The 57,671-nt window shown below is 40.7% G+C and carries 41 protein-coding genes (1 of these 41 cut by a window edge); 21 read left to right on the forward strand and 20 right to left on the reverse strand.

Annotated elements, in window-relative coordinates:
• The first annotated feature begins 157 nt into the window (after positions 1-157).
• Both PISS_RS15310 and mdoH read left to right on the forward strand, forming a co-directional pair.
• Positions 158-1,777: a glucan biosynthesis protein G gene (locus tag PISS_RS15310; protein ID WP_058155371.1), complete on the forward strand. Its 1,620-nt coding sequence runs from the start codon at positions 158-160 to the stop codon at positions 1,775-1,777.
• A complete protein-coding gene (gene mdoH, locus PISS_RS15315; protein ID WP_033103539.1) occupies positions 1,749-3,713 on the forward strand; it encodes a glucans biosynthesis glucosyltransferase MdoH in 1,965 nt (654 codons plus the stop codon). Before PISS_RS15310 ends, mdoH begins: the two co-directional genes overlap by 29 nt.
• 182 nt (positions 3,714-3,895) lie before the next feature.
• Here the strand turns inward: mdoH and fusA are convergent, their stop codons facing one another.
• The 6 genes from fusA to PISS_RS15345 form a co-directional block, all read right to left on the reverse strand.
• Entirely contained in the window at positions 3,896-5,980 is a 2,085-nt protein-coding gene (fusA, locus tag PISS_RS15320; RefSeq protein ID WP_058155543.1) for an elongation factor G, read from the reverse strand.
• A gap of 278 nt (positions 5,981-6,258) precedes the next feature.
• The gene (locus tag PISS_RS15325) at positions 6,259-6,918 is read right to left on the reverse strand and encodes a CoA transferase subunit B (RefSeq protein WP_058155372.1); all 660 of its coding nucleotides are present in this window, start codon (positions 6,916-6,918) and stop codon (positions 6,259-6,261) included.
• A 10-nt stretch (positions 6,919-6,928) separates the two neighbouring features.
• Positions 6,929-7,636 (reverse strand): CoA transferase subunit A, encoded by a 708-nt coding sequence (locus tag PISS_RS15330; RefSeq protein WP_024602247.1) that lies wholly within the window; start codon positions 7,634-7,636, stop codon positions 6,929-6,931.
• Positions 7,637-7,645: 9 nt separating this feature from the next.
• Positions 7,646-8,407 (reverse strand): 3-hydroxybutyrate dehydrogenase, encoded by a 762-nt coding sequence (locus PISS_RS15335; RefSeq protein ID WP_058155374.1) that lies wholly within the window; start codon positions 8,405-8,407, stop codon positions 7,646-7,648.
• Between the two features lie 4 nt (positions 8,408-8,411).
• Positions 8,412-9,593: an E22 family MetX-like putative esterase gene (locus PISS_RS15340; protein WP_058155376.1), complete on the reverse strand. Its 1,182-nt coding sequence runs from the start codon at positions 9,591-9,593 to the stop codon at positions 8,412-8,414.
• A gap of 9 nt (positions 9,594-9,602) precedes the next feature.
• On the reverse strand, positions 9,603-10,904 hold the full coding sequence (locus tag PISS_RS15345; RefSeq protein WP_024602249.1) for a GntP family permease: 1,302 nt from the start codon (positions 10,902-10,904) through the stop codon (positions 9,603-9,605).
• 256 nt (positions 10,905-11,160) lie between these two features.
• Between PISS_RS15345 and PISS_RS15350 the strand changes: the two genes are divergently transcribed.
• The 4 genes from PISS_RS15350 to PISS_RS15365 all read left to right on the forward strand — a co-directional run bounded on the left by PISS_RS15350 (position 11,161) and on the right by PISS_RS15365 (position 18,597).
• Positions 11,161-13,449, forward strand: coding sequence for a TonB-dependent receptor (locus PISS_RS15350; RefSeq protein ID WP_058155378.1), 2,289 nt, complete (start codon positions 11,161-11,163; stop codon positions 13,447-13,449).
• Positions 13,450-13,551: 102 nt separating this feature from the next.
• On the forward strand, positions 13,552-14,214 hold the full coding sequence (locus PISS_RS15355) for a response regulator transcription factor (RefSeq protein ID WP_010392247.1): 663 nt from the start codon (positions 13,552-13,554) through the stop codon (positions 14,212-14,214).
• Positions 14,215-14,584: 370 nt separating this feature from the next.
• Positions 14,585-16,981 (forward strand): TonB-dependent receptor, encoded by a 2,397-nt coding sequence (locus PISS_RS15360; RefSeq protein ID WP_016899050.1) that lies wholly within the window; start codon positions 14,585-14,587, stop codon positions 16,979-16,981.
• A gap of 71 nt (positions 16,982-17,052) precedes the next feature.
• Positions 17,053-18,597, forward strand: a complete 1,545-nt coding sequence (locus tag PISS_RS15365; protein WP_058155379.1) for a tetratricopeptide repeat-containing sulfotransferase family protein — start codon at positions 17,053-17,055, stop codon at positions 18,595-18,597.
• Between the two features lie 104 nt (positions 18,598-18,701).
• On the opposite strand, the gene PISS_RS15370 is transcribed toward PISS_RS15365, so the two are convergent.
• Both PISS_RS15370 and ylqF read right to left on the reverse strand, forming a co-directional pair.
• Positions 18,702-22,157: a PAS domain-containing hybrid sensor histidine kinase/response regulator gene (locus PISS_RS15370; protein ID WP_058155381.1), complete on the reverse strand. Its 3,456-nt coding sequence runs from the start codon at positions 22,155-22,157 to the stop codon at positions 18,702-18,704.
• A 425-nt stretch (positions 22,158-22,582) separates the two neighbouring features.
• Positions 22,583-23,527: a ribosome biogenesis GTPase YlqF gene (ylqF, locus tag PISS_RS15375; protein ID WP_013466219.1), complete on the reverse strand. Its 945-nt coding sequence runs from the start codon at positions 23,525-23,527 to the stop codon at positions 22,583-22,585.
• Between the two features lie 91 nt (positions 23,528-23,618).
• Between ylqF and PISS_RS15380 the strand changes: the two genes are divergently transcribed.
• Positions 23,619-24,155, forward strand: coding sequence for a YaeQ family protein (locus PISS_RS15380; RefSeq protein ID WP_033103558.1), 537 nt, complete (start codon positions 23,619-23,621; stop codon positions 24,153-24,155).
• Positions 24,156-24,339: 184 nt separating this feature from the next.
• Positions 24,340-24,945: an alpha/beta fold hydrolase gene (locus tag PISS_RS15385; RefSeq protein WP_058155384.1), complete on the forward strand. Its 606-nt coding sequence runs from the start codon at positions 24,340-24,342 to the stop codon at positions 24,943-24,945.
• On the opposite strand, the gene PISS_RS15390 is transcribed toward PISS_RS15385, so the two are convergent.
• A complete protein-coding gene (locus PISS_RS15390; RefSeq protein ID WP_058155386.1) occupies positions 24,942-25,151 on the reverse strand; it encodes a hypothetical protein in 210 nt (69 codons plus the stop codon). The genes PISS_RS15385 and PISS_RS15390 overlap by 4 nt on opposite strands.
• 399 nt (positions 25,152-25,550) lie before the next feature.
• Between PISS_RS15390 and PISS_RS15395 the strand changes: the two genes are divergently transcribed.
• Positions 25,551-26,024, forward strand: a complete 474-nt coding sequence (locus tag PISS_RS15395; RefSeq protein WP_008112861.1) for a Dps family protein — start codon at positions 25,551-25,553, stop codon at positions 26,022-26,024.
• Positions 26,025-26,088: 64 nt separating this feature from the next.
• Here the strand turns inward: PISS_RS15395 and PISS_RS15400 are convergent, their stop codons facing one another.
• The 4 genes from PISS_RS15400 to PISS_RS15415 form a co-directional block, all read right to left on the reverse strand.
• Positions 26,089-28,161 (reverse strand): S9 family peptidase, encoded by a 2,073-nt coding sequence (locus PISS_RS15400; RefSeq protein WP_058155387.1) that lies wholly within the window; start codon positions 28,159-28,161, stop codon positions 26,089-26,091.
• A gap of 151 nt (positions 28,162-28,312) precedes the next feature.
• Entirely contained in the window at positions 28,313-28,888 is a 576-nt protein-coding gene (locus tag PISS_RS15405) for a hypothetical protein (RefSeq protein ID WP_013466224.1), read from the reverse strand.
• A gap of 277 nt (positions 28,889-29,165) precedes the next feature.
• A complete protein-coding gene (locus tag PISS_RS15410) occupies positions 29,166-32,297 on the reverse strand; it encodes an efflux RND transporter permease subunit (protein ID WP_013466226.1) in 3,132 nt (1,043 codons plus the stop codon).
• Positions 32,298-32,310: 13 nt separating this feature from the next.
• Positions 32,311-33,489 carry an efflux RND transporter periplasmic adaptor subunit gene (locus PISS_RS15415; RefSeq protein ID WP_028834707.1) on the reverse strand — a complete coding sequence of 393 codons (1,179 nt, stop codon included), beginning with the start codon at positions 33,487-33,489 and terminating at the stop codon, positions 32,311-32,313.
• Between the two features lie 292 nt (positions 33,490-33,781).
• On the opposite strand from PISS_RS15415, the gene PISS_RS15420 reads away from it, so the two are divergent.
• Positions 33,782-36,292 (forward strand): zinc-dependent metalloprotease, encoded by a 2,511-nt coding sequence (locus PISS_RS15420; protein WP_058155389.1) that lies wholly within the window; start codon positions 33,782-33,784, stop codon positions 36,290-36,292.
• A gap of 52 nt (positions 36,293-36,344) precedes the next feature.
• On the opposite strand, the gene PISS_RS15425 is transcribed toward PISS_RS15420, so the two are convergent.
• Both PISS_RS15425 and PISS_RS15430 read right to left on the reverse strand, forming a co-directional pair.
• Positions 36,345-37,133, reverse strand: coding sequence for a PhzF family phenazine biosynthesis protein (locus PISS_RS15425; RefSeq protein WP_033103562.1), 789 nt, complete (start codon positions 37,131-37,133; stop codon positions 36,345-36,347).
• 65 nt (positions 37,134-37,198) lie between these two features.
• Entirely contained in the window at positions 37,199-37,813 is a 615-nt protein-coding gene (locus PISS_RS15430; RefSeq protein WP_016899022.1) for a PQ-loop domain-containing transporter, read from the reverse strand.
• 270 nt (positions 37,814-38,083) lie between these two features.
• Between PISS_RS15430 and PISS_RS15435 the strand changes: the two genes are divergently transcribed.
• Together PISS_RS15435 and PISS_RS15440 are read left to right on the forward strand one after the other, a co-directional pair.
• Positions 38,084-39,217: a PepSY-associated TM helix domain-containing protein gene (locus PISS_RS15435; RefSeq protein WP_058155391.1), complete on the forward strand. Its 1,134-nt coding sequence runs from the start codon at positions 38,084-38,086 to the stop codon at positions 39,215-39,217.
• Between the two features lie 48 nt (positions 39,218-39,265).
• The gene (locus tag PISS_RS15440) at positions 39,266-40,429 is read left to right on the forward strand and encodes a tetratricopeptide repeat protein (protein ID WP_058155393.1); all 1,164 of its coding nucleotides are present in this window, start codon (positions 39,266-39,268) and stop codon (positions 40,427-40,429) included.
• 17 nt (positions 40,430-40,446) lie between these two features.
• On the opposite strand, the gene PISS_RS15445 is transcribed toward PISS_RS15440, so the two are convergent.
• From PISS_RS15445 to PISS_RS15460, 4 genes are all read right to left on the reverse strand, one after another.
• Positions 40,447-43,260 (reverse strand): TolB family protein, encoded by a 2,814-nt coding sequence (locus tag PISS_RS15445; protein WP_016899019.1) that lies wholly within the window; start codon positions 43,258-43,260, stop codon positions 40,447-40,449.
• A gap of 143 nt (positions 43,261-43,403) precedes the next feature.
• On the reverse strand, positions 43,404-44,954 hold the full coding sequence (locus PISS_RS15450; protein WP_036957019.1) for a PH domain-containing protein: 1,551 nt from the start codon (positions 44,952-44,954) through the stop codon (positions 43,404-43,406).
• Positions 44,944-45,489, reverse strand: a complete 546-nt coding sequence (locus tag PISS_RS15455; RefSeq protein ID WP_058155395.1) for a PH domain-containing protein — start codon at positions 45,487-45,489, stop codon at positions 44,944-44,946. The genes PISS_RS15450 and PISS_RS15455 overlap by 11 nt, the downstream gene beginning before the upstream one ends.
• Before the next feature lie 16 nt (positions 45,490-45,505).
• On the reverse strand, positions 45,506-46,360 hold the full coding sequence (locus tag PISS_RS15460; protein WP_036957016.1) for a D-hexose-6-phosphate mutarotase: 855 nt from the start codon (positions 46,358-46,360) through the stop codon (positions 45,506-45,508).
• A 415-nt stretch (positions 46,361-46,775) separates the two neighbouring features.
• On the opposite strand from PISS_RS15460, the gene PISS_RS15465 reads away from it, so the two are divergent.
• The 8 genes from PISS_RS15465 (at position 46,776) to PISS_RS15500 (ending at position 55,206) form a co-directional block, all read left to right on the forward strand.
• Positions 46,776-47,258 carry a MarR family winged helix-turn-helix transcriptional regulator gene (locus tag PISS_RS15465; RefSeq protein ID WP_016899014.1) on the forward strand — a complete coding sequence of 161 codons (483 nt, stop codon included), beginning with the start codon at positions 46,776-46,778 and terminating at the stop codon, positions 47,256-47,258.
• Positions 47,259-47,369: 111 nt separating this feature from the next.
• Entirely contained in the window at positions 47,370-48,656 is a 1,287-nt protein-coding gene (locus PISS_RS15470; RefSeq protein WP_058155396.1) for a porin, read from the forward strand.
• Positions 48,657-48,798: 142 nt separating this feature from the next.
• Positions 48,799-49,194: a YbaN family protein gene (locus PISS_RS15475; RefSeq protein WP_033103568.1), complete on the forward strand. Its 396-nt coding sequence runs from the start codon at positions 48,799-48,801 to the stop codon at positions 49,192-49,194.
• A gap of 82 nt (positions 49,195-49,276) precedes the next feature.
• On the forward strand, positions 49,277-49,909 hold the full coding sequence (locus PISS_RS15480; protein WP_013466239.1) for a PepSY-associated TM helix domain-containing protein: 633 nt from the start codon (positions 49,277-49,279) through the stop codon (positions 49,907-49,909).
• Positions 49,909-50,418, forward strand: coding sequence for a DUF2271 domain-containing protein (locus tag PISS_RS15485; RefSeq protein WP_016899010.1), 510 nt, complete (start codon positions 49,909-49,911; stop codon positions 50,416-50,418). The genes PISS_RS15480 and PISS_RS15485 overlap by 1 nt, the downstream gene beginning before the upstream one ends.
• A 34-nt stretch (positions 50,419-50,452) precedes the next feature.
• On the forward strand, positions 50,453-51,298 hold the full coding sequence (locus PISS_RS15490; RefSeq protein ID WP_028834718.1) for a DUF4198 domain-containing protein: 846 nt from the start codon (positions 50,453-50,455) through the stop codon (positions 51,296-51,298).
• Between the two features lie 275 nt (positions 51,299-51,573).
• Positions 51,574-54,108 carry a TonB-dependent receptor plug domain-containing protein gene (locus PISS_RS15495; RefSeq protein WP_058155398.1) on the forward strand — a complete coding sequence of 845 codons (2,535 nt, stop codon included), beginning with the start codon at positions 51,574-51,576 and terminating at the stop codon, positions 54,106-54,108.
• 207 nt (positions 54,109-54,315) lie between these two features.
• Positions 54,316-55,206 carry a DUF4097 family beta strand repeat-containing protein gene (locus tag PISS_RS15500; RefSeq protein WP_016899007.1) on the forward strand — a complete coding sequence of 297 codons (891 nt, stop codon included), beginning with the start codon at positions 54,316-54,318 and terminating at the stop codon, positions 55,204-55,206.
• Between the two features lie 38 nt (positions 55,207-55,244).
• Here PISS_RS15500 and PISS_RS15505 read toward each other — a convergent pair whose 3' ends face one another.
• A complete protein-coding gene (locus tag PISS_RS15505) occupies positions 55,245-55,769 on the reverse strand; it encodes a hypothetical protein (RefSeq protein WP_058155400.1) in 525 nt (174 codons plus the stop codon).
• 303 nt (positions 55,770-56,072) lie between these two features.
• On the opposite strand from PISS_RS15505, the gene PISS_RS15510 reads away from it, so the two are divergent.
• Positions 56,073-57,671, forward strand: the 5' portion of a protein-coding gene (locus PISS_RS15510) for a monovalent cation:proton antiporter-2 (CPA2) family protein (RefSeq protein ID WP_058155402.1). Its footprint extends 297 nt past the window's final position; 1,599 of the gene's 1,896 nt are visible here — the first part of the coding sequence; its start codon is at positions 56,073-56,075; its stop codon lies beyond the right edge, outside the window.

The following is a 57,671-nucleotide window of genomic DNA, read 5'->3' on the forward strand; positions in this document are numbered from 1 at the left end:
TTCACACCTTTCATTTATTGTTTAATAAATACAAAGTGTGAAGCTGCGTTACTACACCTGCGCTAAAACGATAATTGCCCAGTCCTGCTAACCCATATAAAAACCATTGAGATAGACGTTACTCTCGCTGTAAATATATTTTTATAAAGGATTCAAAATGAAAGAACGCATTCACCTTATATCAACTTGTCAAAGGGCTTTTAAACCTTTGGTAGGGATGTTGATAGTTTTTTCACTGTGGGGAACGAACAACGTCATTGCAGCAACCTCATTAGAAGCGGCAATACCACAAGGCAGCTTATTTGATGTGATAAGTGCGCGTGCTAAAAAGCTTGCTGAGCAAGATTACATTGCACCTAAAAACATACAAATAGAAGCGCTTAATAGTATTGATTATCAAGACTACCGCTCAATCCGCTTCAAACACGATCAATCGGTATGGAAAGATGAAGGGCTTTATGAGCTGCAACTATTTCACCCAGGTTTTTTATATAAAACCCCAGTCAAAATCAATATCGTTGATCAAGATGCCAAGCTTAGCCGTCTCCCATTTAGCACAGACTTTTATCAATATGATGGAACAGCAGCACACCTAAAAGATGAAATAGCGAAAAGTGTTGAAGGTACACAGTTAGGGCATGCTGGTTTTAGATTGCACTACCCACTAAATAACGATGACTATAAAGATGAAATTATGGTGTTTCAGGGCGCTTCTTATTTTCGCCTAGTTGGACCTAATCAAGTTTATGGCTTATCAGCACGCGGATTGGCAATTGATACCGCACAAACATCTGGTGAAGAGTTTCCTTCATTCAAAGAGTTTTGGTTAGTAAAACCAACACCAGAGCAAACTAATATTACTATTTTTGCTTTACTCGATAGCCCATCGGTAGCGGGAGCCTACAAGTTTGAAATAGACCCAAACACACAGACACGAGTTAACGTCGACATGCAAATTTTTGCGCGTAAAGATGTTAAAAAGCTAGGTATAGCGCCATTAACGAGCATGTTTTATCACGGTGAAAATAGCACTAAGTTTTTTGATGATTACCGCCCTGAAGTACATGATTCAGATGGTTTGCTCACGCAGTCACAAGAGAGTAATTGGGTATGGCGTCCGCTTAATAATCCATCCCAACTCAGTGTAACCTCTTTTTCATATGAGAATCCAAAAGGCTTTGGCCTTGTGCAGCGTGACCGTGACTTTAATAACTACTTTGATATAGAAGCGCATTACCATGACCGCCCTAGCCTTTGGATAGAACCACAAGGTGAATGGGGTAATGGCCGTGTTGAGCTAGTAGAAATTCCAACAGATACTGAAACAAACGATAATATTGTAAGTTATTGGGTTCCTGAAAAGCCGTTCAAAGCAGGAGAAGCATTAAAGTTTAGCTATAAGATGACGACGTTTAACGATTATCTAAGCCAAAATAATTTGGCCAATGTAGCTAGAACGCGTATTGGTAGTGCCGCATTACCTGGTGAAGATAATCCACCGCCGAAAAGCCATCGTCAATTTACTGTTGACTTTACCGGCCCTGATATCAATCAGTTATCAGCAAAATTAGCACTTAGCGCAGATCTTCAGCTGACTACCGGTGAAGCCCGCGATATTACAGTGCAAAAATTACCAAAATCATTAGGTTGGCGTGTTGCTTTTAAAGTCGCTCCCCAAGGTAGTGATCCTGTAGATATGCGTTTATCGCTAAAGCTACGTAATAAAGAAGTGAGCGAGGTATGGAGCTATGTTTGGTATCCAAATGACATCAAGTAAACAAAGCACAGGCACGCCGATGCCTTTTAAAACACTTCGTGTGTGGTTATTTGCTATTGCTGCTATTGGTCTTTCAGGCTATGGCATTTCAATTATGTTTGAAATTTTAAACTCAAATGGCATGACCTTGCTTGAGTATGCACTTCTTGCTTTATTTTCTATTACTTTTGCGTGGATAGTCACCGCATTTTGTAGTGGTTGTATTGGTTTTATACTGCAGCTATTTCGGATAGATCCACTCACACTTAAAAAAATAAAGCCGGTCTCTATTAACAGTGAAGCACTATCACAGCAAAAAACAGCTGTGGTTATGCCTATATATAACGAAGATACGCACAGAGTGATTGCAGGCTTTGAAGTCAGCTTACAATCATTAAAAGCAACTGGGCAATTAAAACACTTTGATTTTTATTTACTAAGCGATACACAAGATACAGCTATTGCTAGTAATGAATTAAGTGCATGGCATGCGTTATGTGAGCGCTTAGGTGATACTGCAAAGCAGGTATTTTATCGTCGCCGTGAAGATAACAAACATCGTAAAGTAGGTAACTTAACCGACTTTTGTGAGCGCTGGGGTAGCCAATACGAGCATATGATTGTATTGGATGCCGATAGTGTAATGACGGGTCAATGTATGCTAGAGCTCACTACCAGTATGCTAAATAATCCACAAGCGGGATTGATTCAGACTATCCCTATTCCTGTGCGCCAAGATACCTTTTTTGGACGCTTTTTACAGTTCGCTTCAATTCTTTATAGTCCAATGTTAGCTACCGGCTCTGCTTTTTGGCAGACCGACAAAGCCAATTACTGGGGCCATAATGCCATTATTCGCGTCAAAGCATTTATTGATTGCTGTGGCTTGCCAACACTAAAAGGTAAAGCGCCTTTTGGTGGTGAAATTTTAAGTCATGATTTTGTGGAAGCCTCTTTATTACATAGCGCGAATTGGGACGTATTATTACTTGCCGATATTGAAGGCAGTTACGAGGAAGTTCCGAGCAACATATTAGATTATGCTGTACGCGACAGACGCTGGGTTCAAGGTAATATTCAACACCTTGGCTTATTATCATCAGCAAAATTAAAGCTAATGAGTAAGCTGCATTTTTTACTGGGTGCAACCGCGTATATATCATCACTCATTTGGTTATCTATGCTGGCGTTAAGTACCATAGATGCGGTAACACGCGCTTTAAATAGTGATGTCTATTTTAATCGCGCCTATCAACTATTTCCAACTTGGCAAATAGCCAAAACAGAACTCATTGACTCATTACTTTACCTAACTATCATTATTTTATTATTGCCTAAACTCATGGGCGTGATTGTTACCTTAGTACACCGTAAGCAGCGCTTTGGTGGTGCATTAAAACTTACTTTAGGGTCTATAATTGAAACCGTGTTTGCCATTATTGTGGCACCATTAATGATGGTTTTTCATGCATATTTTGTAGTCTGTGTATTTTTAGGTAAAAAAGTAAAATGGGACGCTCAACCGCGTGAAGGCAGAATGGTGCCATGGAAAGAAGCGTTTAGTTATACATTGCTTTCTTCGCTGATTGCCATTGTATGGGGTAGCGTTGCTTATTACTTTACGCCAGTCTTTTTTTGGTGGTTATCTCCTATTTTATTAGGACTCATACTCGCTGCACCTATTGTGCGCTATTCAAGTAGTATCAAGCTAGGCGTTAAGCTCAGACAATGGGGGATTTTTCTCTGCCCGAGTGAAGTCGATAATGATGCAACATTAGCGGCACTTAAAGTACACCTCAAAGAGATAACCGTTCCACCTGCAGGGCGTTATTCAACAGCAATACCGCTGTTACCACAAGAACATAAAGTAACCATGCCTATTCAGAGCTTTAGTAGTGAATCACATCGTAAGAAGTTTAAAGCACTCATTACAAAAACAGCTAATAAGCTAAATTAATACCAATTCGCTTAATTAAGTCAGCTATTTTGAAGATTGGTATAGTCATAATAAATAAAAAAGGAGCAACTAACTGTTGCTCCTTTTTTATGACCGCACGTTTTAATTTTCGAGCTTAATAACCTTCAGACAATAAAAAACCCGCAACAAGTGCGGGTTTTTTTAAAGAGTTAAAGTGCTAATTACTTAGCTGCTTTTTTCTCTTTTTCTGCAGCGATTACTGTGTCAGCTACGTTTTGTGGACATGGTGCGTAGTGTGAGAACTCCATAGAGAACTGACCACGACCTGATGTCATTGTACGTAGTGAACCGATGTAACCGAACATTTCTGATAACGGTACGTCTGCTTTAATGCGAACGCCAGTTAAACCAGCTTCTTGGTCGCTTAACATACCACGACGACGGTTAAGGTCACCGATTACGTCACCTACGTGATCTTCTGGCGTGAACACGTCAACTTTCATGATTGGCTCAAGAAGTTGTGCACCCGCTTTAGGGATAGACTGACGGAAAGCGCCTTTAGCAGCGATTTCGAATGCGATTGCTGATGAATCCACGGCGTGGAAGCCACCGTCGAAAAGTTCAACTTCAACGTCAAGTACTGGGAAGCCAGCTAGAACACCTTCGTTCATCATTGACTTAAAGCCTTTCTCAACTGCAGGCCAGAATTCTTTAGGTACGTTACCACCAACAACTGAAGATGTGAACGTGAAACCAGAACCCACTTCGCCAGGCTTGATACGGTAATCGATTTTACCGAATTGACCAGAACCACCAGATTGTTTCTTATGCGTGTAGCTATCTTCGATTTCACGAGTGATAGTTTCACGGTAAGCAACCTGTGGTTGACCAACGATAAGGTCTACACCGTAAGTACGCTTAAGGATATCTACTTTGATATCTAAGTGAAGCTCACCCATACCTTTAAGGATAGTTTCACCTGAATCTTCATCAGTTTCAACTTGGAAAGATGGATCTTCTGCAACCATTTTACCGATAGCAACACCCATTTTCTCATTACCGCCTTTATCTTTAGGCTGTACAGCAATCGAGATTACTGGAGTTGGGAATACCATTGGCTCAAGTGTTACTGGGTGCTTAGGATCACAAAGAGTGTGACCAGTTTGCACGTTCTTCATACCAACGATAGCGATGATATCGCCCGCTTGCGCTGAAGTAAGCTCTTTACGCTCATCTGCTTGCATCTCAACCATACGGCCAACACGCTCAGTTTTACCAGTAAATGCATTAAGGATAGTGTCACCCTTGTTAAGCTTACCAGAGTAAATACGTACGAATGTTAATGCACCGAAACGGTCATCCATGATCTTAAATGCTAACGCTTTGAAAGGTTCGTCAGCAGATACGATTGCATGCTCGCCGTTTTCGTTACCTTCTTCATCCATAAGAGGTTGAGGATCAACTTCTGTAGGAGCAGGTAGGTAATCTACTACTGCGTCAAGTACAAGTTGCATACCTTTGTTTTTGAACGCAGAACCACAGAATGTAGGGAAGAACGCAAGGTCACGAGTACCCTTACGGATACAACGCTTGATGTCTTCGATTGAAGGGGTTTCACCTTCCATGTACGCTTCCATTAGGTCATCGTCTTGCTCTACAGCAGTTTCGATAAGCATTTCATGGTATTCATCAGTTTTCTCTACCATGTCTGCAGGAACGTCTTCAATAGTGTAGTTTTCTGGAAGACCTGTCTCATCCCAGATGTATGCTTTTTTGTTTAAAACATCAACAACACCTATGAATTCGTCTTCAATACCGATTGGTAAAGTCATGATAAGTGGAGTAGCACCAAGTACTTTTTGTACTTGCGCTGTTACACGGTAAAAATCAGCACCCATACGGTCTAATTTGTTTACGAAGATGATACGTGCAACACCTGACTCATTCGCGTAGCGCCAGTTAGTTTCTGATTGTGGCTCAACACCACCAGAACCACAGAATACACCCACACCGCCATCTAATACTTTAAGTGAACGGTAAACTTCAACGGTGAAGTCAACGTGTCCAGGAGTATCGATAACGTTAAAACGGTGATCTTTCCAGAAACAGCTTACTGCCGCAGACTGGATAGTAATACCGCGCTCAGCTTCTTGCTCCATGAAATCGGTAGTCGATTCACCATCATGTGTCTCACCGCTTTTGTGGATAGTACCTGTAAGCTTTAGGATACGCTCAGTAGTTGTGGTTTTACCCGCATCAACGTGCGCGAAAATACCAATGTTTCTGTACTTCGATAAATCTGCCATTAATTTTACTCTTAATAAAGTCGATAAATTATTCGGCGGGAGTATAGCATTACTTAAAGCGAACATCACCATAGAAGTCGCTTAAAATGCAATCAATTTATAAAAAACTTGCTTTAAAGATATTTTGAGGTATGAGATGGGCTTAAAAGAGGCATATTATAAACTGTATTTTAACGACTTAAGTCTTTATCAGCGTCATTGTTGAACATCAAAAGCGCAACTGAGTAATGGCATGAAGCAAATACAATTATTTTGCCCCATGCAAATCGTTAGTAAAATCACTCAAAACTCATAGTTTTGACTTTGTCGCTAATAACTAAATTACCCGCAGTTTTGGCTTTGATTTCATCAATAGTCACACCGGGTGCACATTCTAATAAATGAAAAGCGCCATCTTTTATTTCTAGTAGAGCCAAATCAGTAATTACTTTATTGATACAACCAACACCGGTTAACGGTAGGTTGCATTTATCCAGTAGCTTTGATTCACCGTGTTTATTAGCATGGGTCATAGTGCAAATAATGTTTTTTGCCCCAGCCACTAAATCCATCGCCCCGCCCATACCTTTGACCAATTTATTAGGGATCATCCAACTGGCAATGTTGCCGTTTTGGTCCACTTCAAACGCACCCAGCACGGTTAAATCAACATGCCCACCGCGGATCATGGCAAAGCTTTCAGCAGAATTAAAAATAGCGGCACCCGTAGCTGCGGTTACTGTTTCTTTTCCTGCGTTGATCATATCGGCATCTACATTTTCAGCGCTAGGATAGGGCCCCATGCCCAGTAACCCATTTTCTGATTGCAGCATTACCTCAATGCCCTTAGGCACATAATTGGCCACCAATGTAGGTATTCCTATTCCTAAATTAACGTAGTAGCCATCTTGTAATTCCATTGCCACGCGTTTTGCTATTTGCTCTCGTGTTAATGCCATTATGTGCTCCTTAGGACTTTGCCGCTCGAGTGGTGGTTTTTTCAATACGCTTTTCAAACTCACCTTTAATAACGCGATCGATATAAATACCTGGTGTATGAATTTGGCTTGGCTCAAGCTCTCCGGGCTCGACAATTTCTTCAACCTCTAACACGGTAATTTTACCAGCGGTGGCTGCCATAGGATTAAAGTTCATCGCTGTATGACGATAAATACAGTTACCATAGCGATCTGCCTTCCATGCTTTAACAATGGCAAAGTCACCGATTATACTGGGCTCTAATAAATATTCGCGCCCCTTGATTGAACGGGTTTCTTTACCTTCAGCCACAGGCGTACCGACACCCGTTGCGGTATAAAACGCTGGAATTCCGGCGCCGCCTGCGCGCATTTTTTCGGCTAGCGTCCCTTGTGGCGTTAGTTCAACATCTAACTCGCCACTAAGTAATTGTTGCTCGAAAAGTGCGTTTTCACCGACGTAAGAAGCGACCATTTTACTAATTTGTTTATCTTCAAGTAGTAATCCAAGCCCAAAACCATCAACACCACAATTATTAGATACTACGGTTAAATTACGTGTCCCTTGGCGTTTAATTTGTGCAATCAAGCCTTCAGGAATACCACACAAACCAAAACCACCAGCAATCACGGTCATGCCATCTTCAAGCCCAGTCATAGCGTCACTGTAGCTTGTTACTACTTTATCAAAACCTGCCATTGGCTCCTCCTATTGTGCAGTCCAACCGCCATCAATAGCGATTGCTTGAGCGGTTATGTTGCGTGCAGCATCTGCCATTAAAAAACTCACGGTATGCAAGATTTCGTCTAAGCCGATAAATGCCTTTTTCGGCATGGGTGCCAGCATAATGGTGTCAATTACTTGTTGCTCAGAAATACCATGCTCTTTGGCTTGTGCGGCAATTTGCTGCTCCACTAATGGCGTTTTTACATACGCTGGGCACACTGTATTAATAGTAATATTGGCATCACCTGTTTCTAATGCCATGGTTTTAGCAAAGCCAATTAAGCCATGCTTCGCGGCGATATAAGCAGATTTATACTTAGAGGCCACCATGGCGTGAATAGAACCTATATTAATGATGCGGCCAAAATCTTGCTCACGCATGCGTGGCAGTACCGCTTTAGTCATCATTGCGGGACCGACCAACATCACTTGCTGTAAAAGCAGCCACTTATCTGCAGGAAAGTCTTCTAATTTAGCTACATGCTGTATTCCTGCATTATTAATTAATACATCCACAGGTAGCGTAAAGGTGCTAAAAAAATCTTCAATCGTTTGGCTATCTGCCACATTCAATGCATAGCCCCGAGCAGTACCGCCCTGATTAACTATTTTTTGTGCTGCCTGTTGAGCTACCTGTTCATTAAGGTCGGTCACAATAATGCTATGCCCAGCTCGGGCTAGCTGCTCAGCAATGTGTAGCCCTATACCACTAGCCGCGCCGGTGATTAATACGTTTTTACTCATACTGCTACTCCTCTAAAAATTCACTGATCAGCTGCGCTTTAGGCGAGATTGAAAAAATTCCATCGAGATGCCCCCAGCCGCCTTCAATTTCAGAAAGCTGAACCTCTTTCCCAAGCGACTTCATTGACTCATATACAGTGCGCATATTTTCAGGGCGTAGCAGTAAATCATTGGTTGCAGGCAATAATAGTGTTTTAGCGCTAATTTTTTTAAGTGCTGCGCTTAAGTTGCCTTCCATACCGGCAGTAAATAGTTGCGATGCCCGTACCAAATACAGCACATGATTTGCATCTTGGGTTTTTGCACGCGCCATTGCACGCTGTGCTAGTACTTGGTTTAACTTAGGCAAGGTACGAATGTCTTTTAACGCGCCTTCATCAAGTACGTTAAAGTCAGGGAAGCTAGCGTTATAAATAATTGGATGCATCGCATCTTGGGTAATATTTAGCATGGTTGCGGCAAGTCCATCTAATGGGCGCTCCTTGTCGTAGTAATTACCTTGCTGCCAGTTTTTATCTAAACGAATGGGGAGTGCCCATTTTTCAAGCGCAGCGACAGTCCATGCATCCATGGTTGCTGCACCAATAACATGGATTAGGCGTTCAACCTGATCTGGATAACGCGTTGCCCACTCTAGCGCCTGAAAAGAGCCCATAGATGCGCCCATCACGGCATGTAATTTAGTAATACCTAAGCTCTCTAATAAGCGTTTTTGTACGTTAACAAAATCAGTAATAGTAACCACTGGAAAATCCAAGCCATAAGGTTTACCTGTCGCAGGGTTAATTGATGCAGGCCCCGTAGTGATTACGTGTGGGTCATGCCAATTAGCATTGACTAAGGTGTCAGAGCTGATCACAAAATACTTGTTAGTATCTATGGCTTTTCCTGGGCCAATTAACGCATCCCAGTATCCTGCTACGGCGTCGTCGGCTGAATATTTACCTGCTGCATGAGAGGTTCCTGAAAAATAATGAGTGATCAAGATTACATTATCTTTGGCTTTGTTAAGCTCACCATAACTTTCCCAACCAATATCAACCTGTGGCAACGTTGTGCCAGAAACCGTTGTGAAGTTTTCTGTGCTGAAATGTTGCTTTTCTACTAGTAACGGCTCTGCTTTATCAGCGCCAGACACCGTACTACTAAATAAAAACAGCAACCCTATTATTAATATTGTTTTCATTGCAACTCCTTAAAAAGTGATGAATAAGCTCAGCGCAAGAGCCACCCCAACCAATGGGATAACCACCGTCAATGCGGCTAATGGCCAATAAGCGCGTTGATGTGTTTCTTTACAAATGGCACGTATAGTTGTGACCACGTAACCATTATGTGGCAGGCTGTCTAATGCACCAGAACTAATAGCAACCACTCTGTGTAATTGCTCTGGATTAACCCCCATATCCAAATATCCAGGAGCCACAAGCGGTAGTGCAATCGCTTGCCCGCCGGATGCTGAACCCGTTAATCCGGCTATTACGCTCACGGCAACAGCAGCCCCCACTAACTCATTACCTGGCATATGAGTCATAGCATCAACAGCAGCAATAAACGCCGGTGATACTTTAGCCACTGCGCCAAACCCTACTACAGCAGCAGTGTTACCTATAGCAACTAAGGCGCCAGTGGTCCCCATATTGATGGCATTTGCCATGTTATGAAAATACTTGTAATTGATGACCACAATACTTAAAACACCACCAAGCAACGCCACAATTAGTGCGGTTTGTTGTAAAACATCATGCAACATAAATGATAAGAGTAGCACCACCAGCAAAGGAATTACGCCGGTGATTGGATGAGGGCGTTCACGCTCTAAAATAATTGGGTCATCGTCTCTTGCAGCAAAACGCTCACCTTTGGCAACCGCCTTTTTAATCATTTTATTTAGCCAAAAGTAACCGACTGTTGCCATAAAAATGGCCACTACTAAGCTTACTTCCCATGCCGCATAGGGTGAGGTACCTAAATGCTTTACGGGTATCCAATTTTGAATTTCAGGCGAGCCCGCAGAGGTCATAGTGAATGTCACTGAGCCAAACGCTAATGTTGCGGGTATAAAGCGCCGCGGCAAATCGGCATCTTTAAATAAACTGAGCGCCATCGGGTAAACCGAAAACGCCACAATAAATACACTGACTCCGCCATAAGTCAGCACGGCACAAGCAATCACCACCGCCAGCACCGCATGCTTCATACCTAACTTGCCAACAATGTAACTGGCTACACTATCTGCTGCACCAGTATCTTCCATAAACTTACCGAACAACGAGCCCAGTAAAAACATAAAAAACCATGCACTTAAAAATCCAGCAAAGCCATCCATGTACGCGTTAATAAAATTACTGTCGGCAGTCACCGGGAATATAGCCATCCCGCTTGTTAGTGCCACCAACAATGCACATATTGGCGCGGCAATAAATAAATTGACCCCGCGCAAAGTTAAAATTATTAGCAGTATTAAACCGCCTAACAGCCCTATCATGCTCAGCATAGACATTCCTATAATTATTGTTATTACCCAGATGAGGTGACATCGCAGTAACTGTTGTTAGTTTTATCGCTTAGCGCAAATAAAGACATAGCACTAAGGTACTATACGTTATAAAACTTACACAAAAATCATATAAGTCAAGGTGTTAAGCTTTTATAGCACTATGGTACTAATTCATTTTTTAACACTATCTTCTACATTAAGTGCAGGTGACATGAGCAAACAAATAATCAACTAATAACAACAGGAACACACCATGATAAAGCTCAAACAAAATATCACACCCGTTACACTCGCTGTTTCACTCGCCTTATTAAGTGCAACAAGTGTGGCAGCTGAACAAGCGCCTAAAGTAAAAAAAGCAGAGTTAGAGCGAATAGAAGTAACCGCTCGCAAAACCGTTGAAAACTTACAAGAAGTTCCGGTTGCCGTAACCTCAATTGGCGCACAAGAATTAGCAGAAAACGGCATCAGCGTAATGACTGAAGTACAGCAGTTTTCACCCAACACTACGCTACAATCAAGCCGAGGCACTAACTCTACCATCACTGCGTTTATTCGCGGTGTAGGTCAGCAAGATCCGCTTTGGGGCTATGAACCTGGCGTAGGTATTTACATTGATGATGTATACATCGCCCGCCCGCAAGGTGCCGTGCTCGACTTACTTGATGTACAACAAATTGAGGTGTTACGTGGCCCACAAGGTACGCTATATGGCAAAAACACTATTGGTGGTGCAGTTAAGTATGTCACCAAAGAAATGAGCGGAGATGCAACGCTAAATATTCAAGGCACCGTAGGCAGCTACAGCCAAAAAGATTTAAAAGTCACTGGGCAGCTCCCGCTTATTGACGAAAAACTCTATGTTGGTTTTGGTTTTGCCACATTGAACCGTGATGGCTATGGTGAATTTTTAACGTCAGCGCTTGATAATCAAGACCGCGAAAACTATAACAAAGATGTTACCGCAGCACGGGTTACGTTAGAGTACACCCCTACCGATGACTTATTCTTTCGTTTAGCGTGGGATAAAACCGATGATGACTCTAACGCGAAAGGCGGGTATCGCTTACTTCCAAGCATATTAACTAATGCACCTGTGCCAGATAGCGTGTATGACTCTTATACTAGTTTACCAACATGGAACAAAGTAGAACTTGAAGGTATGAGCTTAACTGCTCGCTGGGATATGAGCGCAAACACCAGCATTAAATACGTTGCAGCAACAAGAGAAAGCTATTCACCAACCAATATCGACTTTGATAATACCTCTTTACCTATTTTTGATGTTCCAGCAATTTATGACGATGAACAAACCACGCATGAGTTGCAGCTAAATCACAGTGGCGATAACTACAAATTAGTATCGGGCTTATATTACTATGATGGCGAATCGTGTGGCCAGTTTGAAGCAATATTAGGTGTGCTTGGTCAAAGTTTAGGTGCCCCAGGGCTTACGCGTGAAGTAAGCGGTTGCAGCAATTCCACCAGTAAAGCGGCTTATATACAAGGAAGCTACGACTTTGATGAAAAATGGTCAATGACACTTGGCGCTCGCTATACCAAAGACAGCAAAGAAGCGATTGTAAATAATGGTCTTATTTTTGACATTGTTTACCCTGAATCAGGTTGGATCCCGGGTTATGTTCGCCCAGAAGGACAACTCGTGCCTACGGTACTAGATGACAGCGAAGATTGGTCACGCTTTACGCCTCGTGCGGGTGTTGAATATCAATACAATAACGACATCATGTTTTTTGCTAGTTACTCGCAAGGGTTTAAGTCAGGGACATTTAATCCACGAGCTACAACAGCAGAACCTGCAGCAAGGCCCGAAGTGGTTGACTCTATTGAGTTAGGCATGAAAAGCGAATGGAATGATAATTTACGCGCAAATTTAACTGTATTCACACTTGATCATAAAGACCGTCAATACATATCGGTATTACCCGGTGACAGCGCCGCCGATTTAAACCAGCGCTTAGGTAATATTGGCGAGTCTAAGTCTGATGGCGTTGAATTAGAACTTAGCTATGTTGCAAACGATGCACTAACTATTGACGCGTCAATAGGTTACATCGACAGTAGTTTTGAAAATGTAATTGATACCAATCCTGATACCGGTGAAACATTTGATAAATCAGACCGTTTTAGTGTTTCAAACACCCCAGATCTAACTTTCAACTTAGGTGCTACCTATCGTTTATACACTGATATGGGCGACTTTGTTATAAACGGTAATTACTATCACCGAGGTGATTACGCACTGTTCGAAGAAGATAGCCTCTTAACACAAGACGCCTACGGATTATTAAATATTGGTGTTACTTGGTACAGCGCAGATGGCCATTGGACTGCGGGTATTTATGGTAAAAACTTAACCGATGAAGAATACATGATTGGAGGTTACCAGTTTGTAGCACCCGACCCGTCAGATCCAACTGATACCAGCAAATACACACCCGGTCTTGGTGGCGATAATACCTTAATTGGTTATTACGGTGACCCCCGCACAATATCACTCACTGTGGGCTATCGTTTTTAAAATTTAATTTAAGCGTTAAGGTTTGTCTGTATATCCCCACAGACAAACCTTGTTTCACATCGCAAAATCACATATAACTTAATGCATTGGAGACTATTTGAAATGGCTTGTGCTGTGAATACCATAATTGCTGATGACCACCCTTTATTCAGAAGTGCGCTACGTCAAGCAGCAGCGACTTCAGTACCAGAACAATATATAAAAGAAACCAGCGATATCGACGGTTTGTTTAGCTTATTAAAATCACACCCCGAGATAGAGCTGATATTTTTAGATTTAACAATTCCTGGCGCCAATGGTTTACAAGCGCTCTCGCAACTAAGAAATCAATACCCTGATATATTAATTATTATGGTATCGGCTAACGAAACCCCCACTATCATAAAACAAGCCATGAGCTTAGGTGCTGCAGGCTATATTCCAAAGTCATCATCCCTTGATGTGATCAGTGAAGCCATTGAACATGTACTCAATGGAGACTCCTGGTTGCCAACAGATATTGACTTAACTGATGTGGTTGTTAATGACGAACAGAGCAATTTTGCCCGCAACCTAGAAAAACTCACTCCACAGCAATACCGTGTACTCGCGATGATAGCCGACGGGCTTTTGAACAAACAAATTGCCTTTGAAATGTCGATTCAAGAAACCACCATAAAACAACATGTATCGGCCATTTTGCGAAAGCTGAATGTGTATAACCGTACCCAAGCAGGCATTTTGTTTAACCAGCTATCTCAAGTTGGTAAGTTAGAGGCGAGCTAATATGAATTAATACACTTTAAGTATTTCTTTATAATCTTTTTTAAGGCTGTCTAGCTGAAATTGTTAATACATACATTAGCACCTGCAACTAGCTGGCTCATACGCGGACTGTACTACCCACCAAACGCGCCAACCAAAAAGTTAACAAATGATGTAAAATTGCAAAAAACAAACCAAATTTAAAAAATTTCATGTTGATATTTTTATGCAATAAAAAACTAAAAAACACCGAAAAAAACCTTTTTAATGAATAACCTCCCTAGATTAATGAATATTGATTTTAAAGCCGCACTCACCGCAATTGATTACACTTCATTAACATGCTTTCTTGGTATAAAACAATAATCAAACAAACATTCACAGGGTCAAAATGAAAAAGTTTAAAAGAAAAATTCTTGCTTGCGCAATTACAACTCAATTAATCACCTCTTATCATGCCTCAGCAGAAGAAAAGCCTAAAGTTGATAAAGAAATTGAACAGATTGAGGTTACTGCTACACGTCGCTCAGGTTCAATTCAAGAGGCTCCTTTAAATATTACAGCGCTTAATAGTGATGTCATAAAGGATCAAAACATTGGTGATTTAGAAGATGTAGCTCGTTGGGTCCCAGGCCTAACAGTTTCAGATCAAGGTGGTCGTGAAGGTTCTCCAATTATTGTTCGAGGTTTAAATACTAACTCGTCAGATCGCGGCTCTGATGGGGGCACTGTAGCTACTTATGTTGGTGAAATACCGCTTAATATTAATCTTCGCTTGACTGATATTGATCGAGTCGAAGTATTAATTGGCCCGCAAGGTACCTTATATGGTGCTGGTACTTTAGGTGGTGCTATACGCTATTTATTAAAGCAACCACAATTAGACATTACTGAAGGTAGCGTGAGTGGCGATTTATTCGCAATTAATGAAAGCGATGATACTGGGGGTGAGTTTGGTCTGGTATTTAATACCCCGCTTATCGATGACGTATTAGCCGTTCGTGCCAGCGTTAATCATTATGACAGACCTGGTTATATTGATTATAAATACGTAGTACGAAACCCAGGGGTCTCAAACCCTAATCCAGATTTTACAAACCAAGATGATATTGATGAAAACTTACAACGCGTTAATGACGTTAACGATGAGCAAATCACTACGGGACGCTTTTCTGTTCGTTGGCAGCCAAACTCATCAATTGATGCAACACTCAATTACTTTTATCAAAAACAAGAAAATGGCGGCAACTCAACGTCACAATATGGCGCATTAGCAAATAGCAGCGCACTTCAAGGTACTGTAGGTAAATATGAAAACGCAGCTCGCGTGCTTGAACCGGGCGAGCAAGAAAACGATTTACTTAGCTTAGAAATCAAAGCTGATTTAGGCTTTGCTGAACTTGTATCAGCCTCTGGTTGGTCAAGCTATGAGCAGTCTGGGCAGCGAGATCAAACCGACTTACTTTATGATATTTGGACTGGTTACGCTGATTTTCCTGCATTTGTTGGTCAAACTTTAGATACTTCAGATCAAGATAACTTCACTCAAGAATTGCGTTTAGTATCGGCTTCAGAGGGCCCATTAAGTTGGATTGTAGGCGGCTACTATAATAAGCAAGAAAACTTATCAGATGACCGCGAATATACCCCAGGCTTAACTGACTTTTGGGGCGGTGGTATTGCGAACGTACAAAAAGATCTAGAATATATCGCCCTTAGTAATTCAGAAATAACAGAAAAAGCATTATTTGGTGAGGCTGGCTATAGCTTTACTGATCAGTTTGATATCACTTTGGGCGCGCGTTTATATGAATATGATATCTCCACCAATGCAGGGTCAGCTACACCACTTTATTCTGGCAATTTCTCGTCTCTTGACCAAATTGAGATGGAAAATGTTAGCGCCAATGATAACGGTAATCTATTTAAGTTTAATGCAAACTATACGTTTGATTCTGGTGTACTCGCTTACTTTACTGTCAGTGAAGGGTTTCGAATTGGTGGCGGAAATGGTATTGCGCCGTGTCCAGATGTGTTACCAGAACAGCAAATTGTTTGTGCTCTTCCAAGTGAAGAAGACTATAAGGCTGATACCACGGTAAACTATGAACTTGGCTTTAAATCAACCTGGCTCAGAAATCGATTGCACTTTAATGCTGCACTCTTTAATGTTGACTGGAATGACGCCCAAGTGGGTAGCTCTACTGTTAATGGCCAAGAGCTTATTACATCAAATGCAGGCTCAGCAAACTCAAAAGGCGTAGAAATTTCATCTCGTGCAATCATTGGCGATCACTGGACAGCTTATGCGACTTACGCTTATGCAAAAGCAGAGCTAACTGAAGATGCACCAGATTTATTTGGTATTGGCATTGGCGCTATGAATGGGGATCGATTACCCGGCGCCCCTGAGCATCAGTTTTCATTCGGCCTTCGTTATGAGCAAGATGTGCTAGACGATAAGTTACTGAGCGTTAACTACGGTATGACTGCACAAAGCGATATGATTACCAAAGTGGGCTTAAGAGACGATGGTGAGACATTAGCTGGCTATTCATTAAGCAACTTATCAGCTAAGTTAACAGGTGATATGTGGTCAGCTACATTATATATCGACAACCTGTTCGATAAGTATGCTTTTACTTCGGTACGCCGTGATAAGTCATGGGCTGGTATGTCGACCTCTGGCGCTAATAAAGCGTTACCTGAATTACAACGCGTATACGCTCACTATACAACAACGCCTCGCACTATTGGTATGAAGTTTACTTATAACTTTGAACTATAAAACTGAGCGATAGTTAAAAGCCTTGTTGATAATCAGCAAGGCTTTATTATTACCTCTCGTTAAGGTTATTTATGCTAACAGCACATCAACATCAGTTAAAAACACAGGTATTTACAGCAATAAACAATAACCAGTTATCTGTCGCTCACCAACTGCTAGTTAAACAATTACAGTACGATGCGACAGACCATTTTTGCTATTATCTACTAGCCGAAGTGAATATTGCTGCAGGCGACAGCTACAAGGCCATACAACTGATAGAAAAAGCCTTAACAATCAATAACCATCCTTTATATGTGCTGCATTTATCTAAGCTAATGATACTAAAGGGTGACGTAACAATGGCGACCAGTTACTATCAGGAAGCTATCAAGTATCAAGGTTATGGGCCTCTAGAGTGGGATACATTAGCTAATATAGCGACTCGACTTGGTGACTATGAACATGCTTTAGCATGGCAAAAAATAGCTTATGAAGCCGCACCTACACACCCCAAAATTAATTACAACTTAGCCATTGCCTATAAAATAAATGGCCAATTAGATCACGCAAAAACGCTATTATTAGCGCTTATAAAACGCGAGCCAAGTTACTTACAAGCACATTACTCTCTTGCAGAACTAAATACCTCAACTGAAGCAAAAACACATATTACCGAGCTAAAAAAACGACTTAGTAGTAGCTTAACTGCAACAGAACAGCAAATGATTTATCACAGTTTGGCACTAAATCACGAACATATTGGTGATTATGAACAAGCTTTTAGTTACTTTCGTGATAGTAAATTGGCTATAAAACATCAGATAAACTATGAAGCCAGCAAACACCAAATATTTTGCCAACAATTAATAGCATTAAGTGAAAAGATTCAATTAACAGCAAAAAACGCTGACTTCTCACCCATATTTGTCATGGGTATGCCTCGCTCTGGTACCACATTAGTAGAAAAAATTATTAATCAAAGTACCGAGGTGACCAGCCTTGGGGAGCTAAATGACATTGCACAGTTACTACAAAGCACTGCAGCGTCAAAACATGTTTTAGATATCCGTATGATTGAGCAGGCATTTCAAAAGTTTAAGCTTGATAACCCCTTAAATGGCTACCAATCTCGCTGCGAAAGCATGATGACTTCACCTAGGAGCTGTGACAAGCAACCCTTTAATTTTTACTTTATTGATTTTATTTTAGCTGCGTTTCCAGAGGCAAAAATAGTCTGTATGCTGCGCGATCCTGTGGATAGCTGTATTGCAAATTACAGGCAGCTATATAGCCCGCACAGTGCATTTCATCATTACAGCTATGACTTACAAGATATTGCTCATTTTTATCAAGATTATAAGTTAATTATCAACCACTTTCAGAAAAAGTATCCTAATAATGTAATGATTCAACACTATGAAGAGCTAGTAACAGATGCCACCTTGCAAACTCAAACATTATTTAATTTTTGTAATTTACAATGGCAGCCCAGCTGCTTAGCGTTTTATAAAAGCAACAGCGCCTCGGCTACTGCTAGCAAAGTGCAAATTCGCCAACCACTCAATAGTAAGAGCATTGGCTACTGGCAACATTATCAGCAGGCCTGTGATATGTTATTGAATAAGTTTAATTAATCGATAATAATTAGCAAGTCATGCCTTTCACCCGCAATTAGTGATTTAAACATAGCTAAAGATCATGAAAAACAAGGCTCTGGTGTGTTATTAACCCACTTGCCTTAAAGTAAAGTTAGTCGTTTTATCATTCTTTTTAATGCCGGTGCTTTAAGTGGTTTGTACAATAAAGGATAACCTGCATCGAGTACGCGCTCGCGTATTTGCTCATCGTGGTTTGCAGTATTAACAATGGCAGGCAACGTCATTAATCCTGCTTGTTCAATCACCTCAAGCCCCGTTACACCATCATCCAATTGATAATCAACAATAAGTAGTTGTGGTAGTGTATTTTCTGCTTTGAGTTGCTCAAGTTCAATTAAGTTAGTGGCGGTGGCAATTTCACAGCCCCAGTTTTCTAGCAACTGTTTTAGCGCTTCAAGTACATTACGATCGTTATCCACAAGCCAAATACATAAACGACCCAATTCAGTTTCTGAATTGGCAGGTACATGCGCAGTGGCTGGTGTTTTTAAACTAGGTTTGCATGGCATGGTTAAAGTAAATTGAGTGCCTTTATTAAGCTGAGAGCCCATTACCAAAGGAATATTTAATAAATCACAAATACGTTTGGTGATAGAAAGCCCCAATCCTAATCCCTCGGCGTTAGGTTTATCGCCCAGCTGCTTAAATTCTTGATAAATACTCTGCTGATCACTGGTAGCAATACCTATGCCTGTATCTTCAATCACAAACGATACATGATGTTCATCAAGTAAAACTTTTAAACGTACTTCACCATACTCTGTGTAGCGTATAGCATTACTAAGTAGGTTTCGTAGTACACGCTTAAGTAATGCTTTGTCGGTATAAATTCGCGCATCGCACGACTCAACGATAAAACCGAGGCCTTTTTCTTGAGCTAGTGCTAAATAATCATTACGCAGTGGCTCTATTAAACTACTCACATTAAATTCCGTTAACTGCACTTTAAACGAACCTGAATCGAGTTTAGTTAACTCTAAAATACTCGAAAGTAGCTCTTCTGCACTTGCTAAGGAATTTTTAATATTCATAGCTAGATCTTTAAGCTCAGTATCTTGGGCTTTTTCGTTCATTAGCGAACAAAATAAACTTGCAGCATTAAATGGCTGCAATAAATCGTGACTCGCTGCGGCAAAAAAACGTGTTTTACTTACTGTTGCCTGCTCTGCTACTTGCTTAGCTTTAGAAAGCGCTTGGTTAGCCTGTGTTAATGCGGCAGTGCGCGTAGCCACTTTTTCTTCAAGACTAACATTCGCTTCGGTGAGTGCTTTTTGTTGTTTTACAAACTCACTTATGTCGGTGTAGGTCGTTACAAACCCACCGCCAGGTAAAGGGTTACCTTGCATTTCAAATACTCGGCCATCACTATGTGCGCGTTGATATTTATACGCGCTGCCTTGTTTTAAATAGGCTAAACGCTTATCGACTTCTGTATTAATATCCTCACCACGAAATAAGCCTCGCTCAGCGTTAAAGCGAATAATATCGGCAACGGGTCGGCCTATATATAAAGCACTATCGGGGTAATTAAACATGTGCTTATAGCCCTGATTCCAAGCGACCAAACGCAACTCACTATCAACCACGCTAATCCCTTGTTGAATATTTTCAATGGTAGATTGCAGTAAATCACGATTAAATTTAAGCACTTGGCTAGCTTCATCGACAAACTCAGCAACTTGCTCTAAAGGCTGGCGCTGCTCATTTTTCGCTACATCTAAAATTAGCCGTGCTGATGCACCACCAATAACCGCTGACATTTCACGCTCAACTAATAACTCAAGCTCAACATTAGCGATACGTTTCCATTGGCTTTTGTCATGCGGAAAATACTGCTGCACTAAAGAATGGCTCGCGTCTTTTTCAGCAAAACGCTGTAGTAATGCCCCTAAATCTTCATAATTGAGTGGCTGTAATGTGGTGTTTAATCGCGAGTCGTTTAATTGAGATATGAACTTATTGCTTTGCAGGCGCTCAGCAAGTGTTGCACGACTAAATAGTGGTACAAGCAAATACACTAACGTATTAACCCCTAACGACAACAGTAATGATTGGCTAATACTTTCTAAATTCAATGAAAGTAAATTAGTGGGTGCTAACCAAGCAACTTGCCATGGCCCTTCTATTAACCAACTACTTTGGCTGCCAAAACCACTGGCTAAATTAGGTAGCAGTAAAGTGTAACCCCAAATTACAAAGCCACTTAAAATACCGAGCTGTGCACCACGACACGATGCGTGGCGCCACCATAAACCAATAATCATCGCAGGAGCAAATTGTGCAACCAAGGTAAACGACATAAGCCCAACGGTTGCAAGAGTAGTGGTTTCTGCCAGCACTCTATGAGTGAAATAGCTGAGTAATAAAATAAGTACAATTACAATTTTACGCGCATGCAATAAGTTGTTTTTATCTAATCCTCGGCTGCTTGACGTTAACTGTGAGCGACGCAAAATAAACTGATTAATAAAATCATTAGTGATCATCACCGACAGCACAATTGCCGACACAATCACCATACTTGTGGCCGCTGAAAAGCCACCTAAAAAGGCCAGTAAGGTTACCCCGCTATTATCTGTCGCCATTGGCAGCGCTAATACGAAGGTATCTTGACCAACGTTACTATCACTAAAATAAACCAGCCCAGCGTAAGCTATAGGTAAAATAAATAAGTTGATCATTAATAAATACAACGGAAATAACCAGCGAGCAGTTGCCAGTTCATTATTGTTATTGTTTTCAATAAAGCTCATATGAAACTGACGCGGCAAACATAACGTTGCCAGTATCCCCAACAAGGTATGTGCAACATAGACATAAACGGGGCTTTGAGTCGCGGCAACGTGTGTTGGTATGTTTAGCGCTTGCGCCTGTTCATACAGAGCAATAGGGCTATCAAATATAGAAAAACACACATACAAGCCCACCGCAATAAAGGCAAGTAACTTAACAATTGATTCAAAGGCAATACTGGCAATTAACCCGGGGTTATGCTCACTGGGCTTAAGCCTGCGAGCGCCAAATAAAATAGCAAATAAAGCCAGCAATAACGTAATATAAAACGTACTGTCTGCCCATACTTGGTTACTTTGAGTGGGGGCTCGGTCGGTGAGTAAATTAATACTTTGTGCGGTCGCACTAAGTTGTAAAGAAATATACGGTACAATTGCTATCACTGAAATAAGTGAGATAAGCCCTGACAAACTCGACGACTGCCCATAACGAGTAGCAATAAAGTCAGCCATAGAAGTAAGCTTTTGCTGTCGACAAATATGCGCAATACGACAATACAGCTGCCAGCCAAAAATAAATAATATAATCGTGCCCGCATAGGTAGGTGCCAACCACCAGCCATTACTAGCCGCTTGTGCTGTGGTGCCGTAAAAAGCCCATGAGGTACAATAAACACCCAATGACAGCCCGTAGGTTAAACCTTTGAAAGGAAGTACCTTACGCCTATCCGCCCAGCCCGCAACTGCAAATAATATCCCTAGATACACCACAGCAATAAGGCTAATAAACCAAATTGAAAACATATTTTTGTTCTTGTTATTATTTTTATAATACTTAACTTAGCATAAGGGGATGTGTAGCAAAAAGCAGCCCTTACTTTAGTGCTATAAATGAACAAAAAGGTAAAATAAGAATTATTTGCATTTAGGTGTTGACAGTTACTTAAATCTAATTGATAATCACTATCAACAAGGCGAAGCATACTTCTTGTGACGGAAAAGTTCATTTGTTTCTCGACCCTGAAACAACGTGTGGCGCACGTTAACAGCTATGGAAACCTGTTATAAACCACAACGCCCCTTGCTGTTTATGACCTGTTTCCGCCCTACTCATTTACTTGCTACATTGCTCATATCGGTGACGGTAGATATGAAACTAAAAAAGCCCTTACGGGCTTTTTTTATGTCTGTAATTTAGTGCGTAAGGCCTTAACCTGCACTTTTAAAAATTAACGACGGTTTTTTCGTGCACGTGCTCGGCGTTGTTTTTTCTCTTCTTCTTTGGCTTGCTTTTTCGCCTCTGCTGCCGCGCGCAATTCAGCCACCATTATTTCTTCTTCTTCACGCATGGCAGGTGTTTCCATGGTAATACGACCGATAATGCCATCTCGTAATTCATTAATTAGAATTTCCGACATTTTATACGTATCGATTTGGTTACCACCGCGAATACAGCCGCGCTTTTTACCCGCCATTTCAACAAACTCCCAATCGCTTTCTGGCAGTTCATCTAATTTATAGCGCGCTTTTAAAAGCTCAGGATAAGCATGCAATAAATACTCAGCGGTGTAACTTGCCACTTCTTCGTACTCAATAGCGGTATCACGTATCGCACCGGTTGCGCCTAAACGATAACCTGAGTTTTCGTTCTCTACTTTTGGCCACAGCATCCCTGGCGTATCGTAAAGCATAATGCCATCATCAAGTTTAATACGTTGCTGCGCCTTAGTAACTGCAGGCTCGTTACCCGTTTTAGCCACTATACGCCCAGCAAGCACATTTATGAGCGTCGATTTACCTACGTTAGGAATACCCATGATCATGGCTTTAATTTGCTTATCGGCACCGACTTTATGCGGCACTAACTTTTTACACAGCTCATTAATACGATGCACTTCTGCGGCTTTATCGTTACCAAATGCAATGGCTTTTACGCCATTTTCTTGCTCAAAATAGTCTTTCCAGGTTTGCGTCATTTTAGGATCAGCTAAATCGGCTTTATTGAGAATTTTGATGACCGGCTTACCTTCACGCAGGGTAGCCACCATCGGGTTTTCGCTACTGTAAGGAATGCGCGCATCTAGCACTTCAATGATCACATCCATTTGTGGCATTATTTCTTTAATTTCATTTCGGGCTTTATTCATGTGCCCAGGGAACCACTGGATAGCCATTTTTAACTCCTAACATATAATTTGTAGCTATTTTAACTGGCAATTCATTTAATTGCGCTATACTGACGCAAATTTTTTCATATAAGACACTATGGCTCTCAAATCTACCATCATGAAGGCGCAGTTATCGCTTAGCGATATGGACCGTCACGTATACCAAGACTTTAACCTGACCTTGGCACAACACCCATCAGAAACAGATCAGCGATTGATGATCCGCTTACTCGCTTTTGCACTTAATAGCTGTGATGGTTTAGAGTTTACCAAAGGGTTAAGCGCTGATGATGAGCCGGAGCTTTGGCATGTCAATTACAGTGAAGAAATAGAGCTGTGGATTGAGCTGGGGTTACCAGATGAAAAGCGCCTTAAAAAAGCCTGTAATAAAGCTAAAAAAGTAATTTTATATACCTATGGCGAGAATAACCAAGCTATTTGGTGGCAAAAGCATCAGCCTAAATTGTATGAGTTTAAAAACTTAAGCATTTTTAGTCTTGATTATGCTGCCACTCAACTATTAGCTGCGTTGGTTGATCGTAATATTAAATTGGCAATTACCATTCAAGATGGTGAAGTTTGGGTTAATACCGACACTACCAATATTGAGATAAAACCTCAGCAATTAATGTAACTAGAATAGGTTATACCAATTGCATTAAATTAGTTATCTATTATAGCGACAAGTAAATAAGTCGGTAACAAGGCGAAAATTGTGACATATAGTTGTTCTATATAAATAATTTTTAACGTAGGTAGCGGATTATTTAATACGCTAGAATGATCATGTTTTTAATAAAATTGGTATTAGGGGGCGTATGAAAGTTAAACACGTGATTGTTTTACATGGCTTATATATGTCTGGCTTAGTGATGCGCCCGTTGTGCTCACACTTGGAGGAGTCGGGGGTGAAAGTTTTAAACCTTACCTACAATACGCGTGATCCTAATCGGGAGGCTATTTTTTCGCAAATAGATGAATTTATTGGCAACGAGCCTTCTGCTTTAGTGTGTCACTCTATGGGGGGCTTAGTTGCTCGCGCCTATTTAGAGGCAAACTCAGCGCCAAGTCATCATGTTGAAAAGGTAATCACCTTAGGAACGCCACATACTGGCAGCCATATTGCTGAAAAAATGCAGCAAAAAGGGTTCGAGCTATTATTAAAAAATAGCGTTGAGTTTTTACTCTCTAAGAATGGTGATTGGCCTTTTAAAGCCAAGCTATATAGCATTGCCGGCGACTTACCGATTGGCTTAATGCCACTCATTGTAAAAGGCAGCCGCTCTGATGGCACCGTATTATTAGATGAAACCAAGCTAAAGGGTATGGCCGAACATAAGGTATTTCACTTAAGCCATACCAGTATGATTTACTCACGCCAAGTCGTTAATTATATTCTTGAGCGCTTGAATGAGGACATTTAGTCCTCGGCTGCAGCCGCCACTTTGTAGCTGATCAAAAATATAATACCTAGCACTAAGGGCATTGGTGCAGCAACATAGCCAAAGGCATCAGAGTTTGCAAAACTTGCACCCGCTAAGTGCGCAACTAACCCTAATACAAACCCAAGCAAAGCAATACCAATAACGATGAGTTCAGCTTTATTTTCTTTACGTGTTTTAGCTTCCATAATTTCTCTCCGCATCTAATCAAGTAGCCCCTTAACTCAATAAAGTGATCTCTATCAAGTTGGGTTATAGTGATTATGCGCTTTACTTATGAGCGTTTTTTGACCTACATCAATAAATAAAATAAGTGTGCGCTGCGCCTGTCAAAAGCTTGTTTTAGATCATATTTTGTACTCACAAAATAAACAATTTCGCTGCTCAAGGTAGTATTTTTATAAACACAACCCATATCTATTGAACAGCGTTAGCTAACTTATTTAAAAAGTCGAGCTACGGTGATAGCTTTTAGCTATGACACCAATATGTATAAACGATTTTATTAATACACCATCTTAGGTAATACTGACTGTATTGAGCAAGGTGTAAACAAATTCATAAAACGGTTATTTAAGGAGCAAAGTATGTCGCAAGTAAATGCAATTGGTTTAAACAGTACAAAAAGTGAAGATATTATTAAGTCACTGAATACGCTTTTAAGCAGCTATCAAATTCAATATATGAATGCGCGTGGTTTTCACTGGAATATTAAAGGCCGAAACTTTTTTGAATTACATTTAAAGTTTGAAGAAATTTATAACTTACTACTGTTAAAAGTAGATGAAATCGCAGAACGTATTTTAACGCTTGATGGTGCACCGCTACATGCATTTTCAGATTACTTAGAAGTAAGCGAAATTAAAGAAGCAAAAGGGATCAGCGACGGCGTAACCGCAGTAGAGAACTTACTTGCTGGATACAGCAGCTTAATTAAAATGCAGCGCGATATTCTTGCACAAGCTGCTGAAGCTGATGATGAAGGTACCGCGTCATTAATGAGTGACTACATTAAAGAGCAAGAAAAACTAGTGTGGATGTTAAAAGCCTACCTAGATTAAGTTATTTTAAAAAATAGAAAGCCTCAGTTATTACTGAGGCTTTTTTGTAACGATCATTTACGGGCTATGACAAAGCGATAAAAAAGGCCATCTCTAGCGCTTTTTCTTCTAAGCTTTTAAAGCGACCCGATGCCCCACCATGCCCTGCATCCATGTCGGTTTTAAACACTAAAATATTATCATCGGTTTTATATTCACGCATTTTAGCCACCCATTTCATTGGTTCCCAATACTGTACTTGTGAGTCGTGCAAGCCGGTTGTCACCAATATATTGGGGTAGTGTTGCGCACTAATATTGTCGTACGGTGAATACGCTTCAATAATGTCGTAAAAATGGGGGTCGTTTGGGTTACCCCATTCATCATACTCATTTGTTGTAAGCGGAATGCTTTCATCTAACATTGTGGTGAGCACATCTAAAAATGGCACATGGCAGCCCACTCCACAGTAAAGCTCAGGCGCTTGATTTACCACAGCTCCCATTAATAACCCCCCAGCACTGCCACCAGAGGCAAACACTTTACTTTTGTTGCCGTATCCTTGCTCAGTGAGCGCTTTGGTTACATCTATAAAGTCATTAAAGCTATTTTGTTTATGCTGTTTTTTACCATGTTCGTACCATGAACGCCCTAGCATTTCGCTACCACGCACATGCGCAATCGCATAGACAAAACCACGGTCGAGTAAACTCAGTGATGTACTCGAAAAACTAGGATCTATGGTGATCCCATACGCGCCATAACCATATTGAAACAACGGATTTGAGCCATCTTTTTTAAAGCTATCTTTACGATATACCAACGACACGGGTACTTTCACCCCATCTCGAGCGCTTACCATAAGTCGCTCTGACTGGTAGTCTTCTGCGTTAAAATCACCAAGTACTTTTTGTTGTTTAAGTAAGATTTTTTCGCCTGTGGTTAAATCAACATTATAGAGCGAGCCTGGCGTTGTTAAGCTTGAATAGTAAATGCGTGCATGGGTTACACTTGGCTCTGGGTTCATCGCAATAGCGGCGTAGTAACAAGGATCATCAAACTCAAGGTTCATTCGCTCGCCGTTTTTGTTAACCACAACAAAGCGTGCTTGGCCTTGTTCGCGCTCGCTAAGCACTAAAAAGTCGTTAAATAGTTCAACGCCTTCTAATAATACAGTTTCACGATGAGGGGTATGTGTTTGCCACTGGTTTTTATCAGCAATGGTGTCGCTTGTTGCGGTCATTAATCTAAAGTTTTTGGCCTGCCAGTTAGTCACTATATAAAAAATATCACCAAGCTTATCGATATCAAATTCATGCCCCTCTTCGCGCGGCATTAAAGCGGTAAACTCACCTTGCGGTTGATTGGCATCAAGCACCCACATGTCGTTAGTTTCTGTGCTCGCTAAATCAATAATAATTAAGCTTTCATCACGGCTTTTACCTAAGCCCATAAAAAAGCTGCTGTCTTGCTCTTCGTATACCAGTACATCTTGGTGTTGCTCAGTCCCTAGTTCATGTCTAAAAACTTGATAACCCAATAAGGTTTTTAAATCCTTTTTTACATAAAATACGGTTTTATTGTCGTTCGCCCAAACAACTTGCCCCTCGGTAATCTCAAGTACATCGTCGAGCATTGTATTGCTGCTTAAATCTTTAAACCGTACTGTGTATATCCGTCTGCCGTCGGTATCTTCAGAGTAAGCCATTAATTGCTCGTTGGGGCTCAGTGCCACTTCCCCTAACTCATAAAATTCATAGCCATTGGCAAGCTCATTAACATCAAGTAGTAGTTCTTTATCAGCCATTGCCATACTGCGGCTGCGATAATGACGCGCATATTCATCATCTCCGCGAACCTCTGAGTGATACCAATACTGGCCGTCTTTTACCGGTACAGTGTTATCGTCTTTTACAATACGACCTTTAAGCTCCTCAAATAATGTATTTTGTAGTGGCTTAATGGCAGCTAATTGTGCATCACAATAGGCATTTTCTTGCACTAAATGTGCGAGTATATCGGCATTTTGTCGCTCATCATCGCGCATCCAATAATAATCATCACTGCGTGTTTTAGCATGAGTAGTCAGCGCATGAGCTTGCTTTTTAGCAACAGGGAAATTAGGTAATAAGCTTAAAGAATAATCAGAAGAAGACACAAAAAAACCGCTTAAAAAATAACAATGGCGGTCAGTTTATCATAAAAATAAAAAAGCCCACTCATAGTTGAGTGGGCTAAAGCGGTATAAATTCGATAACTAAAAACTACGAGAATTTTTATTGTTGTCGTTATACCTAAGGGAAGTTGATTTACTGTATTTGCTGCCAAGCCATCGCCCAGCTTTCACCAACGCCTGGCTCAAACATAGCGCTATTCTCATTCACACGGCAAAACTCACTAAATGGCCATGCCTTACACTGGTATATATGCCCTGTTTTTGGCTGTAATACTTTGGTGCCCGCACTGTACATATCGCCATTTTGAGGATAAACCGCGTCGTATCCAAGGCTATTGACTGTGATTAATTTTTTATTTTTTTCAGCGCGATTAAAGTGAACCACCGCGCTACAAATGCCACTGCTTTCAAGTGCAAATATTTTGTTATGTCGGTACGCAACCACCAATCCTTGCTCTGTCATTCTGCCAGCGCACACAAGCGGAATATGCATATTAATATGCTCAACCACCAGCAAACTCCAAGCATGCGGTTCGCCCTGCTCTGGAGAGAGTATTTCATAATCAAACGCTAGCTGAGTTAATTCGCCATGCTCATCGTAAAAGCTCACACTAACCGTATCACCAACAAAGAGCTGGCTATACTGATCGAGCCCAAGACAACCAATAGTTAACCATTCTCCACATGTTAATGATGAATGTATAAACACTGCAAAACCTTAAAGAGTCAAACGTCGCCCATAACATATGGCTTTCAACAGGCAAACTAGCTCGTGAGCTAATATGCGTTAACTAAAGTATTAGGTTAAAAACCATTGTGTAATATCAATACCGACTGATTGTAATTCGCAATGTTGCAATAATCAAACAAAAGAATGTAACCAGAGTTTAAAAACAATACTAAAGTTTGCACTAATGAGCATAAAACAAAAAAGCCAACCGCTTTATAAACGGTTGGCTTTTTTCAGCTACATGATCTGGGTGATGTTAACTTACGCTCGCTTTTTTACTTGCGAACGGGCGCTTAAATAGCGCGCCTATGTCGGTTAAAATAATATACAAACACGGCACCAAAATAAGGGTGATCAGTGTTGCAAACATAACCGCAAAGCCCAGAGCTACCGCCATAGGTATTACAAATTTGGCTTGTAAACTGGTCTCAAACATAATCGGCAATACCCCTGCAAAGGTCGTAATTGAGGTAAGTAATATGGGCCTAAAGCGTGCACAGCCTGCTTCAATAACCGCATCTTTTATACTGATACCAGCTCGACGCGCCTGATTAATAAAATCAGTCATCACCAAAGAGTCGTTAATAACCACCCCTGCAGCAGCAATTAAACCAAAGCCCGACATTAAGCTAATATCTAAACCAAACCAAAAATGACCCCATATTGCCCCCGTTAAACTAAATGGAATAACCGACATTACAATGAGAGGTTGTGAGTAACTTTTTAACGGCACGGCAAGTAATATATAAACTAAAATCATACCACCAGCAAAAAATAACAATTGCTCATTAGCTTGCGCTTGTTGCTCTTCAATTGCGCCACCTAGTTCTGACTTAACACTTGGGTATTCGTCCAACAGTTGTGGTAGTAAATTTTCTTTTACTTGCTTAACCACTTCGCCTGGCTCAATCACTTCCTCATCAATGTTGCCATACACATAAACAGTACGATAACCACCTTCACGACGAATATAACTAATACCAGGGGTTTCAGTTAGCTCAACCACATCTCCTAGCAATACTTCTTTGCCTTGTGGCGTGGTGATAACCGCGTGTTTAAGCGATGAAAACGCTTCGCGAGTAAGCTTAGGGTAACGTACCATCACCCGTACTTCTTCACCGCGACGAATAACACGTTGCGCCTCGCCACCATAAAAACTGGCACCGACTTGATTTGCAATTGAGGCCAAATCTAACCCTAAGTCAAAGGCGACTGGTTTTAAGCTCATTTGTACTTCTTTGCTAGCAGGGTCAATGGTAGAGCTTATATCAAATAAGCCTTCTTGCTGCTGCAATAATCCAATAAAGCGACGCCCTGCTTCATTCAATGTATCGATATCAGAGCCATACAGCAAGTAACCAAACTCACCGTTACCACCGCCACCTCCACCGCCAACATCATCCTGAATAGTTAACGATTTAACGCCCGCAATATTAGGCATCGCTTCACGCCAGCGGCGCGAAAGCTCAAAGGCATTATAAGGGCGTAAATCTTCATCAACCAATGGCGCTAATAACTGCGCCTCTGTACGACCTTGGTTAAATACCAATACATCGCGAATCATCTTTTGCCCTTCTTCGCGCTCGGTTTGCTTATCTATTTCAAGCACCATGGCTTCGATTTGGCGAATAGCATTAATAGTTTGAATGTCTGATACGTTATCGTTCATCTCAACATTAATTTGCGGGAAGTCATGCGGCACTTTAGGCGATGGGATCATTCTCACCTGGTTTGACGATATTAACGCAAAGGTGAAAATTAGTAGCGCAATAAAACTAAACAGCACCGTCCAACGCCACTTTATACAATTAACAATAAACTGCCTATACGGCCCATTTACAAAGCCAAAAAAGCGCTTATTAAAGCGTGCTCGCCAACCGTCAGGGTTAATAGGAGAAAAGTGAGTATGCGCAATGTGCGCCGGTAATATCAGCTTAGATTCAATCAAGCTAAATATTAAACATAAAATCACCACCACTGAAATACCTATAAAAAAGGAACTTTCAGGGCCGCTTGAAAGCGTAAACGGCGCAAATACCGCAATGGTTGTTAGTACACCAAAGGTGGCAGGGGTTGCCACTCGTTTAGCGCCATTAACCACATTAACAACACCGCCGCCTTTTTTTTCTATTTCGGTGTAGGCACTTTCACCTATGACAATGGCATCGTCCACCACAATCCCCAGCACCATAATAAAGGCAAATAAAGACACAATATTAATTGTGATACCAAATAACGGCATCAGCATCATCGCACCTAAAAAGCACACTGGTAAACCAATCATTACCCACAGTGCGAGCTTAAAACGTAAAAATAACGAAAGCATAATAGCGACTAAAATTGCACCTTGCAGCAAATTAGCTTTCATCATGTCTAAGCGTGCATTTAGATAGTAAGTAAAGTCCATTAGCGGCTCTATACGTACACCCAATGGCAGTTCTTTATTTTTTTGATCAATATACGCTTTAACCGAATCGGCCACCGGAATAATGTTTTGATCTTCGGTGGCTTTTACCGATAAATAAACCGCGTTTTCGCCATTAAATTTAAAGTAACGCTCACCTTCAACGAACTGATCTTTGATTATAGCAATATCTTGTAGCAACACTTTGGCACCATTGGCGCCAATTTTTACCGGAATTTGCCTAAACTCTTCACCAGAATAAAACTGATTTTCTACTCGAACCGAAATAACACCCGCATCAGTTTTTAGTTGTCCGGCTGAAAAGTTAGCCGAATAACGACGTACCGCGTTCGCTACATCCGATAAAGTTAAATTATATTGGCGCAGTGTGTCGGGCTCTATTTCTATGGCAATTTCATCCAGTGGCACATCGTTTACCACTAAAGATACATTCGATAACTGCAAGAGTTCATCTTCAACCTGATTTGCGATTGGCTTAAGCTCATTTAGCGGTAGGTCAGCCACGAGCGTCATGCCAATTACATCTTGGCGAAACTCTATTTGACTAATGGTAACCGGCTCCATTCCTGCAGGAAAAGTCGCGATACCATCTACTCGCAGTTTTACCTTATCGAGAACGTCGGTAAGCTCTGCGTCAGTATTAATTTCAAGGCTGGCAGAACCCCCATTACGAAAAGCGCGATATACCCCTTTTTTTATCTCAGTTATATCTTTTAGCGACTCTTCAATTTTTATTAAGATACTTTCTTCAATTTCTTGTGGCGACGCCCCCGGGTAGTTTGCATTTACAGTAATATAGTTAACTTCTATATTAGGGAACATTTGTCGCTGAATGGTAAAGTAGCTTATAAGCCCCATTACAATAATAAAAAACATCATTAAATTGGCAGCAACAGAGTTGTTAGCAAAATACGCAATTAACCCTGTTTGTTTGGTTGTATTGGGCTGTTCTGTGTTATTCATAACTCACCCTACCTTAAAGTTTTTCAGTGGATGCATTTTCTGCTGCATCTGTATTTTTAGTCTCTGTTAAACCGGCTATTTTTACTGCCATGCCTTTTTGAGGGTATTCCGGTAAGGTGGTAACGAGCTTATCGTTGGCTTGTAAGCCATCGCTAATATAAAAATATTCGCCTTCTTCACGAATCACTTTTACTTTACGCGGCTCTAACTGTTGCTCATCATTAACTATCCACACGGTTTGGTTATTTACTAACTCTTGCGGTAAACGATAAATATTATTGAGCATAGTGCCGGCAAAGTTTACTTGTACATAAGTGCCAAATTTAATTGCAGGCTGCTGATTAGTCAGTCCGTAAGGATCTTCAATTCTTACCACTAAACTGCTCATGCGAGTCGCGTTATCAACAATCCCTAAATCGCGGTCTATTACTGCTTGGCGAGTAAACCCATTGAATCCTGTTTTAATAACGGTTGCCGTTACCCCTTTAACGCGCTCAGGTAAAAACACACTGTCAAAACCTGCGATCGGAATAATCACTTCAGCGGTTTCAATATTATTCAGCTCGGCAACTTGAGCGCCCATACTAACAAACTGGCCAACCCCCACATTCCGACTAACCACTAATGCATCGTAAGGTGCGGTGATTTCACAATTGTCTAAATCGCGTTGGGCTCTTTTTAATGCTGCTTGCGCCGACTTAACTGATGCTTGCGCACTCAGCACTTGTGGTTTGCGTAAAAATAAATCTGTACGTGCTTTATTTGGGAAACGTTTTGCTTCGTCTTCTGCGACTTTGGCTTGCGCTTGCTCTTCAATTAACATCGCTTGAGCGCGGGCAAGTTCAGCTTCAGCTTGCAATACCGCAGCCTCGTAGTTATCTTTTTCAATAGTAAATAAGGTTTCGCCGCGACCCACAACACCACCCGCCACAAAGCTTGGATGCCAGCTGACGACTTCACCTGACACTTGCGCTGAAAGTTGGGTATTTTCTAGTGGCTGCACTTCACCATAACTATTAATGATAACTTGATGATCGTTAGCGGAAACGGCTTCAACTTGCACCGTTGGTCGAGTGTCTATGACTTCTTTTTTGTCTGACTCTTTTGCAATCGCATTAATTGCAACAAAACCAGCAACACCTAATGCCAGTGCTACAAATGGAAAAGCCCATCTAAGTACATTACCTTGCATCTGTTTATTTCTCCCAAATTACTATTAGCACTATGATACCAAAGCTTAATGAAACATTAACGTGACATTTGTAAGCAACTGTTACAAAAAGGTATAAATAAGGTCTTCTTCAGCAAATAAAAGGTAAGTCAAAAGCACTGTTAAGCCGCTTTATAAATGTATTGTTACAATCTTTTACCATTATAAATCATAAAGCTAATCACTTTAGGTTAGTATTTATTAATCATACTGTGCGAAAAAGCATGACACACCGTACAGTAAAATTACATTAACAACTAAAAAAGACTAAACGATGAAATTAACCACACTTACCTTGGCGCTGAGTATAGCGCTTAGTGGCAGCTATGCTGTTGCAGCAGAAAAAAAAGAAGAAAAGAAACCACAAACATTAACTGAAATGATTAAAGGGCAAATCGAATTTGCGGGTATTTTTAATCTTTACCAAGATGAAAAAACCGGCGATCACTTAATGGTGATAAACGAATCACAGCTCGATACGCCCTTTGTGTACTTTGCGCATACCATTGATGGTGTAACTGATGCGGGTCATTTTCGTGGGTCGTATCGTGAAACAAAGCTGATTGAATTTAGAAAATACTTTGATCGTATTGATATTATTAGTAAAACCCCTCGCTACTTATTTAACGAAAATAGCGCACTTGCCAAAGCCAGTGAAGCTAATATCAGCGAAGCCGTGCTTGCAAGTATAAAAATAGAAAAACAAGAAGAAGGTAAAATAGCCTTTAATGTAAATAAGCTTTTTTTAAGTGAAGCGCTACATAAAGTGTCTCCTACGCCTAACCCGAACGATAAAAATGCTAAAAAGCGTTTTAAAGTAGGTAAATTAGACGATAAAAAATCACGCATCATCAAACAGCGCCCATACCCTAACAACCTAGATGTGGTTGTTGATTATGTTTTTACCAATAGCAGCCCAACCGTTCGAGGTTCAGGTGCTGTAAGCGACCCCCGAAGTGTGTCGGTAAAAGTACAACATTCATTTGTGGCTTTACCAGAAAACAATTACCAACCTCGCTTTGATGATGCACGTATTGGTTATTTCACCAATCAGTTTGATAAAATGACGTCAACCGACTGGGCGCCATACCAAGATGTCATTAAGCGCTGGGATTTACAAAAGAAAGATCCAAACGCTGCACTTTCAGAACCAGTAAAACCGATTACCTGGTGGATAGAAAACACCACACCGGTTGAATGGCGTGACACCGTGCGTGATGCCGTACTTGCTTGGAACACCTCATTTGAAAAAGCAGGCTTTAAAAATGCACTTGAAGTGAAAATACAACCTGACGATGCCGATTGGGATGCCGGCGATATTAACTATAACGTACTACGCTGGACTTCTTCACCCAAACCACCGTTTGGTGGATATGGGCCAGCATTAGCGAACCCGTTAACCGGTGAAATTTTAGGCTCAGACATTATGCTTGAGTTTGTATTTATGAAAAACCGCTGGATATACGACACACTGTATACTCAAGGCACGATGAGCCATACACAGCCAACCAACTATTCAGAACTCAATTGCTCTTTAGGTCATGAATTACAGCAAAGCCTAATAATGGCCAAGGGCTTAGCAAATGGCGCTGATATTGAAGATACCCAAATGTTACGCCAAGGCTTAACTCAGCTGGTTTTACATGAAGTAGGGCATACTCTAGGTCTTAATCACAACATGAAGTCTTCTATTTTGTGGGATGAGAAAGAAGTTCACGACAAAAGTAAAACCCAAGGCATAGTTACCGGCTCGGTAATGGACTATGCGCCAGCAAATATAGCGCCAACGGGTGTGACTCAAGGCGATATTTTCCAAACTAAACCAGGTCCATACGATGATTGGGCAATAAATTACGGCTACAGCGCAGCGCTTAAAGATGAAGCTGCAGAGCAAGCTCGCCTTGATAAAATACTCGCTCGCTCAAGCGAACATGCGCTTTCCTTTGGTAACGATGCCGACGACATGCGTGCCCCTGGCCGCCACATAGACCCTCGCGTGATGATAGGTGACTTGTCGTCTAACCCTGCAGCTTACGGCGCAGATAGAATGGCACTGATCAATACACTCTTTTCAGAACTTAAAGACAAAGCTACAGTAAAAGGTGAGTCTTACCAACAGCTTGTTACTTCAGCTAACAGCCTATTTGGCCAGTATCGTGCACAAGCAGGTGTGGTATCTCGTCAAATTGGTGGCGTGTATGTAGAGCGTGCCGTCGTGGGCGATGAAAATGCAGCAAAGCCTTTTACACCGGTACCACTTGAGCGTCAAACCCAAGCAATGGCTATTTTAGCTGAGTATGTGTTTGCTCCAAATGTACTGCAAAGCATGCAGCCATTGTATAACTTTATGCAGCAGCAGCGTCGTGGGTTTAATCATTACGGTAAAAACGAAGACCCTAAACCGCATAAAATGATTTTAGGTATGCAAAAGAGTGTACTAGCGCAACTACTACATCCTGCTGTGTTACTGCGTATTTCAGATACTGCTTTATATGGTAATGAATACAGCCTTACGCAATTTATGGAGGATTTAACTGCAAGTATCTTTGTTGATAGTAAAACCGCTAATTCAGTCAGTCATAATTTACAGATTGAATATGTTAATCAGCTAATTGCGATTGCAGGCCTAGAAAAAGCAAGTAAATACGATAACTTAGCGAAAACAGCCGCGCTATATCAGCTAACTCAAATAGCCGATAAAAAGGTTGCATGGGGCGCTGATACCGCAACCAAAGCACATAAAAAATATATCGACCGCTTAATTAGCAAAGCGCTAGAAGCATAAATAACACTGAGTAAACCAAGGCCACGTCATACGTGGCCTTTTTTACACTAACTCAAAGGTAAATAGTGCCTTTAAGGTACCTTACGGCATGACCCGTTAATGTCACTGTTGTATTGCCCACTTCACAGTGTAGCTTCCCACCTCGTTGTGAGGCTTGATAAGCACTGAGAGAATTTTTTCCAAACTGCCCTGCCCAATAAGGGGCAAGCCCAGTATGAATTGAGCCGGTTACAAAGTCTTCATCACCCCCACTGGCAGGCCAAAAATAACGAGAAATAAAGTCATACTCAACACTCGGTGCTGTTGCAACCACATCTAATGGGGCTAATTTTTTTAGTTGTTCATTGGTTGTTTTCAGATCTACAACCTGCTGCTCATTATCATAAATAGCAAAATAAGCTTGGCGGTTTTTCAGCACTTTAACAGGTTGTATAGACAGGCCAGCTAATAGAGCATCAGGGATGAGCTGAACCTCTTCAGGGGCTTGTTTAGGAAAGGTCATAGCAAAGCTGCCATCGTTATTTTTATTAACAATCAGTTTGCCCACCGCCTCTGCGCTAAAGCACACCTGCGATATACTATGTTGCTCACAAAGCACATAGGCCGCCGCTAAAGTAGCATGGCCGCAAAAATCAATCTCCATTAATGGCGAAAACCAACGTATCGAAAAGCTTCCATCTGCCGACTGACAAGTAAAAGCGGTTTCAGACACATTGTTTTCCGAAGCTATATTCAGCATAAGATCATCACTAAGCCAAGACTCCAATGGGATCACGGCAGCATAATTACCTTTAAACAGTTCACTGCTGAACGCATCGATTTGATGGATAGTTAATTTCATAGTGGGCACTTTTTATTTATTGGTCACTCAAGGTGCCACAAATGAAATTAACGGTCACTATAATTTTATGCCAACACAGGACGTACGCGATAATACTGCATACACGCAAATTGCAGCGCATTAGTTAGCAATATCATAATAAACATTAATATATGCGAAGTACTTTGCACTGGCATGGCTAGCTCTGCAAACAAACCACAGATACCTGCTATAAATTGCAAACTAAAATAGCGCGCACTCAGGTTACTAATATTTCCTGTTCGCAATGTTTTATAGGTTTGTGGCATAACCCGAACCGAACTCATAATTAAGCCCACATAAGTTAAGCCGTTTAGCACAGAGGCAGTATCTAGGTTAGGGTTTAACAGCAACAAAAAAGGTAATAACGAAAAGCTAAGCATGCCAAGTAACTGCAGCTTCTGACGTTTAGCGGCATTATAACGGGCAAAAAAGTATAAAATTAAACCACTCAACAATCCTGTCGCAAAAAACGGCAAGGCAATATAAAAACGAGCAAAATAAAGATTGTAGCTAATAAAGTACACACTTTGCGCTAAACCAAATGTCATCATTAACAGTGATACACCCGATACACTGCGGTTTTTAATAATTTTATTAAGTAACGGTAAAAAACTAAAAACCAAAATAAACACTGACAAAATAGGCAAATAATACGCCAAAGCAAACCTCGCTCGTTACATTGTTGTTAATAAAAAGGAAGAAATAAAACATTTTTTAAACATCTGTTTTTAAAGGCTTTATTTGTGTGCGCATTGTAGGGCTGGCTAGGTTTTATACAAGCTTAACGCTTACTTTAGTTTTTAGTGATGGCAACTTGAGTATACAAAAACCGTTACTAAAACTTCACAGCACGCCACTTCAACTAATTGCAATACAAATGATAACTGTTATCATGCGCATACGTGTAATTTAACATACAAGCTAAAATAATGAGAAAAGCACTGTTTAAAATTCATAGTTGGTTGGCGCTAATTGCCATTATTCCGTTAATTGTTATTAGCATTACTGGCAGTGTTTTAGTGTTTAAAAGTGAAATAGACGGCTTACTGATGCCTGACAAACACTTTGTGGTACAGCAGCAAGCTGCTCGCTTACCTATGGACTCATTAATAGATAAAGCCGAAGCAGCCTTTCCTGAGTATGTAGTAGGAAGCTGGGAGCTTTTTAATAACACCACCGCCGACCGGCTTTATTTGGTTAAGCGTGGCACTGACGATTGGTATAAGTTGCATTTAGACCAATACACGGGAGAGGTTTTATCAGAACCAGTAAGCACAACTCATTATTTTACCGACTGGTTTTTAGAGCTCCATTACACCTTTTTACTTAACGACTTAAAAAGTTTACCAGGGCAAACAGGCACCGTATTAGGGTTCTTTTTTGCTTTATTTTTATTAACTTTAGGTATTACTGGCTTAATTATTTACCGCAAATTTTGGCAGCGACTATTTAGCGTACGCTGGCGCGCAACGTTACAAATAGTACTCAGTGACATTCATAAGATGACCGGTGTTTTAGGCTCACCTATCCTTATCGTTTTAGCGATTACAGGTGGTTATTTTAATGGTGCAGTGTGGTATCACGAAGTAATAGAACACGCAGAAGAAGAGCACCACACTATTACAAATAAATTATATAGTGACGACATCTCTTTTGAGCGGATTCTTAATGATAGCAAACTGCAAATACCCACTTTTAATACAACTTTTTTAGTTTTTCCACGAGAGCCCGATGAAAATATCACTCTTTATGGCGAAGTAAATACCAGTAATCCACTTACCAGTGAATACGCCAATACCATAACCTATAATAAGCAAACAGGTGAACACATGGCTAACTGGGATATTCGAGAGGCTGGCGCTGGTTGGCAAGTAATTGACAGTTTTAGAAAACTACACTTTGGTTATTTTGCTGGGCTTATCAGTAAAATACTATGGTGTATTGTTGGCCTTAGCCCTGTATGGCTCGCTGGTACAGGCTTTTATTTATGGCTCACACGCCGTAAACGTAAAAAGCAATCACACAAAAATCGCTTAACTCAACGACGAAGCGCGAATGCTTGATAAAACAATCACTCCCTTGTAAAGTGAAACCAACGAGGGAGTGAGTTAATGAATATGTTCAAGGTAATAATAAGTTTAACTTTTTTATTTGTTGTGGGGTGCAGCAGCAAAATCAATACGCAAACTCAGCTCGTACAATTAAGTTCATTAATTAATCACACATTATTTTTACAACAAACCACACCTTCTGAAAAGGTTATATTTGAACTTCCCGAGGCAGAAAAAGCACGCTTTTTAGCCTTCGTAACAAAACAACAAACAGCTAATATTCGTAGTGACCGTATTATTTATAACTACCTTGAAAATCAGCTCTCTAATTTTAATTATCATGGCGATACGCTTACATCATCTCAATCTCTCAACCTTGCACAAGGTAACTGTATCAGCCTTGCTGTTCTTACCCAAAGTTATGCACAAACATTAGGGCTTAAAACCAGCTTTCAAGAAATGACTAGCGAGCCAGTTTACGCACAGGAAGATAACTTGGTTTATGTAGCAAACCATTTTAGAACTAAAGTTTATGCCCCAGAAGAGGAACAGCCTGAAAAAGAAGAAAATGTGATCACTTTTTTTCGCCCAGGAACCTTAATAGACTACTTCCCAACCAGAGGTAGTGTGTATTCTGATAGTGCTAATTATAATGATTTAATCTCTAAATTTTATAGTAACTTAGCTGCTGACGCGCTTTTAGATAAGCAGCTTGATCAAGCGTACTCTCTTATTTTACAAGCAAATAAATACACCCCTTATGATCCTGAGCTATTTAATATGGCTGGAATTTTACATCGACGAGCTGGCGATTTAAAAAGTGCACAGCTTATTTACCAAACTGCTTTAGATAATAAGCTGATAAATATAAATTTACTTACTAATTATCAAGTTTTAGCCAAACAAATTGGTGATCAGCAACTTGTTGAACAATTAGCAAGCCGACTTGCTGAAGTAGAAAAAGATCCTTATGAACTTTTAGTTATTGCAAAAAATGATCTAGAAACAGGACGAATTAATACCGCTACAGAGCATATTGAACAAGCCATAACAAAAGCGCCGTATATTGCAGAACTTTATTTAGAGCTTGCTAAAATTCGCTATCAACAAGGAAAAAATCACCAAACACAAAAATTACTTGAGAAAGCGATAGAGCTCGAAAAAGACAAGCAAAAGTTAAATGTATATCAAGCTAAGTTACTGTCCTTAAAAGCGAGTAAGTAACTTAGCTAAATAGGCTTTTACAATGAATAGTAAAAGCTTAACCACGCGCGCATTTCATCTTCAAAGCTGTCACCTTCTACTCGCGACAACCCCATATCAAAGGTTAAGTCATTAACGCCCGCAGGCCCCATCCCGAAGCTAAAGTCACCTTGGTATTTTAAGCCGTAACTTTGTGCATAAACGTTGCTATCTAATTGATGTTGCTTGTAATAAAGCCAAGGCATTCCCTCTTTAAAGCTAATGCCACCACCATACCCTTGGTAGCGCTCAGTGGTTGCACTATAAAAAGGCAGTTCAGCAGCAAGCACAAATTCACTACTTTGCTGCTGATTAATTAAATTAGAACTAAAGCCGCCTAATGTCAGGCTACTGTCATCTCTTTGCTTTTGCTCAAAGTTAACAAAAAGTGGTATATCAAACGCTTTACCAAATATTTTTGCTGCCAAGTCATAACCTTGCCAATGACTACTGTGATTCTGCCCATCATAAATGCTGGCATAAATACTCTGCCCAATAGCAAATGCTTGGCGGTCATGTTGCCAGCTTTGAGCAATACTCAACCGTGTCCAATTTTTATGGCTATTTTTATAATCTGTATAGTTATAGGCCAATTCTGGGGTTAAATGTAACTGGCCAAACTTCAATGGGTGGCTTACTGCAGCATAACCACCTCGGGCTTCAATATCAGCGTTTAAGCTAGGTTGATATTGATGTGATGTATCCAAATTATAATCAAATAGCGCAAGCTTAAACTTTGTATTTAACGCATTGTATTTTGCTTGTATAAAGCCGCCATGTAATGCACCGTCATGCAAATCAATGTTATAACCCGCTTGTAAATCAAGTTGTTTTAATAGGTCGCTACTTTTTATACCTACACTTAGCAAACTGGTTGACGCTGAATAATACTGAGATCCCAAGGCAAACGTCGCTTGCTGATCAAGTACTGCGTAATCGCTTTGTTCTGCTATCTCATCGGTATATATTTTTGCCGGTGGCAGAGTATGCTTATTTACCATCAACAATGGAGCTTCACTGTTTACAGCGAAATCAGTCACGGCTGTGCGGTTTTTTGTTGTAAGCGTTTTTACATCAGGGCCATCGGCATTAATAGAGAAATAAAGTAGTGAGCCATCTTCAGCCTCAATCGGGTATGCGAGCGCTTCTTGCCCGTTAGTTAAGCGGGTGAGGGTGTTATTTTTTATATGATAATTATAAATATCAGTTTTATTATTTAGGCCAGCAACAAAATAGATAGATTCCCCATCTTGACTGAAACTCGGCTGACTTAAATACTGATACCCGTTAGGCATTGGGATTGACCGCCTGGCATCACCGTTTAAGCCTTGTATATACAACTGCCAATTTTCGTTTAATGATGCTGATAAGTAAGCTAATTTTGTTTCATCGGGGTTCAGTGTCGGGTAATCATAACTTGTTTTTAAGCTCTTAGTAAAAAATGGCGTGATTGTTTGTGTATTAAGATCGACTTTTACTAATTCAGAATACCCAGCTCTTATTTGCTCACCGTAAAGTGTTTCACCATCACGGGTAACACTAAAACGGCGAATACCGGCCAGCTCTGTAAGTTGCTCTATGTTGCCAGTGTCGGTGTTGTAGCTAAAAATGTCAGACACTTTGTTATAAGTTCCCGATCCTTCACTACTGTAGGCATTAAAATAAAGTGTGTTGTTATTTACCCATTGCGGGTTAGCAATACCTGCGCGATTAATTTGATTTAGTACTTGTTTTTGTTCGCGCTTAAACACGATTGGCGGGGTATCAGGAACATCTTGCTTATCGTTCTCTAGGAGCTCCTTTTGCACCTTAGTAAACTTATCTCGTGCTTTGGTGTTGTCTTCTGTACTGTAAATTATTAGTTTTGTTTTACTCTTTTCATCACGTTCAACTATCGCAATTTTGCTACCATCATTTGAAAGAGCTGGATTGCTAGCGTATAAATCAAGTTCTAACCAAAGCTTGCTATTAAGTGATGATTCGGTTTGCTCTTGTTGCATCGCTTTATAGGTATACTCTGCAATAAATCGACGATATAACCTTGCAGCGCTTTGCCCAAATACACCAGAAAATGCGTCGTCAAAATCTCGTGATTTCACTGCTCGCATACGAACCCATACATTATCGAGTAGCTGCTCTGAGTAATTTTGCTCTAACCAATATAAAAAACGACTTCCCATTAAATATGCCATAGAGCCCGCCATAAAGCCCTCATCGCTATTTAGTTGCCCATAGGTGGGAAGCGCTCCCTGCTGAGCAAACTCTCTAAGTATTGCCTCAGCATAGTTATCAAATAAGCGCCCTCGACCTGTCATTTTTGATTCAATTAAAGTGGCGTACCCTTCGGCTACCCAGCGCGGTGTATCACCATAGGTTAAATCGTATATATCCCATACACCGCGAATCTTTTGCTGCCAGTCGTTACGGGTTGGCTGCGCTAAATGGACTAAATGAATGTATTCGTGCAGCACCAACAATTGCTGCCAACCCGATGAATTTGATATCACGGTATCCGACTGCGGTGGCGTAGTAAAAAGCGCCATAACAGGATTATTAGAGGTTGGTAAGGCAAAGCCATTCGCTGCATTTAGAGGGTCAAACACCACCACATCGACGATTTTATCAAGCGCCCGATTTTGTTGCTCAAGCACTTTAGTGCGAACAATTTCCAGCTCCACAGCAGTCGATTTAGCAAAATCAGTATGCTCACTACTAAAGTGAACATTAAAATGCTCGGTATGAATGGTTTGCCAATTAGCAGCAAAGCTAGGTGCAGCCAATAATAAGGCTGATGCAATGAGTGACTTTTTCACAATAATCCCTTAAATAGTACATTTGATAATGTTTAGAGTATTATCAAATGGAAAAAACGGGCAGTAAAAAAGTGTAATAAAGCATGTGCAAATGTGTATTTACACCCGCTTTATTATTTAATCTGAGTTTTGAACAAAGGAAGTTACATCCAACTGCGAGGGTCTGACTCAGCCTGCATAAGTGTAAAATCTATAATGAAGTCAGCATCTTGCTGTTTTAAATATGGGACGTACGCACCGCCTGCAGCAAGTTGTATATACAGGCTTTTTAAGCCAGAACGACGCATAAAAAAGGTGCTCACACTGCGAGCGCTTTGTGCTTTGTACAGCTCAAATACCCGGTAATGCACACCAATCATACCTTTGCGTACCACCAAATAAAAACGCCCATCTTGTTGATGAAGGTAATACCCATAACGTTTATAAGATAAAAACACTAACGCGGCTAATACCAAGAATAATGCTAATGCAATTAATATATTAAGTTGCATAAAGCTAATAAAAAAACCAGAAGCAACGCTCGGTAGCAAAGCATAAAACACCGTGTTTTTATATAACAACGCCCTTTCTACCGCATTGAATGCCAGCTTTTTACTGTCAAACCACGGATAAATCCACTGACACACATTATCAACTTGCTCCTGCGTGAGCACAGGCAGCACTAAGGTTTGTTTATTCTTTTTCGCCATGCTTGCAGCACCGCCGCTACTGGCTTGCAAACACTCCACAGTAAAGCGTTTTAATAGCCTAGCAACTAGGTTTTGCTTAATAACGATTGACTGTACTTTGTCTAAACTAATTGATAGTTGATGACGCTCTAACAGCCCTGCAATACGTTTGAATTTATTATTTTTAAAGTAAAGCTGATAGTTATAAAAACGAATGAGCGACATAGTTACCGATAAAAGTACCGCTATAAATATCAAAATAATGATCAGAGTAATTATTGCAAACACAGCTGCATTAGCCATCAAACCGAGCTCTTGTTGATAATAACTCTCTATTTTTGTTATAAATTGCTGCTCTAAAAAGTCGATGGCCACATTCATAAAAGGGGCAATTGCCGCAAGTGCCAAAATAGCCATATTCGACATTAAACCAAACTTAGCTATTTCTTTATTTGAGATGAGTAAGCTATTTTCGCTCAGCTCTTCAATATGAGATTGCGCTGAATCAGCCACCTCAGCTGATGGTTGCTGCTGCGCTTTATAGTCAAACACTCGTTTACGCATTTGTTGCGCGTAATCTTTAGTTACCCCTGGCAAAACAGCTTCTTGAGCCACACTGCCTGCCGCATCAAAAATACAATTAACTAACCCTATGGGGGTGAAGTAAAATGGCTCCGCTATATTTACGTTTTGCACTCGAGAAAATTTTAAGGTAAGTCGCTCTTTTTTAAATACGCCTTTATTAAGTAAAATTTCATGCTCGTCAGTAATACAAAAACGAAAACTACGGTAATACAAAAAACAATAGGCAAGCAATGAGGTCAAAGCAACCGCGAGCCCAACCTGCCCCCAAAAGAGTTTATTTTCTACTTGGGTAACAAATACCACCAACACGGGCAGTAAATTAAATAAGCCGTCTTTTATGAAGCGCACACTAAAATGCATCACAAAATAAGCCAGCGCCCAGGGCGACACTTTTTGCCAATTAAGTGAAGGTGACGTTATTTGCGCAGCATCAACACTCAATGGCAGCTACCTCGCTTGCGGTTTCATCGTGGCGATAGCTTTGTACAAACTGACGAATATTTTTGCATTTTTCGTGGGTCAGGCCGCTAATTTGTAAATCGGCACTCATACCGCCGGCGCTATAAAGTCTTAAACTGGCTAAACCAAGCTTTCGCTCTATGGGCCCACGGTGTATTTCAATATGCTGCACACGCGCTAACGGTAAAATTGTCACCTGCTGCCAAATAATGCCTTTTTTAAAAGCAATATCGTGGGTACGCAACGCGCTGCCCTGTAATTTTATGCTGAACACGCTATATAACATACACAGTAAAATTAATAGCGGAACAGCAACCAATAAGTAACCTTGCGCCATAGCAGCAAAGTCTGTATTAAAATAGCAAACAGCCGCTAGTACTAAGCAAAAAGGAATGAAAAATAACAACCAATTCAATTGTGCATGCAACAATGCTTTGTCCGCAAGCGGCTCAAACACTATGCTTTTATGTTGCGGTAGGTCGGTTATTTGTTGATTAGTAAACACACTATGCTCCATTACGCTTATGGTAGGCTTAGCCAAGCCACTTAATTGTTGTTACTAGGGTATGACTTTGTTTTGGCTCAAGCGTAACCGCATCTTCAAGTACATTCGCAGCCTCTAGGCATAACATGCTTTTATAATCATCATCGGCAAAATTTGATAGTCGCTTTGATTTTTCAATCCATGGATTCCATAACACGCACGAGCGCGAGTTTTCTCTGCTAACGCTGATCATCCCTTGAGGAGTTTCAATGGTTTGCACAGCCGCGGCTTGGGTATAAACCATATCGGTTTCACGGGTAAAACCAACCACATCACTTTGCTGATAAGGCCCTTGGCCAAATTCTATGTATTGCGCTCCTTGCAGCCCTGTTACGCGAGTATTATTAATATCATCAGTTGGAAAGTAAGTATGCAGCGCCTGTGTATAACTAAATGGGGTGTTACCTAAATTACAGGTGGTTAAACGCACCTCTAACTTCTCAGATAAAATAAACTCAACCCTTAAAGAAGATTGATGAGGCCAAAAGGTAGAATCTATCTGCTTCATTGGTAATTTAAGACTAACAGTAATCTCGTTCTCGGTTTCATGCACTTCATCGGCTTGCCATACGTGCGTGCGCGCAAAACCATGTGCTGGAAAGTCTTTATTTTCATGTTGACCAAACCAAGGCCAGCAAATAGGAATACCGCCACGAATGCCCTTCCCTTCGCTAAAGGTTTCATCCCCAGACACCCACAATAGTGGCAATTTACCTTTGGGTGTAAACTCAGTTATTTGCCCACCTTGTAAAAATATCTTCGCCTTACATTGGCGACTATTAATACTAATAAATTCCAAACCGCTATGTGTACGCTCAATACATACTGAGGGTGATAATTGCATTTTATTTCCTTTAACACTGAGACTAATTTTTTAGTACTTAACCTGAGTTCAGGTTACTGTACACAAACAATAATGCATGCTTAAAGCATAAGCTACATAGAATAGTTATTTAAATTGAGTTAGTTACTATATTGTTATGCCACATCAACGGCTCAATTACGACTAAAGTTTTAAACCTGTGGCTTGCGTATCGCTTTTAACTTACGTAAGGTGCGCAGCCTTAGCAAACAGAGTGTTATTAACTTTTAATAAAATAAAGATAATAAATACCATTTTAATTACTGCTCAAATTAATAAAAACCATTAAAAACTAATAATAGCGGCGTTAAATGATATATATCATTTGAATTCAATTTATTTGATGTGTAACATTTCGTGATTACGGCAACTGATTCGCCTTTCATGAGACAAACAAATGCAAAAATATGACGAGTTACTAGTTTCTTTACGCAAGGTGATCCGTGCGATTGACTTACATTCAAAACAACTTAATAAAACAGCGGGTTTAACTGGACCACAACTGCTTATTATGCAAGAAGTGTCTCAAACTGATGGTATTACCGCCAGTCGTATTGCGCAAAACGTCAATTTAAGTCCGGCAACGGTCACAAATATTCTTGACCGAATAGAAAGCAAGAATTTGGTAACACGCGTTCGTAGTCAAATGGACAAACGCCGGGTCAGCTTATACCTTACTGAACAAGGTAAAGAATTACTCGAAAAAGCGCCTCAGCCCTTGCAAGAACACTTTATCGAAAAATTTTCAGCGCTTGCTGAATGGGAACAGAGCCTACTGCTTTCATCAATGCAACGTATTGCCGCAATGATGGATGCAGATAAGCTAGATGCCTCTCCTCTTTTAGAAGTAGGCGCACTGTTTCAAACTTCTAAAGAATAAAACGCAGTATAAAAACAATAAACTAAATTAGTCTGCCATTTTCTCCTTTTTCCACACTAAGAGGCGCATCGTTGCGCCTTTATTTTTTTAATCACAATCAAAACGGCTATTATGACTAAACTCTCAAAACTAACACTCGCATTAATTTTAAGTGGTGTTGCTAGCAATTCTTATGCATCAAATCTTCAACCTCTCCAAAGCCAATTAACGCAGTTAAAGCAACAAGTAGATAAACTTGAAAGCAAACTCGCTGAAAAAAAGTCTCAGCAAGTAGAACAAGTTAGTAAACAGTTGCAAGCTACTTCTACAGATACTGCACAGCAAGAAAAGCAATCATCTGGAATAAAGGTAGGAGGTGCTATTCGCGCTAACTACGGTATAAACTCTTACGATGAAGACAATGAAGATCGCGGTGGTGACTTTGATTTTGATATTTTCCGGTTAAATGTCTCTGGCGAAATTAATGATATTTCAGTCAATGGTGAAATACGCTTTTACGATTATATGACTGTCGTAAAGTACGCTTACTTAGGGTACGAATTTATTGATGGCTGGGAAGCTCAGGCAGGCATAACAGCCGTGCCGTTTGGTAACGGTCCTTATAATTCCCACAGCTACTTTTTTAGCACTAACTACTATGCTGGCCTAGAAGATGATTTTGATTTAGGTGTGGTTGCTAAGCGCAAACTTAAAGACAACTGGACACTTGATTTAGGCTTTTTCAAAAATGATGAACTGGGTGGAGTTGATGGCTCAGCATCAGACAAAAATCATCGTTACTCTTATGATATTGTTGGTAGTCGTCCTGCAAACGAAGGCATCTATGCTGAACCAGCAAAGCAGCTTGGTGAATACAACACCTTTGCTGGTCGCGCTACTTATCAGCTTGAGCATAGTAAAAATATCACCACTGACATCGGGGTATCGTTACTCAGTGGCGGACTTCACGACGGTGAAGACCGCGCTGGTAATTACAGTGCTTGGGCTGTTCACTTAAACAGCAACATTAATAACTGGAATATTCAATTGCAACACGGTGAATATGACTACGACTTAGACGATGGTAATAACCGCTTTGCGGTGGGTGCTTTTGACTATTATGACAGTGTATCGAGCCAAGCCACAATGACCAACTTTAATATTGCCTATGACTACGCACTAGAATGGGGCCCAGTTACCAACCTGCAGTTTTATAACGACTATGGGATCATCTACAACAAGTCAGATAATAGCGCCAATACTTGGATGAATGTAACCGGTATGAGCATTACTGCTGGCGGATTCTTTAGTTATGTTGATTTCGTACAAGCCCGCAATCAACCCTTTATTGGCGGTACCATTATTGGTGATGGCGATACCGAGCGCCGTTTTAATATTAATTTAGGCTATTACTTTTAATAGGTAGTGCAATCAGGAAATTCTTTTCCTTTGCTAACCCTAAATGGCTTAGTTGATAACATGCAACTAAGCCATTTTCTCTTCATTTTACCTTTTAATTAGCTTACCCTTTTACCGTTTAATTAATTAAAAAAGAGCTAAAGTGAGCATAAAAAACGTTTTTATTTATTATAAAAATTTCGGCTTTAAATTGCTGGGGCTACTGTGTGTATTACTGGGCATTATTGGTGTTGCCCTACCGGTTATGCCAACCACGCCGTTTTTAATTTTAGCCTTAGCCTGTTTTGCTCGCTCATCCGCGGCGCTTGAGTCTTGGCTATTAAACCACCCTCGCTTTGGCACAACATTACAACATTGGCGCGCCCATCAAGTGGTTCCTGTAAAGGCAAAGTATGCTGCGGGTATAGGTATGCTAATAGGCTTTATATTTTTATTATACAACAGCCCTCCAGCTTGGATTATTGCCCTAGTGGCTGTTGTTGAAGTGCTGGTTATGGCTTACTTAATTTCTAAGCCCTCAGCTCCTCCTAAAAAATAAAGTGTAAAGTTTGGTAAATAAATTTGTAACAGCTAATGCAAATCATTATCATCCGTATAAATTAAATAAATTTGTACCTTTTATGCCCTTTGTTAATAAACGCACTTTATATAGTACAAGTCGTACTCTACATATCTATATTTCCACCGCTTTGTTTTTTTTACTTATTCTATTTTGTGTAAGCGGTATAGTGCTAAACCATGTTGACTGGTTAAAAAACGATAAAAACAATGGCCAAATTACGGTCCAAATCCCCCAGGATCTGCTTACTCAAGCAAATACACAATTAAATAGCCTGCCTGCTATTTATCCACAAATAGAAGCTTACTTAGCCAAACACTATGGGCTTAATAAAGTGAAAAGCATTGAATGGGAAAAGCAAGATTCACTGGTTATGCTCGACTACCCATTACCAGCAGGCTATGCCTATGCAGAGTTTGATTTTATCAGTGGCGAATTGTTGCTCGATTATCAAACCGGTGGTTTTTTAAGTGTTATCAGCGATTTGCACAAAGGCCGTCATTCAGGAGAAGTATGGAGCTGGGTTATTGATATATCTGCAGTGCTGATGATTCTATTTGCCATCACCGGCATGATTATTTTATTTCAAAACAGAAAAAAACGCTTAGCAGGAATATGGATAACCGTATTAGGAATCGCAACACCATTGGTTATTTATTTATGCTGGGTTCCACAAATTAAAGGAGTATTTTAATGTTCAAGTTTAAATCTTTAATTAGCACCGTATTGCTGTTAATTGCCGTGTGTTTTCACACTTCGGTGGCAGCGCAATCACCCCAATTAGAAATCGAATTAACTTTACCTGAGTTAGATGTGCAGCCCTATCATCGACCTTATGTTGCTGTTTGGCTCGAAACACCAGAGCGTAAACATGTCACAACTTTAGCGCTTTGGGTACAAAAAGCGGAATGGTTTAAAGACCTACGCCAATGGTGGCGTAAAGCAGGTAAAAGTGATGCAAACTTCGATGGGGTTAGTAGCGCAACCAAACGCGCAGGCACTTATACCATTAATTGGGACGGAAACGATCTTAATGGCAAATCAGTTATCGCAGGAAAATACCTGTTAAATGTTGAAGTTGTTCGTGAAGAAGGCGGGCGTGATTACAGCCGTATTGAGCTTGATTTAACCCAATCAGGAAAAATAACCATTGATGGCAAAAACGAATTTTCAACCAGCTTTGTCACTGTATCCGCTAGGTAGTCCCTACTTATCATTCAAATTTAAAGGAAAAATAATGAACGTTAATTTATTAAAAACAGCACTCATTGGCGTAATGAGTTTATCAGCGCTGGTATCAACAGCTGCAAGTGCACATGGCCGCTGGTTACTACCTTCGCATACTTCGCTATCAGGGGATAAAGCCCATTATGTAATGATTGATGCGAGTATTTCTAACGAAATTTTTGCACCTGATAAAGCATTTCGTCCAAGCACAAAAGGCGCAGAGTACGACGATACTCTGCTTATGGCACTTGCCCCAAATGGCGAGCAAGTTACCGATACCATTCGTGCCTACTACCTACAACGCAAAAGCTCTGCTGCAGTAAAACTTCAGCAACAAGGCACCTATCATATTGCGATGACGCAAAAACCTATGTACATGACCTTCTATAAAAATGCAGCAGGTGAGCGAAGCCGTGTATTCGCCAAAAAAGCAGATGCCAATCTACCTAAAGACGCCAGCGACATCACTACAATTAAAACCATCTCTACTGTTGATACCTTTGTTAGTCATAATGGTACCTCTAAACCAGCACAATTAGGTCAAGGCTTAGAGCTTAGCGGCCCAACGCATCCAAACGATTTATTTGTTGGCGAGCAAGCGCGCTTTCAGCTAATAAGCGATGGAAAGCCGGTTGGCGAAGGCATTGAAGTCAGCATTTTAAAAGGCGATACACGCTACCGTAACGAACGTGGCGAAATAAAAGTAACGACCGACAAAAACGGCATGTTTAGCACAACGTGGAAAGAGCCAGGCCTATACCTAATCGAAACCTCTCAAAAAGTGACAGTAAACGAAAAAGGTGTAGACGCCAGCCGCTATGTATTATTTACCACCCTTGAAGTAGCACCTGAATAACTTTTTAATTCCCTACAGGCCACATTAATCGCTTGGCCTGTAGCTTCTTTATAATTTAAACCCTTTAGCAAAGCTTTAAACCAAGTTAGTCATTTTCGCTGCCTAAATAAGCATAATCCTATATTTTAGCCTCCTTGTCTGTTCCTGTTTCAATCTATTATTCCGATCACTTATTTTTATGAAAATAGTTGAATAACTTAGTCAATTTAGATCTTTGCGATGCACTAGCCGCTTATATATGATGCGCCCTTTTCAAAATCTTCAAGGCACGCTTAATGACTTTTCAGCATTTATCAGCTAATAAAAAATTAGCACTTAGCTTGGCTATTTCCACCGCACTTAGCGCCTCTTTTTCAGCTGCTAATGCGGCTGAGCAAACTAATCAAGTCGAAGAAAATATCGAAGTAATTTCAGTAACAGGCACGCGTCGCAGTTTGCGTAGTATTGCGCAAAGTACTGTGCCTGTAGATATTATTAGCAGTGACGATATGGCAAGTACGGGGCAACTTGAAATTAGCCAAGTGCTCGCTAACCAAGTCCCGAGCTTTAACTACCCAAGTGCCACACTCTCTGATGGCACCGATCATGCTCGCCCAGCGGTTTTAAGAGGCCTTGCACCCGATCACACCTTAGTCCTTATTAACGGTAAGCGTCGCCACTCTGGTGCGTTATTAAACTTAGGGGGTACGGTTGGTCGCGGCTCTACCGCGGTTGATTTAAACATGATCCCAACCTCTGCAATTAAGCGTGTTGAAGTACTGCGCGATGGGGCTGCAGCACAATATGGCTCTGACGCCATTGCGGGAGTAATCAATATTGTTTTAAAAGATGCCACCGAAGGCGGCAGTGTTAGTGTAACTTATGGCCAATACGACAGCCAAATGGCCGGTGTACCGCAACTAAATAGCACTTATGCGGATGATAACGGCAACCTTGCATTTAATTTAGGCGACGATCGTCACGTTAACGACGGTAATACCCGCACAATTAGCACAAACTCAGGTTTTTCATTAACAGACAATGGTTTTGTAAATGTATCAATTGAATACCGTGATAACGACTCAACTCAACGCTCTGGTTTTGATCCACGCGAACAATACAACCGCCTAGATGATAGCAGCCTAGACCCACGCGAATTTACAATTGATCGCTACAATCACCGTTTTGGTAAAGCAGCGTTGGAAGACTACGCTTTGTTTTACAATATGGGATACGATTTAGAGAATGGCTTTAATGTTTATTCGTTTGGTAGCTATTCAGAGCGTGAAGGTAACTCGGGCGGATTTTACCGTCGTGCAAAAGACAGCCGCAATGTTTTAGAGCTATACCCTAATGGCTTTTTGCCACAAATTGCTACCGACGTAAAAGATTACTCGCTGGCACTTGGTTTACAAGGCGATAGTGGCGACTGGACTTGGGATGTAAGTACCAACTACGGCCGAAATGACTTTGGTTTAGGGGTTGTAAATAGCCTCAATACTTCGTTAGGTACTAACAGCCAAACTGAGTTTGATAACGGCGCCATGGTTTACGATCAATTTTTAGTTAATTTTGATGCTAATACCAGCGTTGATTTTGGTCTACCCGATGATGTGTTTTTCACTATTGGTGCTGAGTATCGCCGTGAAAGCTATAAAATAGAGCAAGGCGAAGAAGCCTCTTATATTACTGCGCTTGATAACAACGGCAACCCAATTGCTGCTGGCGGTGCGCAAGTGCTTCCTGGGTTTGGGCCGCAAAGCGCAACCAATGAAAGTCGTCATAATGTTGCTGTATTTGCTGAATTTGATACTTACTTTACTGATAAATGGAATGTTGTTTTAGCCAGTCGCTATGAAGATTACAGCGATTTTGGTAACACATTTACTTCAAAATTAGCCACGCGTTACAGTATTAACGACAACCTATCGTTACGTGGTGCGGCAAGTACTGGCTTTCGTGCGCCGTCACTTGCACAAAGCTCGTACCGTCAAATATCGACTATTCTCGAAAATAACCAGCCTTTTGAAGTTGGTCTATTCCCAAGCTCTGCTCCTGCAGCTCAAGCGTTAGGTGCAAAACAGCTCGATGCAGAAGACTCGGTTAATGTTACCGCTGGATTTGTTTACACTCAAGGTGGCTTTAGCTTAACAGTTGATGCGTACCGCATTGATATTGATGACCGGATTGTGCTCTCTGAAAACTTAAGCGGTAATGCTGTGCAGCAAATTCTAGCTAATGCTGGCGAACTAAATACCGAAAGTGTTCGTTACTTTACCAACGCTATCAATTCGCGCACGCAAGGTGTTGATATTGTGGCAACGTACACACTTGATTTAAATACATTGGGTGATGTGCGCTTAAATGCGGCGGCAAACATTAACGATACCGAAGTGACTCATGTAGATGCAAACCCGAGCGAGCTAAATTCTTTAGGCGATGACTACGTGGTATTTGCCCGTCGTGAAGTAGGCCGTTTTGAGCAAGGCACACCCGATAACAAACTAAACCTATCGGCTGTTTGGAGCTTTAACCAATGGCAAACAACCTTGCGTGCAACTCGCTATGGGGAAGTGGCAGATATTTCAACCACCAGCGAGGGTGATGAATATTTAGATGCTAAATGGATTGCTGATTTAGAAGTCGCTTATCGTCCTAACGAAGCGTGGAAATTTGCAGTGGGTGCAAATAACTTGTTCGATCAGTACCCTCAAGCAACGGTAGATAATATTGGCTACTCTAACTTTGGCCAAATATTTCCGTACACGCCTTACACACCCTACAGTTTAGATGGGCGCTTTTTATACGGTAACATTACTTACAATTTTTAAGTAAAACGCCCATTAACAATAGAGTAATTACAAAAGGATGCAGTGTGCATCCTTTTTATTAACATTTAGTATTTTTAACCATATTTTAGCATTTTAACTTTTTAACTACTGCTGCCATCTCATATAAAACAACAACTTACATTTCGGCCTCAATTTTGCTCTATACTTTGTATATTAACTAAAATAATCAATATCAAAGGACTAAACATGAGCGCATCAACTCTATTCAACTTCACTAAGCCCGTTTCACTAATTAGCGGCATTTTATTACTCAGCGGTTGTGTATTTCACATATCGCCCAGTGTCGCATCAGTTAAACAAACCCAGCAGCTTTCACTACCAAGCAATAACCTTGAGCACCTAACGATATTAAGTGGTGCCGGTTCGCTCGATATTCAGGGCTCTAATACTGCAACCAATATTAGCGTTGATGCCATCATTTACACCGCCGACATTGACGATGAATACGAACTCACCCTTGAGAAAAGCGGTACACAAGCAAAACTTGTTGCACAAAATACAAGTAATAATGGGATTAGCTTTTACAGCGGGCAATCACCAAGTATCAATTTAGTTGTTACCGTACCTAACACCCTAAATTTAGATATTAACGACGGCTCAGGCGATATTGTTATTAACGAGATGCAAAGCAATATTGATGTAAAAGATGGTTCTGGCAGCTTATCTATCAATGGTGCTAAAAGCCTAAATATTGATGATGGCTCGGGCAGTATTTACGTAAAAAATGTGGTCGGCGACTTAGTATTAAATGACGGCTCAGGCAGCATTGATATTGATAATGTCAGTGGTAATGTCGCTATTGAAGATGGCTCGGGCGAAATGCAAGTGACTAACGTAACAGGCGTATTAAATGTTGAAGATGGCTCGGGCGGCATAACTATTAAACATATTAAAGGCGCAGTCACCGTAGACGATAACTCAGGAGATATGTTGATTGAACATATTGGCTCAAGCGTGACGATTGAAGATGGCTCTGGCGATATTCGCGTTAATTACGCTAAAGGGCTAACAATTACAGAAGCAGGCTCTGGCGATGTTAGTATCGATAATATCTCTGGTTCAGTAAAGCTAGACTAATAATCTAATCTTACTTTTAAATCATATAAAACGGTCAATTAATTGACCGTTTTTGGTTTTGTATAATCAATGGTGTGGTCACAACTGCCATCGTTTTCACAATCATTTATTCCATCGCCATCGCTATCCCAGCTTGGGTGCATAGTTTTTACAGGCACGGCTACACCTGCATGTTTAATGATGGTTAACTTATAATCACTTGTTTCACCACGTCTCGCTGCATTACGCATTAAATAAACTCGCACAATATAATCTCCATCTGTGCTGAGTTGATATTTAGCTTCATGCCCTTCTATTGAGCCAATAAATACGGCTTCATTACTGTCTAAGGGCAAAATATTAAAGTAGTTACTTAAATTTGAAGGAGTCAGAGTCACATTCAGGATATCACCTGCTTTTGCACTAACTAAATAGTCATGAAATTCATCACCAGTAATTTGCTGTTCAAGCTCAGCTCGCTGTGGTTCAAACTCAACCTTGTACTGTTGAGCTTGCACCGTTTGTGTAAATACCGCAGCAAACACAGTGGTCAGCATAATTTTTAAAAGCAGCTTAATACTCATTTTAGTTCCTATAAAAAACATATTATTAAATTTAATGGTACACAATAAAGTAATACCAATTCGCTTAATTAAGTGAGCTATTTTGAGGGAAGGCAATCGTGTCGATAGCAAGGTAAAACTTTGTTATTTAGTTGTTCTAAAAGAGAAGTTTTTAACGCAACTAACATCTGGTTTACCCGTTCAAAATGATTAAATAGTATTGCGGATTAGTATGCGTTAATAATGTTTCTTTCACAATTAACTCAAACTTAATTTATAGTAGTATCAAAATATAAATAACTCCTAACCTCAAGAGAGCACCCCATGCTAGAAATTGCTTTAATTTATTTAGCCGCCGCCATTGTGGCTGTTCCTATTGCCAAACGACTTGGCTTAGGATCAGTACTGGGTTATTTAATTGCTGGCATACTAATTGGTCCCTATGCATTGGGAGTCGTAGGGGATCAAACCGATGTAATGCATTTTGCCGAATTTGGCGTAGTGATGATGCTATTTTTAGTCGGACTTGAACTACAACCCTCACGACTATGGAAGCTTCGGCACTCTATTTTAGGGCTTGGTGGCTTACAGGTGGTGCTAACTGCGGCGGTTATTTTTGCCTTTTGTTATTGGTTTTTTACCATGCATTGGCAAACCGCATTGGCCATTGGTTTAATGCTGGCACTTTCTTCTACCGCGATTGTATTGCAAAGCCTCGAAGAAAAAGGCTGGTTAAAGCAAGAAGCTGGGCAAAATGCATTTTCGGTTTTATTATTTCAAGATATTGCCATTATTCCTATTTTAGCGCTACTCCCCTTACTCGCGTTTGCTGCACCAAGTAGCTCAAAACAAATTAGCGATTCAATCATTGCAGGCTGGCCTGTTTGGCAACAAGTAGGCGTCTCTGTTGGCGTTATTGCCGCTATCATTGCTGGCGGTAAATATGTGTCGGCACCACTGTTTAGATACATCGCACAAACTCACATGCGTGAAATATTCACTATTTTTGCATTGTTTTTAGTCGTGGCTATTTCGCTTGTAATGCACAGTATTGGCCTATCACCTGCTTTAGGTACTTTTTTAGCCGGTGTAGTATTGGCCGAAAGTGAATTTAGACACGAATTAGAAGCCGACATAGAGCCCTTTAAAGGCCTATTGCTAGGACTATTTTTTATCACTGTAGGGGCTTCAATTAATTTTGAGCTATTATTTAATCAATTTAGTACCGTGGTTGCTTTAGTTGCCTTATTAATTGTCATTAAAGCCTGCATTTTGTTTGCCCTTGCTGTCACATTTAAAATTAGCTCAAAGCAAAAACTATTGTTTACATTGGCACTAGCACAAGGTGGTGAATTTGCTTTTGTACTTTTAAGCGTGACCACCACATTAAGTATTTTAACCCCAGAACAAACCAGTCTAGTGACCTTAGTGGTTGCGGTATCTATGTTGATAGCTCCTTTATTACTGATGCTGTATGAGCAAATACAAAAACGCAGTAGTAGCACTAAGCCTGAGTTTGATAAACCAGAACAAATAAATACCGCTAAACATGTAATTATTGCGGGCTATGGCCGCTTTGGGCAAATTATGGGACGTTTATTACATGCACAAGGCTACGAAATTACCGTACTTGATCACAGCCCAAGCCAAATAGAACTGCTGCGCCGCTTTGGTAACACCGTATTTTACGGTGATGCTGCTCGCCAAGAACTGCTTGAAGCCGCAGGCGCGCATACTGCACAAATGCTGGTTGTTGCGATTGATAACCCAGATAAAACCATTGAAATTATTAAGCTGGCACATAAAAACTACCCACAATTAAAAATAGTGGCGCGCGCAATCGATCGTCGCCATGCGTATCAACTACTGAATCTAAAAGTGGATGCGTTTAACCGCGAAACCGTCGACTCAGCCATTAACTTA

This window comes from Pseudoalteromonas issachenkonii (assembly GCF_002310795.1).
In the GTDB taxonomy this organism is placed as follows: Bacteria; Pseudomonadota; Gammaproteobacteria; order Enterobacterales; family Alteromonadaceae; genus Pseudoalteromonas; species Pseudoalteromonas tetraodonis.

Excerpts from the sequence above, each read along its gene's own strand:
- PISS_RS15310 (WP_058155371.1), top strand. The coding sequence starts at position 158 with ATGAAAGAACGCATTCACCTTATATCAACTTGTCAAAGGGCTTTTAAA.
- mdoH (WP_033103539.1), top strand. The coding sequence starts at position 1,749 with ATGTTTGGTATCCAAATGACATCAAGTAAACAAAGCACAGGCACGCCG.
- fusA (WP_058155543.1), bottom strand. The coding sequence starts at position 5,980 with ATGGCAGATTTATCGAAGTACAGAAACATTGGTATTTTCGCGCACGTT.
- PISS_RS15325 (WP_058155372.1), bottom strand. The coding sequence starts at position 6,918 with ATGGCATTAACACGAGAGCAAATAGCAAAACGCGTGGCAATGGAATTA.
- PISS_RS15330 (WP_024602247.1), bottom strand. The coding sequence starts at position 7,636 with ATGGCAGGTTTTGATAAAGTAGTAACAAGCTACAGTGACGCTATGACT.
- PISS_RS15335 (WP_058155374.1), bottom strand. The coding sequence starts at position 8,407 with ATGAGTAAAAACGTATTAATCACCGGCGCGGCTAGTGGTATAGGGCTA.
- PISS_RS15340 (WP_058155376.1), bottom strand. The coding sequence starts at position 9,593 with ATGAAAACAATATTAATAATAGGGTTGCTGTTTTTATTTAGTAGTACG.
- PISS_RS15345 (WP_024602249.1), bottom strand. The coding sequence starts at position 10,904 with ATGCTGAGCATGATAGGGCTGTTAGGCGGTTTAATACTGCTAATAATT.
- PISS_RS15350 (WP_058155378.1), top strand. The coding sequence starts at position 11,161 with ATGATAAAGCTCAAACAAAATATCACACCCGTTACACTCGCTGTTTCA.
- PISS_RS15355 (WP_010392247.1), top strand. The coding sequence starts at position 13,552 with ATGGCTTGTGCTGTGAATACCATAATTGCTGATGACCACCCTTTATTC.
- PISS_RS15360 (WP_016899050.1), top strand. The coding sequence starts at position 14,585 with ATGAAAAAGTTTAAAAGAAAAATTCTTGCTTGCGCAATTACAACTCAA.
- PISS_RS15365 (WP_058155379.1), top strand. The coding sequence starts at position 17,053 with ATGCTAACAGCACATCAACATCAGTTAAAAACACAGGTATTTACAGCA.
- PISS_RS15370 (WP_058155381.1), bottom strand. The coding sequence starts at position 22,157 with ATGTTTTCAATTTGGTTTATTAGCCTTATTGCTGTGGTGTATCTAGGG.
- ylqF (WP_013466219.1), bottom strand. The coding sequence starts at position 23,527 with ATGGCTATCCAGTGGTTCCCTGGGCACATGAATAAAGCCCGAAATGAA.
- PISS_RS15380 (WP_033103558.1), top strand. The coding sequence starts at position 23,619 with ATGGCTCTCAAATCTACCATCATGAAGGCGCAGTTATCGCTTAGCGAT.
- PISS_RS15385 (WP_058155384.1), top strand. The coding sequence starts at position 24,340 with ATGAAAGTTAAACACGTGATTGTTTTACATGGCTTATATATGTCTGGC.
- PISS_RS15390 (WP_058155386.1), bottom strand. The coding sequence starts at position 25,151 with ATGGAAGCTAAAACACGTAAAGAAAATAAAGCTGAACTCATCGTTATT.
- PISS_RS15395 (WP_008112861.1), top strand. The coding sequence starts at position 25,551 with ATGTCGCAAGTAAATGCAATTGGTTTAAACAGTACAAAAAGTGAAGAT.
- PISS_RS15410 (WP_013466226.1), bottom strand. The coding sequence starts at position 32,297 with ATGAATAACACAGAACAGCCCAATACAACCAAACAAACAGGGTTAATT.
- PISS_RS15415 (WP_028834707.1), bottom strand. The coding sequence starts at position 33,489 with ATGCAAGGTAATGTACTTAGATGGGCTTTTCCATTTGTAGCACTGGCA.
- PISS_RS15420 (WP_058155389.1), top strand. The coding sequence starts at position 33,782 with ATGAAATTAACCACACTTACCTTGGCGCTGAGTATAGCGCTTAGTGGC.
- PISS_RS15425 (WP_033103562.1), bottom strand. The coding sequence starts at position 37,133 with ATGAAATTAACTATCCATCAAATCGATGCGTTCAGCAGTGAACTGTTT.
- PISS_RS15435 (WP_058155391.1), top strand. The coding sequence starts at position 38,084 with ATGAGAAAAGCACTGTTTAAAATTCATAGTTGGTTGGCGCTAATTGCC.
- PISS_RS15440 (WP_058155393.1), top strand. The coding sequence starts at position 39,266 with ATGAATATGTTCAAGGTAATAATAAGTTTAACTTTTTTATTTGTTGTG.
- PISS_RS15455 (WP_058155395.1), bottom strand. The coding sequence starts at position 45,489 with ATGGAGCATAGTGTGTTTACTAATCAACAAATAACCGACCTACCGCAA.
- PISS_RS15460 (WP_036957016.1), bottom strand. The coding sequence starts at position 46,360 with ATGCAATTATCACCCTCAGTATGTATTGAGCGTACACATAGCGGTTTG.
- PISS_RS15465 (WP_016899014.1), top strand. The coding sequence starts at position 46,776 with ATGCAAAAATATGACGAGTTACTAGTTTCTTTACGCAAGGTGATCCGT.
- PISS_RS15470 (WP_058155396.1), top strand. The coding sequence starts at position 47,370 with ATGACTAAACTCTCAAAACTAACACTCGCATTAATTTTAAGTGGTGTT.
- PISS_RS15480 (WP_013466239.1), top strand. The coding sequence starts at position 49,277 with ATGCCCTTTGTTAATAAACGCACTTTATATAGTACAAGTCGTACTCTA.
- PISS_RS15485 (WP_016899010.1), top strand. The coding sequence starts at position 49,909 with ATGTTCAAGTTTAAATCTTTAATTAGCACCGTATTGCTGTTAATTGCC.
- PISS_RS15490 (WP_028834718.1), top strand. The coding sequence starts at position 50,453 with ATGAACGTTAATTTATTAAAAACAGCACTCATTGGCGTAATGAGTTTA.
- PISS_RS15495 (WP_058155398.1), top strand. The coding sequence starts at position 51,574 with ATGACTTTTCAGCATTTATCAGCTAATAAAAAATTAGCACTTAGCTTG.
- PISS_RS15500 (WP_016899007.1), top strand. The coding sequence starts at position 54,316 with ATGAGCGCATCAACTCTATTCAACTTCACTAAGCCCGTTTCACTAATT.
- PISS_RS15505 (WP_058155400.1), bottom strand. The coding sequence starts at position 55,769 with ATGAGTATTAAGCTGCTTTTAAAAATTATGCTGACCACTGTGTTTGCT.